Source organism: Actinomadura sp. KC345, from assembly GCF_004348515.1.
Taxonomy (GTDB): Bacteria; Actinomycetota; Actinomycetes; order Streptosporangiales; family Streptosporangiaceae; genus Spirillospora.
Genome location: NZ_SMKH01000005.1, coordinates 1 through 57,041, shown reverse-complemented (window position 1 = coordinate 57,041; position 57,041 = coordinate 1). Strand labels below are relative to the sequence as shown.

Sequence of the window (57,041 nt, the reverse complement as noted above, 5' to 3'; positions counted from 1 at the left end):
GGCGGCGGGAGATCGCCGAACGGGTGCGCCGGATGGAGCTCGGCCGGCCGGGGCTCGTCCTGCTGCGCCTGTGCGGCGCCACGCCGGTGCGCGGCGACCTCGACCGCGCCCTGGCCGCCGCCGGGCGCGCGGAACGCCCGGCGCGGGAGGTGGAATCCGTGCTGCGGGAGGCGTTCGGGCAGGAGCCGGTCGAAGGTTCCGCCCCGCTCCGGGAAGGACTCGGCCGCGAGATCCGCGACATCGCCTCCCTCCGCCGGGCGCGAGCCCGGACGGACGCGCCGTCGCGGGACGTGCTCGACGCCTTGATCGGCGTGTTCCCGCAGGCTCCATCCGACGTGCGCGACGTCCTCCTCGACTGGATGGTGGAGTTGCAGCCGCTCGGCGCCCCGCCCTGGACCCTCGCCGAGGAGTCACGCCGCCCCGCGGCGGAGGCCCGGACGCCGCGTGCCGCCGACCTGGACCAGCCCCGCTCCGAGGCCCTGCGACGGCGCCTGCTGGAGATGCTGGGCGACGCGCGGGCGGAGCGGCGGGAGACGGCGGCCCGCATCCTGCTCGGCTGGCCCGAACCGCAGACCGGGCTCGCGGTCCTCCGGGCCTTCCTGCACGGCCGCGCGGATCTCCCCGTCACGGTGGACCTCGCGCGGGCACTGGACCATGCCGTCCCGGCCGACCTGGACGGAGACGACGAGGCGTGCGAGCGGTTCGCGCGCCTGGCCGTCCACCTGGAACCGGACGTCCTGGACCGGTTCGTCCCCAGGCTGCTGGCCACCTGGGAGCACGGGACCGCCGCCGCGCGAGACGCGTCCGCTCGGGCGCTGCGCACCGCGTCGCCCGACGTCGTGGCGGGGCTCGTCGCCGAGCGGCTCGCGTCCGGCGCCTGGGGGGTCCTCGACCTCCTCGCCCGGCGGCCGTTGCTGCGCACCCCCGAACTGGACCGGGTGCTCCGGCGCCTGCACGACGAGGGCCGCGACGACCTCGCGAGGATGCTCGTCCTGGAGACCGGCACGCTGCGGGAACCCGGCGGGGCCGTCCAGGACGAGGACACGCTGAAGAGCCTCCGTGAGCACAGGACCGGCGTCCCCGGCGAACCGTCGCGCGCGGAGCTGTTCCAGCGGGCTCGCGACGGCGGCCCCAAGCAGGTCGGCCGCGCGCTCGCCAGGCTCGCCGAACGCCACGAGGAGGCTCGCGCCGAGCCGGACCCCGAGCTGGCCGGGCTGCTCGCGGAGCTGATCGCCCACCGCGAGACGAAGGTGCGCTTGCACGCGCACCGGGTCTCGCGGCGCGTGCTGAGCCGGGCCGGCCACCTGGAGCAGACGACCCGCCTCCTCGGCGATCCCGAGCCCGACGTCGTCCGCGCCGCGATCAGGACGCTCGGCCACGCCGCCTGGGAGCCCGCGATCCCCGGACTCATCGACCTGCTCGCGCATCCCCGCGGGCCCGTCCGGGAGGCCGCGGAGGCGGCCCTCGTCATGATCGGCGCGCCCGCCGTGCCCGCGCTGCGCCATGCCGAAGGCCGCGCCAGACCGGACCGGCGGCACCGCTACACGGCCGTGCTGGAGGGGATCGGCTGACCCGCGGCGCCGTTGAAAGGTGGGGTTTTACCTACCCCCATCGGCGTGCTGGACCCATCCTGCGCGGCTCTCGGCCTCCGTAGTTTCTTTCCTGTCGGCGCCCAGGAGGGGCGCCGGGCGGGAGGTAAAGGCAATGTTCGGACGCAGGGGACCGGAACCGGTGAACCAGGTGCCGGGTGAGGCGCTCCGCCTGGAGGGCGTGCGCAAGATGTACGGCACCGAGGACAACCGGGTGGTCGCGCTGGACGGTGTGTCGCTGTCGCTGCCGGCCGGGTCGTTCACCGCGGTGATGGGCCCGTCCGGGTCGGGCAAGAGCACGCTGCTCCAGTGCGCGGCGGGCCTCGACCGTCCCGACGAGGGACGGGTCTTCGTGGACGGCGCCGAGCTGACCGGGGACGGCGAGGCCGCGCTGACCAGGTTCCGGCGCAAGCGGATCGGGTTCGTGTTCCAGCAGTTCAACCTGCTGCCCACGCTGGACGTCCTGCAGAACACGGTGCTGCCGCTGAAGCTGGCGGGCCGCAAGGTGGACCGGGAGCGTGCGCGGGCCGTCCTCGGGCGCGTGGGCCTCGGCGACCGGCTCGGCCACCTGCCCGCGGAGCTGTCGGGCGGCCAGCAGCAGCGGGTGGCGATCGCGCGGGCCCTGGTCACCGAGCCGCGGGTGGTGTTCGCGGACGAGCCGACCGGCGCGCTGGACACGCGCAGCGCGCGGGACGTGCTGGGCCTGCTCCAGGAGTCGGTGCAGATGTTCGGGCAGACCGTGGTGATGGTCACCCACGACCCGGTCGCGGCGTCCTTCGCGCACTCGGTGCTGTACCTGACGGACGGGCGGATCGTCGGCCACCAGACGGCGCCGACCGCCGAGGCCGTCGCGGAGCGGATGACGCACCTGGCCGACGAGGTCGAGCGTCAGCGGACGATGGCGGGAGCCTGATCATGTTCGGACTGGCGATTCGTTCCCTGCGCAAGCGGACCGGCGCGTTCGCGGCGAGTTTCCTCGCGATGTTCCTCGGTTCGGCGATCATCATGGCGTTCGCGTCGATGCAGGACACGGCGGAGGCGGGCGGTGCGACCGGGCCCGCCGGGGAGACCCTCTCGATCATGGCGAACGTGGTCGGCGGCTGGGGACTGCTGCTGGTGGTCTTCGCGGTCGCCTCCACCATGACCCTGTCGGTCCGGCAGCGGGCCGCGGAGATGGCGCTGCTGAAGAGCATCGGCGCGACCCCGGCGCAGCTCGGCCGGATGATCGTCGGCGAGGCCGCGGGCCTGGCCCTGGCGGCCGCCGTGCTCGGGATCGTCCCGGCCATGCTGATCGGCCGGGGACTGCTCGGGATGCTGCACGACACCGACCAGGTTCCGGCGAGCATCGGCTACGCCTTCGGGCCGATCGCGCTGACGATGGGCATCGGGATCATGTTCGTGTCCGCGACCGCCGCCGCGCTGATCACCGCGCGCCGCGCCGCCCGGGTCAGGGTGACCGAGTCGATGATGGAGGCGGCCACCGACAGCGGGAGGATGAGCCGCAAGCGCATCGTGTTCGCGGTGCTGTTCCTCCTCGTCGCCGCCAACCAGGCGATCATCACCGTCACGGTGATGGACGGCAAGGGCAGCGACGCGATGGCGACGTCCGGGCAGGCCGACATCTTCGCCGCCATCGGGCTCGCGCTGCTGGCGCCGGCGATCATGCGCCGGGTGACCGCGCTGGCCTCCGGGCCGATCCGGATGCTGGGCGGCGCGACCGGCGATCTCGCGGCGAGCGTCATGCGCCGCCGGACGGGCGCCATGGCCTCCGCGGTCACGCCGATCATCCTGTTCGTCGGGATCGCGGTCGGCACGCTGTACCTCCAGGCCACCGAGAACGCGGCGACCGACGCCGCCGGGCTCGCCAAGACGGCCGAGCAGAAGAACATCGAGACGCTGAACTTCGTGGTGATCGGGATGGTGGTGCTGTTCGCCGCGATCATGCTGGTGAACACGCTGATCGCGGCCACCGCGCACCGGCGGCGCGAGTTCGGCCAGACGCGGCTCGCGGGGGCCACGCCCCGGCAGGTGCTCGGCACCGTGGCGCTGGAGTCGGCGGTCCTGACCGTCACCGGCGTGGTCTTCGGGACGATCGCCTCGGTCTTCACGATCGTGCCGTTCGGCCTGGCCCGCCGGGACTCGGTGACCCCGGACGGCGACGTGTGGACCTACCTGGCGGTCGTCGCCCTGGCCGCCGTCCTCACCGGCGCGACGGCCTACGGCGCGACCCGCCGCACCATCCGCGCCCCCGCGGTCGAGGCGGCGCTCAACTGACGGGGCGGCGGGCGGCCGAGCCCGAGCGGGTGCCCATCCTTCCGGATGGGCACCCGCTCTTTTCGTCGTGGCGATCGGCGCCGGTCAAGGAGGGAGGCCAGGGGGTCCGGTTCGTCCGCAGATGCCATACGCTTCGGTTATGGACGAGGTTTCGCCCGGCACGCCGCCGGGCGCGGGGTCGCGGTCGCGCGGGGGCGGCCTGCGCCGCTTCCTCCGGCGGATGGCGTCGAGTACAGCCGAGCTGGAGGCCGAGGAACTGCAGAAGAGCGCCGGGGGAGAGGGCGCGACGCCGATCACCCAGTGCTCCGAGCGCAGGCGGCACCGCGTGGCGGGTACGCTACGTACGGTGACGCTCCGTCCGCGGGGCGGCGCCCCGGCCCTGGAGGCCGAGCTCTACGACGGCACCGACGTGGTCAGCCTCGTCTGGCTCGGCCGCCGCCGGATCGCCGGCATCGACCCGGGCCGCAAGCTGCGCGCCGAGGGGCTGGTGAGCGTGCAGGACGGACGCAAGGTCATCTTCAATCCGCGATACGAGCTGCGCGGCGGTTCGTGAGGCCGCCGCGGGCGGCCGGGAGTGCGACGTGAGCGAACTGGGAACGAGCGAAGGACGCGGCTCCGGAGCGGAGACCACGGGGTCCGCCGGCCGCGGAGACGAGGAACCCGCGGGGACCGGCGGCGGGCCCGGGGCCTCCCCGGCCGCCGGCGCGAAGGAGAAGACGGCGCACGACACCGTCGAGGCGGCCGTGCGCGCCCAGCTGAGCAAGGCGCTCGGCGGCGTCCGCGGCATGATCGAGGCCGCGGTCCCCGTGATCGGCTTCACCGGGACCTTCGTCGTGACCGAGGACGTCCAGCTCGCCGTCACCGTCGGCATCGGCGCCGCGGTGATGCTGCTCGGCGTCCGGCTCGTGCAGCGCTCCAGCCCGCAGTTCGTCCTGAACAGCCTCGTCGGCATCACGGTCGCCGCGATCTTCGCGCTGCGCTCCGGCGATGCCGAGGACGCGTTCCTGCCCGGCATCCTGCTGAACGCCGGCTACGCCGCCGCGATGATCTTCTCCATCGCCGTCCGCTGGCCGCTCGTCGGCTTCGTCATCGGCTCGGTCACCGGCGACCCGACCGCGTGGCGCCGTGACCCCGGCATCGTCAAGCTCTGCTCCCGGCTGACGTGGCTGCTGCTGACCCCGTGCGTCGCGCGGGTGGTCGTCCAGTACCCGATCTACGTCGCCGACGGCGACCAGAGCGCCCTGCTCGGCGTCGCCAAGATCGTGATGGGCTGGCCGCTCCAGGTCGCCGCTCTGGCCGCCATGGTCTGGCTCCTCGCCCGCGGCCGCACGCCTATCGAACGCGGAAAAGCCGCCTGACCGGCCGTTCAGCCGCCTAGGAGTTCGGCCAGGTCGTCCTCCACGTCCTGGCTGGCGACGAACATCAGTTCGTCGCCTGGTTCCAGGGTGTCGTCGGGGGTCGGGACCAGGACGCGGCCCTCGCGCAGGATCGCCACCAGCGCGGTGTCGCGCGGCCAGTCCACCGAGCCGACGCGCTGGCCGCCGAGCGGGGCGTCGCCCGGCAGCGTCAGCTCGACCAGGTTCGCCTCGCCCTGCCGGAACGTCATCAGCCGGACCAGGTCGCCGACGCTGACCGCCTCCTCCACCAGCGCCGACAGCAGCCGTGGGGTGGACACGGCCACGTCCACGCCCCACGACTCGTTGAACAGCCACTCGTTGTTCGGGTGGTTGATGCGGGCCACCACGCGCGGGACCCCGTACTCGGTCTTGGCCAGCAGCGACACCACGAGGTTGACCTTGTCGTCGCCGGACGAGGCGACCACGACCTGGCAGCGCTCCAGCGCCGCGTCGTCCAGCGCGGAGATCTCGCACGCGTCGGCCAGCAGCCACTCCGCCCGCGGCACCATCTCGACCTTGATGGCCTTGGGGCTCTTGTCGATCAAGAGGACCTCGTGGCCGTTCTCCAGCAGTTCCTGGGCGATGGAGCGGCCCACCGCGCCCGCTCCGGCGATCGCGACCCGCATCAGGCGTCCTCCTCGTCCCGCGCCGCGACGGCGGCGTTCACGCGCTCCAGATCGTCGGCGACGACCATGATGTGCACGACGTCGCCGTCCTGGATCACCGTGTCGCGCTCGGGGACGAGCGCCTCGCCCATCCGCGACAGGAACGCCACCCGCGCTCCCGCGTGCTCCTCCAGCGCGTCGACCTTCTCGCCCACCCACAGGTGCCCGGAGTCCAGTTCGGCGAGGACGACCGCGCCGGTCGGGTCGCGCCACAGCGGCTCGGCGCCCTCGGGCAGGAGCCGGCGCAGGATCTGGTCGGCGGTCCACCGGACGGTCGCGACCGTGGGGATGCCGAGGCGCTGGTAGACCTCCGCGCGGCGGGGGTCGTAGATGCGGGCCACCACGTTGTCGACGCCGAACGTCTCTCGCGCGACCCGGGCCGAGATGATGTTGGAGTTGTCGCCGCTGCTGACGGCCACGAACGCCGACGCGCGCTCGATGCCCGCCTCCGCGATCACGTCGCGGTCGAAACCGAACCCGGTGATGCGGCGGCCCCGGAACCCGCTGCGCAGCCGGCGGAACGCCTCCGGGTTCTGGTCGATGATGGACACCGAGTGGCCCTTGTCCTCAAGGATGTGGGCGAGGGTCGACCCGACCCGCCCGCATCCCATGATCACGATATGCACGGCCGTTCCTTCTTCCGTCCAGGGGGACGCTCCCCCTGTACCCCCGCGCCGTGCACGGTTCGTCGCTGCGCCTCCGACGCCGTGCCGCACCCGAGGATCGTTTCCTGTGAATGATCCCTGCCGGGCTGCAAAACTACACATCCGCCCAGGCGAGTACTACCCAACCAGCTTCCAGCGGTGCCTGCGAAGCGCGGTTCCCTCCGAGGGCTAGAGTCTTTCTCCGTGTCCAAGCTTCCGGACCTGACGAAGCGGGTGCTCCTCGGCCGTGCTCTGAGCAGTTCACAGCAGCACGAACAGCTCCTGCCCAAGCGCATCGCACTTCCGGTCTTCGCCAGCGACGCGCTGTCCTCGGTGGCGTACGCGCCGCAGGAGATCCTCATCGCCCTCGCCGCGGGCGGCCTGGTGATGTACCACTACTCGCCGTGGGTGGCCGCGGCCGTGGTGGTGGTCCTGCTGACGGTGGTCGCGTCGTACCGGCAGAACGTCCGTGCCTACCAGGGCGGCGGAGGCGACTTCGAGGTCGCCACCACCAATCTCGGCGGCAACTGGGGCATCGTCGTCGCGAGCGCGCTGATCGTCGACTACACGCTGGTCGTGGCGGTGTCGGTGTCGGCCGGCGTGGAGAACCTCGGGGCGCTGCTGACGTTCATCCAGCCGCACGAGGTCCTCGCCGCGATCTGCGTCCTCGCCGTGCTCACCGTCGCGAACCTGCGGGGGATCAAGGAGGCGGGTGTCGCGTTCGCGGTCCCCACCTACCTGTTCATGATCTCCATTCTGGGCATGCTCGCGTGGGGCGTGGTGCGGCTGCTCTCCGGCACCGAGCTGAGGGCCGAGAGCGCGGACTACGAGCTGCGCGGGGACGAGGCCGACATCGCCGGATTCGCCCTGGTGTTCCTGCTGCTCCGGGCGTTCTCCTCCGGCTGCGCCGCGCTCACCGGCATCGAGGCGATCAGCAACGGCGTACCGGCGTTCCGCAAGCCGAAGGGGCACAACGCCGCCACGACGCTGCTGCTCCTCGGGCTCGTGGCGATGACGATGTTCGGCGGGGTGACCGCCTTCGCCTACATCACCGACGCCAAGTTCTCCGAACCCACGCAGGGGAGCCACCTGTACGACCCGGCCACCGGCGCGGAGGTCGTCCACTCCGAGCCGGTGATCGCGCAGGTCGCGCACACCGTGTTCAGCAACTTCAGCCCCGGGTTCGCGATGGTCGCCGTCATGACCGCGCTGATCCTGTTCCTCGCGGCCAACACCGCCTACAACGGCTTCCCCGTCCTCGGCTCCGTCCTCGCGCAGAACCGCTACCTGCCCCGCCAGCTGCACACCCGCGGCGACCGGCTGGCCCTGAGCAACGGCATCATCATCCTCGCCGTCATGGCCGGGGCGCTGATCTACGCCTTCGACGCGTCCGTCAGCCGGCTGATCCCGCTCTACACCGTCGGCGTGTTCGTCTCCTTCACCGTCAGCCAGATCGGCATGGTCCGGCACTGGAACCGGCTGCTGGCCCGCGAGAGCGACCCGGCGCGGCGCCGCCGGATGAGGACCTCCCGGGGCATCAACGCGTTCGGCGCCACCCTGACCGGCATCGTCCTGTCCGTCGTGCTGGTCACCAAGTTCACGCTCGGCGCCTACATCGTCTGCATCGCGATGCCGGTCCTGTTCCTGCTGATGAAGGCGATCAGGCGGCACTACGACCGGGTCGCCGACGAGCTGGTGCCCTCCGGCGAGGACGTCGTGCTGCCCGCCCGCAACCACGGCATCGTGCTCGTCTCCAAGATCCACAAGCCGACGCTGCGGGCCCTGGCCTACGCCCGCGCCACGCGGCCCTCCACGCTGGAGGCGGTGACGGTGGCGGTGGACGCCGCGGAGTCCCAGCGGCTCCAGGACGAGTGGGACGCCCTCGACATCCCCGTCCCGCTGAAGATCCTCGACTCCCCGTACCGGGAGATCACCCGTCCCGTGCTCGCCTACGTCAAGGGCGTCCGGCGCAGGAGCCCCCGCGACGTCGTCACCGTGTTCATCCCCGAGTACGTCGTCGGCCGCTGGTGGGAGCAGTTCCTGCACAACCAGAGCGCCCTGCGGCTGAAGGGCCGGCTGCTGTTCCAGCCCGGCGTGATGGTGACGAGCGTTCCGTGGCAGCTCGCCTCCTCCGACCGGCTCAAGGGACGGGTCGAGCCGCCCGGGGCCGGGTCCTCGCGCCGGCCGCCGCGGCCCAAGGCGCCCCCGGGTGCCGGTAGTGTTTCGGACCGTGACTGATCTGGAGCCCGACGTCCTCGAACTCGAGGTCGGCAACGTCGCCAACGGCGGTTTCTGCGTCGCCCGGCACGAGGGCCGCGTGGTCTTCGTCCGGCACGCCCTGCCCGGCGAACGGGTGCGGGCCCGCGTCACCGAGCGCACCAAGAACTTCCTCCGCGCCGACGCCGTGGAGGTCATCGAGGCGTCCCCGGACCGCGTCGAGCCGCCCTGCCCGTTCGCCGGCCCCGGACGCTGCGGCGGCTGCGACTGGCAGCACGCCTCGCTGCCCGCCCAGCGCGCCCTGAAGGCCGCCGTGGTCGAGGAGCAGCTCCAGCGCCTGGCCGGGATCACCCGCACGGTGACCGTCGAGGAGGTGCCCTACCCGGTCGAGTCCGACGTGGCGCCGCCGCCCGGCCTCGGCTGGCGCACCCGCGTCCAGTTCGCCGTCTCGTCCGGCGCCGTCGGCCTGCGCCGGCACCGCTCCCACGACATCGAGCCCATCGACGAATGCCTGATCGCCCACCCCGGCGTGGAGCTGATGGGCGTCGAGCGCAAGCGCTGGCCGGGTGCGACCGGCGTCGAGGGCATCGTCTCCGCGACCACCGGCGACCGCCTGGTCGTGCTGCGCGGGCGCGACCGCCGCAAGATCCGGGTGCCGCGGCTGGACGTGCCGGTCCGGCTCGTCCGGGGCAAGACCGAGCCCGGCTCCTCCCCGCCCTACGTCCGCGAGGAGGTCTCCGGGCGGCTGTTCCAGGTCAGCGGCAGCGGCTTCTGGCAGGTCCACCCCGGCGCGGCGCAGCTCCTCGCCGACGCCGTCCTGGACGCCCTCGAACCGAAGCCCGGCGACATCGCCCTCGACCTGTACTGCGGCGTCGGCCTGTTCGCCGGCGTCCTCGCCGACCGGATCGGGCCGGACGGGCTCGTCGTCGGCGTCGAGTCCGACGGGCAGGCCGCCCGGGACGCCCGGTTCAACCTGCGCGACCTGCCGAACGTCTCCATCGAGCGTGGCGCCGTCGAGGAGGTCGTCGCGGAGCTGGAGTTCGGCCGCGCGTCCGGCGGGTCCCGCGCGCAGAACAAGCGCGGCGGCGGACACCAGGGCGGCGAGCGCGTGCGGCGTGCCGACGTCGTCGTCCTGGACCCGCCCCGGACCGGCGCGGGACGCGACGTCGTCGAGCAGATCACCCGGCTCGCCGGCCGCAAGATCGCCTACGTGTCCTGCGACCCCGCGACCCTCGCCCGCGACCTGGCCTACTTCGGTGAGCGCGGCTGGACGCTGGAGACCCTGCGCGCCTTCGACGCCTTCCCGATGACCCGCCACGTGGAGTGCCTGGCCACCCTCGTCCGCGGCTGACCGCCGCGCCCGGGTCATCTCCAGAAGAAGACCTTGGCGCTGCCGCCGGTGACGGCGGCGTCGGCGGTGCCGTGCTGGACCAGCTGGAAGCGCACCCGGTGGCCCTCCCTGACGGTGTCGGCGGCGAGCCCGTACACCACGCTGGTGCTGTCTCCGGTGGAGAGGACGTCCTGGATGGGGCCCGCCTCGTACTTGCTCGTGTCCTCGATCTCGACCTCGACCACGCGGGCCTGGATGAGGGTCCCCGCGGGGACGCCGGTGACCGTCGCCCCGACCGTGAGGCTGTAGCGGGCGGAGCCGGTCAGCACGCTCGGGCCGCCCTGGTCCCAGTGCTGGTGCTCCTGGTCGGAGTACTCGGTCTCCCAGCTGACGTCCGTCCACTGGCCGGGGGCGAGCCGCTGCTCGGTGCCGGTGCCGACCGATACGTAGCCGGGCATGTCGTCTCCCTCCGGCGAGACGCCGACGCGCCACTGCCCGTAGTCGTCCGCCACGGCTCGGTTGTAGTCGACCGCCGCGCCGTTGATGGTCTGCTCGTTGAGGTACTGCCGGAGCTGGGCGCGCGAGTCCCACCGGCCGCCCGACCAGGCGTAGGTCTGCCAGCCGTAGGCCATCTTCCCGGCGTCGAACGCGCGCTTCATCGGCCCGTGGCCCGCGTAGAGGCCGACCCGGTCGCGGCCGAGGACGCTCGCCGCGCCGTCGAGGTAGGCGTTGATCGCGTCCTGCTGGCCCGGAGAGGCGTCCCAGTCGGCGGCGAAGTAGATCGGGCGGCCGTCCGGCATGCCGCAGGCCACGGCCTGGCGAGCGGCGTCCCTCGCGTCGGCCTCCCCGGCGGACCGCCCGCCGAGCGGCCCGTCCTTGGTGTTCTGCCAGACGACCACCACCCAGATGCCCGCGTCGGAGAGGGCGTCGGCCTCCGCGCGCGTCAGGTTCTTGCCGGTCGTGTCGTGCGAGAGGTAGCGGCAGGCGAACTTCACCCCGGCGCGTTTCAGAGCGGCCACGCCCGGGCGGCCCCACGAGTAGTCGACGCCGAAGACAGCCATCGGTGAACTCCCTGGTCGGGGTCGGGGGTCATTGCCGATTCAACAGCGTGCGCCTCTGACAGCGCAGGTGTTTCCCCGAGGAACGCCCCCCGACCCGGGCGAGCGGGCCAAGGGTGACTGTCTGTGACGACACACCGGCGTGGCGTTAGGCGGACGGGCGCGGGGTCGCTACAACGGACATGTCCGCAAGATAAGCGCAGGCCACAGGGGGTTTCATGATGATCCGGACATGGAAAGGGCACGGTCTCGTCCTGGCGGCGCCGCTGCTGGCGACGGTGCTCGCGGCGACGGTGTTCACGGCGACGGTGCTCACCGCCCCTGGGGCGCACGCCGACGAGGGCGGCGTCGTGCTCCGCACGGCCGCGTCCAAGAAGGACGTGCTCCCGGGACGCACCTACGAGTGGACGTTCACGGTGACCGCCAAGGGCCCGGCGAAGTCCGGCAAGGCGGTGTTCCGGACGACGCTGCCGAGATCGCTGGCCTTCGTGTCCGGTGAGAAGCACTGCAAGTCCAAGGGGCGCAAGGTCGTCTGCCGCCTCGGCACGCTCAAGAAGGGCGGCAGCTCCAAGGGGTCGATCAGGGCCAAGGTGTCCAGGCGGGCCGCGGCCGGGCAGAAGATCACCGTGCGTGGGACGGCGACCTGGCGCAAGGCGAGCGCCACGCGCAGGTTCCCGGCCGTGCGCGTCGCCAATGCCGCCGGCCACGTCGTCGCCGAGCCGGCCCTGGCGACGTCCCGCGCCGGCGCGCGGCACCCGCACTGACCGGGTGGCATGGACGGGTCCGTGCGGGTAGCAAGATGGAGTCATGCGACTTCGGATCTTCACTGAGCCCCAGCAGGGGGCGAGCTACGAGACACAGCTGGCGGTCGCCAAGGCGACGGAGGACCTCGGGTTCGACGCGTTCTTCCGCTCCGACCACTTCGTCAAGATGGGCGACGTGGCGGGCGAGCCGGGCCCGACCGACTCCTGGATCACCCTGGGCGCGCTCGCCCGGGAGACGAGCCGGATCAGGCTCGGCACCCTGGTCACGGCCGCCACCTTCCGGCACCCGGGGCCGCTCGCGATCGCGGTCGCGCAGGTCGACCAGATGAGCGGCGGACGGGTCGACTTCGGCATCGGGACGGGCTGGTTCGAGGAGGAGCACACCGCCTACGGCATCCCGTTCCCCGGCCTGGGCGAGCGGTTCGAGCGGATGGAGGAGCAGCTCCGCATCCTCACCGGGCTGTGGAGGACGCCCGCCGGGGAGACGTTCGCGTTCAGCGGCGGGCACTACACCCTGGCCGAGTCGCCCGCGCTGCCCAAGCCCGTCCAGGCGGGCGGCCCGCCGATCATCATCGGCGGGTTCGGGGCGAAGCGGACGCCGCGCCTGGCCGCCGCGTACGCCGACGAGTACAACGTCCCGTTCCACCAGGTGGAGGACACCGGCGCCGCGTTCGAGCGGGTCCGCGCCGCGTGCGCCGAGGCCGGCCGGGAGCGGCCGCCGGTCCTGTCGGCCGCGCAGGTGGTCTGCTGCGGCCGCGACGAGGCCGAGGTGGAGCGCCGCGCCGACGCGATCGGGCGGCAGGTGCCGGAGCTGCGCGAGAACGGGCTGGCCGGCACGCCCGGCGAACTCGTCGACAAGATCGGCGAGTTCGGGCGGCTGGGCGCCGAGTGCGTCTACCTGCAGGTCCTCGACATGCACGACCTGGACCACCTGGAGCTGCTGGCCTCCGAGGTCCTGTCCAAGGTGTGACCCGCGGCGAAGGCCCGCGCCGGGGAACGTCCCGCCGCGGGCCTCGCCTTGTCAGGCGAACACGTTCTGGAAGGCGGTGTGCCTGGGGGAGCCCTTGGCGGTGTCCCAGACCGCGAAGACGACGTGCTCGAAGCGGCCGGCGAACGGGCCCTCGGGGCGGAGTTGCTCGGCGAACACCTCGGCCACCTCTGCCGGGTCGTTGCGGAAGACACCGCATCCCCAGGCGCCCAGGACCAGCCGCCGGTGCCCGTTGGCCAGCGCCACGGCGAGGAGTTTGCGGGCGCGCAGCCGGAGCACGCCGCCTATCCGTGCCGCCTTCTCGGCGTCGTCGATCGCGCCGCGGTTGGGGGCCGGGGACGTCAGGAAGGCGACCTCGTACGGCTCCTCCAGCAGCCGCCCCGCGTCGTCCCGGAAGACCGGCACGTCCGGCGAGTAGATCATGTGGTCGCTGTAGAGGAGGTCGCGCTGGGCGCGGTGGAAGTCGTAGTACTCCCTGGCGGAGCACAGCGACTCGTACAGGCCGGACGAGCGGGCGAGTCCTTCTTCCTGGGCGTGCGCCCCGTTCAGGAATCCACCGCCCGGGTTCTTCGCGGATGCGAAGTTGAGTGCGAACGGGGCCGTCTCCGGAGCGCACAGCCGGTGCGCGGCGGCGAGGGTCGTCTCGCCGGTGACCTCTATGCGCGTCTCCGCGCCGCGGGTGGCCGCGGGGAGGCGCCGGAGAAGCTCGTCCAGTTCGTCTGGGCGGTACAAGATGGTGCCCTGCACGGCCCGGGCCAGGCTCTCGGCGATCGAGACGGTGCGGCCGGAGGGCGCCGGATAGTCACCGCGGCCGAGGATCTCCACGGTCTCCTGGGCGGTCATCCGGCGGGGATGTCTGCTCATATCGATGGGGATTCTGTCGGTCCGGTGAACGCGCCCGCAATCGCTTTTCGTGATCATCGATACGGAAAAACCGATGTGTGCGTTTGGCGGGGTCCGCCAGACTTGAGGCGTGCTTCTGACGATCACCACCTCCATGGACCAGGCGACCGACCTGGGATTCCTGCTGCACAAGCACCCCGACCGGGTACAGCGGTTCGAGCAGTCCTTCGGCACGGCGCACGTCTTCTACCCCGATGCCGGCGAGCGGCATTGCACGGCGGCGCTTCTGCTCGACGTCGATCCGGTCAAGCTCGTGCGCACGCGTGGCAGGGGCACCCCGGACTTCTCCCTCGGCCAGTACGTGAACGACCGCCCGTACGCCGCCTCCTCGCTGCTCGCGTCCGCGATGGCGAACGTGTTCCGTACCGCCATGCGCGGACGCTGCGACCCGCGGCCCGAACTGGCCGAGACGCCGATCCCGCTGGAGATCGTCCTGCCGGCCCTTCCGTGCCGGGGCGGGGCCCGGCAGGCCGAGCGGTACTTCGAGCCGCTGGGCTGGGACGTGTCGGCGGTGCCCGTCCCGCTCGACCCGGAGTTCGGCGAGTGGGGCGACTCCCGGTACGTGACGCTCACCCTGACCGGGACCCTGCGGCTCGCCGACGCGCTCAACCAGCTGTACGTGCTGCTGCCCGTCCTGGACGACGCCAAGCACTACTGGCTGGCGCCGGACGAGGTGGACAAGCTCATCCGGTCGGGAGAGGGCTGGCTGGCCGCGCACCCTGACCGCAACACCATCACGCGCCGGTACCTCGCCAACCGGCGTGGTCTCGTCCGTACCGCGCTGGGCCGCCTCGCCGACGCCGAGGACGCGCCCGAGGAGGCGCTCGACCCCGCGGAGGTCGAGGAGGAGCCGGCGGCAGAGGAGACGGAGGAGAAGTCCGTCCCGCTCGCCGAGCAGCGCATGCAGGCGGTCGTGCAGGCGCTGCATGACGAGAACGCCCGGCGCGTCATCGACCTTGGCTGCGGCTCCGGGAAGCTGCTCTCGCTGCTCGCCAAGGACGCCTTCTTCAGCGAGGTCTCCGGTACGGACGTCTCGCACCGGGCGCTGAGCCATGCCTGGCGGCGGCTCCGCTGGGACAAGCAGCCGCGCCGGGAGAACGACCGCGTCCAGGACGTCTTCCAGGGAGCGCTCACCTACGCCGACGAGCGGTTCCGCGGCTACGAGGCGGCCGTCCTGATGGAGGTCGTCGAGCACGTCGACCCGCCGCGCCTCGCGGCCGTGGAGCGGGTCGTGTTCGGGGACGCCTCCCCCCGCGTGGTGGTCGTGACGACCCCGAACGCCGAGCACAACGTCCGCTACGAGGGGCTGGCGCCGGGCGCGATGCGCCACCCCGACCACCGTTTCGAATGGACGCGCGCCGAGTTCCGCGCCTGGGCCGACCGGGTCGCGTCCGCGCACGGCTTCCGCGTCCGGTACGTACCCGTCGGAGCCGACGACCCGGAGGTCGGCGCTCCGACGCAGATGGGGGTGTTCAGCCGATGACCGAGATCCGGCTGCCGGACATGGGGCTCGTCGTGCTGGTCGGCGTGACCGGCTCGGGCAAGTCGCACTTCGCGCGCAGGCACTTCACGCCGACGCAGGTGGTGTCCTCGGACTACTGCCGCGGGGTCGTGTCGGACGACGAGAACGACCAGTCCGCGACCGGCGACGCGTTCGACCTGCTCCACTACATCGTGGCGACGCGGCTGCGGCGCGGCCTCCTCACGGTCGTGGACGCGACGAACGTGCAGAGCAAGGCGCGCCAGTCGCTGCTCCAGATCGCCAAGGACCACGACGTGCGGTCGGCCGCGATCGTCCTGGACGTCCCCGAGAGCGTCGCCGCCGAGCGCAACGCCGCCCGCCCGGACCGGGACCTGCCGGCCCACGTGATCCCGCGCCAGCGGCGCGAGCTGCGGCGCGGCATGCGGACGCTGGCGCGCGAGTTCCGCCGCGTCCACGTGCTGAACGGCGTCGAGGAGATCGACGCCGCGACGGTCACGTACGAGAAGTCGTGGAACGACAGGCGCGAGCTGACCGGGCCGTTCGACGTCATCGGCGACGTCCACGGCTGCCGCGCGGAGCTGGAGGATCTCCTCGCCGGCCTCGGCTACGAGATCGACCGCGACGCGCAGGGGCTCGCCGTCGGGGCGAACCACCCCGGCGGCCGTACCGCCGTGTTCGTCGGAGACCTCGTCGACCGCGGACCCGACTCGCCGGGCGTCCTGCGCCTCGTGATGGGCATGGTGGCCGCCGGGGACGCGCTGTGCGTCTCGGGCAACCACGAGGCCAAGCTCGTGCGGGCTCTGCGCGGCCGCAGGGTGCGCCTCACGCACGGGCTCGCCGAGTCGATGGAGCAGCTCTCCGCCGTGGCCGACGACTTCCGCGACGAGGCGCTGCGCTTCATGGACGGCCTCATCAGCCACTACGTCCTGGACGGCGGCCGTCTCGTCGTGGCCCACGCCGGCCTGAAGGAGGACTACCACGGCCGCGCGTCCGGGCGGGTCCGCTCGTTCGCGCTCTATGGCGACACCACAGGGGAGACCGACGAGTACGGGCTGCCCGTCCGGTATCCGTGGGCCCGCGACTACCGGGGCAAGGCCATGGTCGTGTACGGGCACACGCCCGTCCCCGAAGCGGAATGGATCAACAACACGATCTGCCTGGACACCGGGGTCGTGTTCGGCGGGAAGCTGACCGCGCTGCGCTATCCGGAGCGGGAGCTGGCGTCCGTCCCCGCCCGGCAGGTCTGGTACGAGCCGGTGCGTCCGCTGGAGGCGGCGTCCGATTCCAGCGCGGGCGGGCACCGGGAGAACGAGGTCCTCAAGATCGAGGACGTGCTCGGCAACCAGGGGGTCGAGACCCGCCTGATGGGCCGCGTCGCCGTTCGTGAGGAGAACGCGCTGGCCGCGCTGGAGGTGATGAGCCGCTTCGCCGTGGATCCGCGCTGGCTCGTCTACCTGCCGCCCACCATGGCCCCCGCGGAGACGTCGCAGCTGCCCGGATACCTGGAGCACCCGGCCGAGGCCCTCGCCGCGTACCGGGACAGGGGCGTCGTCCGGGCCGTGTGCGAGGAGAAGCACATGGGGTCGCGGGCCGTGGTGGTCGTGTGCCGCGACGCGGCGGTCGCGGCCGAGCGCTTCGGCGTGGCCGACGGGACGACCGGCGCCGTCTACACCCGCACGGGACGGTCGTTCTTCCGGGACCCGTCCCGCACGGCGGAGGTCCTGGACCGGCTCCGCGCCGCGATCGGCGCCGCCGGGCTCTGGGACGAGCTGGACACCGGATGGCTCGTCATCGACAGCGAGCTGATGCCGTGGTCGGCCAAGGCCATGGACCTCATCCGCACGCAGTACGCGGCGGCCGGGGCGGCGGCCGGCGCCGCGCTGCCGATGGCGTCCGACGTCCTCGCGCGTGCGGTCGGCCGCGGTCTCGACCTCGGGACGCTCCGCGAACGCATCGACCGGCGCGCCGCGAACGCGTCACGCTTCCGCGACGCCTACGCGCGGTACTGCTGGACGGTGGACGGCCTCAGCGGGCTGCGGCTCGCGCCGTTCCAGATCCTCGCGGGGGAGGGCCGCGCCTGGGCGACCGCGCGCGACCACGAGTGGCACATGGCCGTGGCGGAACGGCTGGCGGAGAGCGACCCCAGCGGGCTCGTCCAGCGGACGGGTTCGGTGACCGTCGACCTGGGCTCGGCGCAGTCGGAGGCCGCGGCCACCGACTGGTGGGAGAAGCTCACCGCCGCCGGCGGCGAGGGCATGGTCGTCAAGCCGCTGGGGCCGTTCCCTGAGGACAGGCGGATCCAGCCCGGCGTCAAATGCCGGGGACCGGAGTATCTGCGCATCATCTACGGCCCGGACTACGCCGAGCCGGAGAACCTCGACCGGCTGCGCGGCAGGTCGCTCGGCCGCAAGCGCTCGCTGGCGATGCGGGAGCACGCGCTCGGCGTCGAGGCGCTCGACCGGCTGACCGGCGGCGAGCCGGTGTGGCGGGTCCACCAGGCGGTGTTCGCCGTCCTGGCGCTCGAATCCGAGCCCGTGGACCCGCGCCTGTGATCACAGCCGGGTGACCACAGGCGGGTGATCACAGCCGTGTGACCACGCGGCCCGCCTCCCGGGCTTCCCGGGGGCGGGCCGCGCCAAGCCGCCACCTGGCCGGCTCCGGGAGGCTCAGGTCGTGAAGAGCATGTGGAACACGCCCGGAGGGCGGTGGTAGGGACGGTGCCCGCCATGGTGGTGGTGGTGCACCGCCGGTGCGGGGGCGGCTCCCCAGCCCGGCGCCGCCGCGGGCGGAGGCGCCGGGGCCGTCGCCCTGTACTGCGACTCCATGTTGCTCAGGGCCTCAAGCTCGCCGTAGTCGAGGAAGATGCCCCGGCAGCTGTCACATTGCTCGATGTGGACGCCGCTGCGGGTGTAGGTCCGCATCACGCCACGACACTTAGGGCAGTGCATCGCCTTGTCATCCTTCCGGTATGGATCCCCAGGTAGAGGCTAAATGTAGGGCAGGTTTCGCGCCACGTCATGCCGCGTCCCCCGCCGCGGATATTCTCGCGCAGGCGTCGACCATCGCCTGCTCCGGCTCGTCGAGCGGTCGATCTTCCCTTCTGGCGGATATGACGCACGTGGCGGCGATCTGGATCGCAAGACTTCGTGCGGGAATGTCCAGGGTCGTCCAGGGGTCGCCGCCGGCGGGAACGGCCGGACCGCCCGCCGCCTGGTACGCGCCCAGGAACCGGCCCCACTCGTCGGGATGCAGGACTCCCGCCGAGTAGATCGCGGCAGGGCGGGCGAGGTCCCACGCGGGGTCGCCTCTGCCGAGGTCCTCGATGTCGATGAGCCGCCAATGCCCGTCCTGGGAGCGGACCATCTGGCCGAGGTGCCAGTCCCCGTGGATGAGGTGTTCCGCCGTTCCGTGCGGTTCCTCGGCCTCCCCGCGTATCCAGGAGGGGAGTGTGGTGAAGGCCCGCCGTACCTCGTCCTCTGCGGGACCGTCCGCCAATCGCGACACGAGACGTGCCACGCGGGCGGGACGTCCCCAGGACGGCGCGTCGGCGGGAACCGTCGTGGAGTGGAGTTCCGCCAGAAGCCGCCCGCCTTCCTCCCAGGGGAGATCCCGGTGCGGATCAACCGGCTCACCGAACATCGAGACCGTGACCGTCCGCCCGTCCACGGTGCGCGGCTCACCCAGTGGCCCGATGACGACCTCCGGCAGGGTGCCTGCCAGCCGTATCCGTTCCAGGAACCGTGGCCCGTGGTCACGGTCGGCCTGGTGCGCTTTCACCACCACGTCCCCGACACGCACCACCAGCACACCGTGCCTGTCGTACAACGTCTCCGGCTCTGCGGGTGCCGGTGACGAAGACGCCGCCAGCGGCGGAGCGAGGCGGGCCGAATCGCGCCCGATCTCAACGAGCCGGGCGAGAAGACCCGGCTGGACGGTCCCGATCTGCACCCGCCCAGTAAACACCCGGTGCCGGACGCTCCGCCTGGACGCCTAGGCGGGCGAGTTGACGGCCTCGTCGCGTAGCCGCTGCCGGACGACCTTGCCGATGATGTTGCGGGGAAGGTCGGTGCGGGGGCGGAACTCGTCCGGCACCTTGTAGTGCGACAGGTAGCGTTCGCAGTGCCGCCGGAGCTCGTCCGCCGAGAAGGGGTAGGCGGGGTGTTCCACCACGTGCGCGACGATGCGCTCCCCGCGCCGCGCGTCCGGGACGCCGACCACGGCGCAGTCGTGCACGGCGGGATGGCGGCGCAGGACCTTCTCCACCGCGGTCGGGGAGACCGTGAACCCGTTGGTCTTGATCATGTCCCGCAGGCGCTCCAGGATGGTGACGAAACCGTCCTCGTCCATCACGGCGATGTCACCGGTGCGCAGCCAGCCCTTCGAGAGGGCCTGCGCGGTGGCGAGCGGCGCGTTCCAGTAGCCGACGAACACCTGGGGGCCGCGCACGACCAGCTCTCCGGGCTCGCCCGGCGCCCGGACCTTCGTCGGCTCGTCCGGGTCGACGATGACGACGTCGGTCATGGGCAGCGGCAGGCCGACCGTCTCGTTCCGGGCCCGGCCGTCCAGCGGGTTGCCGGTGACGGCCGGGGCCGCCTCGGTGAGCCCGTAGCAGTTGATCAGGCCGCGGGCGCCCAGCCGTCCGAGCCGGTCGGCGGTGCCCCGTCCGAGCCCCATCGCCCCCGAGATGTAGATGCGCAGCGAGCCGAGGTCGGACGGCTGGAACCGGGGGCTGTCGAGCACCTTCTCGTACAGCGTCGGCACGCCGGGGAAGATCGTCGGCCGGTACTTGCGGATCGCCCTGAGCACCCGGTCGCCGTCGTAGCGGGGGAGCAGCACCACGGCCCCGGCCGTCATCACCGGCGCGATGAGGCAGCTCATCAGCCCGAACGAGTGGAACAGCGGCAGGACCGCCAGCGTCACGTCCTCCCCGGGGCACCCGGACAGGTCCCACGCGTGCTGCTGGCAGGCGTTCGCGATGAGGTTGCTGTGGGTCAGCATCGCCCCTTTGGGACGTCCCTCCGTCCCGCCGGTGTACTGGATGGCCGCCAGGTGCCGCGACGGCTCGATCGGCAGCTGGCCCACCCGCTGCCGCGCCGGCCGCTGCAGCTCCCTGAACCGGACGACGTCGGGGTCGTCCGGCACGTCCGCGGTGATCGCCGCCCGCCGCCGCTGCATCTGCACCAGCGGGAGCCGCAGGGCGACCTTCCGGAACGTGGGCAGGAAGTCGACGATCGACGTCACCACGATGTGCTCCAACTGCAGCTTGGAGCGGACGGCCTTCACCGTGGCGTAGGAACGATCCAGCACCACGGCGACCCGGGCGCCGCAGTCGGCCAGCTGGTGGAGCATCTCCTCCTCGGTGTACAGCGGGTTGTGCTGCACCGCGATCGCCCCTCTGCGCAGCACCCCGAAGAACGCGATGACCTGCTGGGGGCAGTTCGGCAGGATCAGCGCGACCCGGTCGCCGGGCTGCACCCCGAGCCGGTGGAGGCCGGCGGCGAACCGGTCCACGGCGTCGCGCAGATCGCGGTAGCAGATCTCCCGGCCGAAGAAGATCAGCGCGGGCCGCCGCGGGTAGCGCTCGGCGGCGTCGTCGAGCAGCTGTGTGACGGGGATGTCCGGGATGGTGAGATCGCCGGGTACGCCTTGCGGATACGACCGCCGCCACGGAGAAGACCGTTGTGACGAGTGCCACATAGAACCCGATTCAATCATCAATCGGACGCCCGTGCCGTCGGTTCAAGATCTTCCGCTTCCTCGCGCCGCGCGCGCGAAGCCGCGCGTCCGGACGGAGACCGGTCCCCTCAACATAGTCGATCGCCCCCGCGAACGCCGGACCAATCGGATGTCCGCACCCCGGGCCGAAGGGCCCGTCCGGAGGGGCGCGCCGGATGTCGGCGGGGTCCGGCCCTCCGAAGCGGTGACGGTCCGGGAGCGGGGCGGGGAGTCAGATGCGGCCGGTGCCGCGGCAGACGTTGCACCTGTCGCCGGTGGCGGTGCTCGTGCCGGTTCCGTTGCAGCCGGGGCAGGGGCGTGTCGCAGGCTTGTTGTGCTTGCCCACGGTCCACCACCTCCTCGGCGACTCATCCTAGGGGCTCCACCCGTCCGCCGCCGGGGCGCGCGGCCGGCCGGCGCGGGGGCGGGCGACGCGGGGTCTTCGCGGCCCTTACCCTGAACACATTTGATCGAGAAGGGACGGGCCACATCGTTGCGCGCGATGCCGCTCACCACTCCGATCCGCCCGTACGACTGGGGGTCGGCCACCGCACTGCCCGAGCTGCTCGGCACCGAGCCGACCGGACGGCCGCAGGCCGAGCTGTGGGCGGGCGCGCATCCGGCGGCGCCGTCGTCGGTGGACGGGACGCCGCTCGACGTCCTCATCGACGCCGACCCGGCGGGCATGCTGGGCGGGCCCTGCGTGGAGCGCTTCGGCCCGGCGCTGCCCTACCTCCTCAAAATCCTGGCGGTCGACAAGGCGCTGTCCCTCCAGGTGCATCCGACGACGGCGCAGGCCGAGGCGGGATTCGCCGCCGAGCAGGAGAGGGGCGTCCCGCCCGACCATTTCACCCGTACCTACAAGGACCCTTACCACAAGCCGGAGATGGTCTGCGCCCTCACCCGTTTCCACGGTCTCTGCGGCTTCCGCGACCCCGCCGAAACCGCCGACCTGCTCGACGGCCTCGCCGTTCCCGAACTGGCCCCCTGGATCTCGGTTCTGCGAACCGAGCCGCCGGAACGGGCGCTGCGCACCGTCCTCACGCAAATGCTGGACGAGGGGTCCCGGCACATCCGGACCGCCGCCGAACCGGCCCTGCCTCCCGTCTACGCCGACATCGCCCGCGCCCACCCGGGCGACCCGGGAATTCTCGCGGCGCTGCTGCTGAACCATGTCGAACTGGAGCCCGGCCAGGCCCTCTTCCTGGACGCCGGCGTCCCGCACTCCTATCTGGGCGGCCTCGCGATCGAGGTCATGGCCAATTCCGACAACGTCCTGCGCTGCGGTCTCACCGGAAAGCACATCGACGTCCCGGAACTGATGCGCGTGGTGAAGTTCGTCCCATCCCGCCCCGCCAGGGTCGAACCCGAAGACGGGGTCCGGTATCGTCCGAACGCCGATGAATTCACCCTCATCCGGCATGACCTGACCACCGACCCCGCCGAGCTGCCCAGCGGCCTTCCTCAGACACTTCTGTGCCTGGAAGGCGAAGCCCGACTCATGACAGATCGCACCTTGACGCTCACCCGCGGCGAAGCCGCCTTCGTCCCCGCCGGCGCCCCCGCCGCCCGGCTCACCGGAAGGGGCGTCCTCTACCTCGTGGTTCCGGCGATCTCATGACCGTCCTCGCCCTCGACATCGGCGGTTCCAAGTTCGCGATCGCCCGCCTCGACGTGGATGGAACGCTCCTCGACCGCGCCGAGCACCCGGTCGGGCAGTCGCCCACGACCACGCTCCGCGGGCTCGTCGCCGACTTCTCCGGACCCGGCCTGACCGGCGTCGGCATCGGCTCGGCGGGCCCGATCGACACGGGGGCCGGCACGGTCAGCCCGATCAACATCCCCCGCTGGCGCGACTTCCCGCTCGTGGCGACCGTCCAGCGCTTCGCGCCCGGCGTCCCCGTCGCCCTCGCGGGCGACGCCCAGTGCATGGCCCTCGGCGAGTGGTGGCGCGGCGGCCACGCCTGCGCCTCGCTGCTCGGCATCGTGGTGTCGACCGGCGTCGGCGGCGGGCTCGTCATCGACGGCCGCCCCTGGACGGGCCGCACGGGCAACGCCGGGCACATCGGCCACGTCATCGTCGACCGCGACGGCGAAGCCTGCGTCTGCGGCGCCCGCGGCTGCCTGGAGACGATCGCGGGAGGCCCCAGCATGGTCCGCTGGGCGCTCTCCCAGGGCTGGACGCTCGCGACCGGCCGCCCCGACGCCCGGGCGCTGACCGCCGCCGCCCGCGACGGCGCGCCGGTCCCGCTCGCCGCCTTCCGCCGGGCCGCCTGCGCCCTGGCCACGGCGATCCTCAACACCGCCGCCGTCCTCGACGTCCGCGACATCGTCATCGGCGGCGGCGTCGCGGCCGCCGGCGACCTGCTCCTGGGCCCCCTGCGGGACACGATCGCCGAGCGCGCGGGCATGTCCTACCTGCGCGACCTGCACGTGTCGGTCACCACCCTGGACCGCGACGCCGGCCTCTACGGCGCCGCGGCCCTCGCCCTCACCGCATCCGGCGAACCCCTCCGCCGAACCCCCTGACCGCCCCCGGCTCCGGGACTCCGGCGCGGCGCCGGACCGCCCTCCGGCTTCCCGCCCCCGTTCTCGCAGGTGAGCGGTTCCCTGGGCGGTTCCCCCGGACCCGGCCCGGCGAGGGCCGGATAAGTCTCGCTCAGCCCTTCCTTAACGAAGCCATAAGCGGGGTCGCGCCGGGGCCGTCCGGTGCGAAGTTCGTTGCGTGGCAAGGAGCCCTGGCGCCCCCGAGCGGAGCGGAGGGCCACACGCTGGACGTAAGGATTGCGAATGGGCAAGAACACCGGTTCGTTCGCCCCCGGCCTGCCGGGGGAGCGGATGCGCCCCGCGGTGGTAGCCCGGGCCTTCCAGACCCTGCCGTCCGTGCACCGCGAGATCCTCACCGAGACGGTCTTCCGGGAGCGCTCGGTGAACGAGGCCGCCGCCTCTCTGGGGGTACCGGTGGACGTGGTGAAAGTCCGCGTCTACCACGCGCTCCGCGCGCTGAGCACGGCACTGGACGCTCCGCGTCCGACCGCGTGACGTTCACCGGGAGCCGATAAAACCCGTTGCCAGGGCGGGGAACGTCCCGGCACCATGAGCATGACGAGAACGGGACCGAAAGGAGAGGGACGATGCGGAGTCATCGAATGCATGGCAGCAGCCTCTCCGGTCCCGGGAGCCGCCGGCGGACGTGATTCGCACGTTCTGACGCCGACCGCCCGCCGGCCGTGGGCGGTCTTTTCGTTTCCCGGAGGGTTGGCCGAGCGGAAAGGCAGCGGCTTGCTGAGCCGTGGTCAGGGTCATCCCTGCGCGAGTTCGAATCTCGCACCCTCCGCGCTCGCCGAGTAGGGACGCTGGTGCGTCCAGCGGTCTCATAAGCCGCGGCAGGCAGGTTCGATTCCTGCACTCGGCACGTCCGAGAAATCGGAGACATGGCCTTCGTGGTGTAGTGGTCTGCATGCCAGGTTGTGATCCTGGAGGTACCGGTTCGATCCCGGTCGGGGGCCCTTGCGGAATATGAGCGGTGATGGCCGCCAGATATTGCCGAGGTGCTGATTCCGGGTTGCGTTGCATTTGAACGGCCCTGGAAAAGGTTCCCGTATGCACAGCTCCACCGTGATGCGGTCCGGCCTTCTGGCGTTCGGCGTGCTGGCCGCTCTCGTGCTCGCCGCCCATGGCGTCCCCGTCCGGGCGGATCCGCTGCCCGCCCCCTATCTCGACCCGCGGCTGTCCGTCGCGGACCGGGTGGACGACCTGCTCCACCGGATGAGCCTGGACGAGAAGCTCGGCCAGATGACCCAGCCCGAGCGCAAGTACGTCACGCCGGAGGAGATCACCCGGTACGGGATCGGGTCGGTGCTGTCGAGCGGCGGGTCGGCGCCCGATCCGAACACGCCGGAGCGCTGGGCGGACATGTACGACGGGTTCCAGCGGGCCGCGCTCGCCGGGCCGCTGCGGGTCCCGCTGATGTACGGGGTGGACGCGGTGCACGGCCACAACACCGTGGTCGGCGCGACGATCTTCCCGCACAACATCGGGCTGGGCGCGTCCCGCGACCCGGCCCTGGTGCGCGAGATCGGCGCCGCGACCGCCCGGGAGATGGCGGGGACGGGCGTGGACTGGAACTTCGCGCCCTGCGTGTGCGTCGTCCGCAACGACCGGTGGGGCCGGACGTACGAGTCGTTCGGCGAGGTGCCCGAACTGCCCTCGATGATGACGACCGCCGTCGACGGGCTGCAGGGCGGCGAGCTGGGCGGCCCCGCGTCCGTCCTGGCGACGGCGAAGCACTACATCGGGGACGGCGCCACCGAGGGCGGCGACGACCGGGGCGACGCGAAGGTGTCGGAGGAGGAGCTGCGCGAGATCCACCTGCCGCCCTTCCGCGCGGCCGTGAGGCGCGGCGTCGGCTCGGTCATGGTCTCCTACAGCTCGTGGAACGGGCTGAAGATGCACCAGAACCGGTATCTGATCAGCGACGTGCTGAAGCGCGAGCTGGGCTTCACCGGGTTCGTCGTGTCGGACTACAACGGCATCGACGAGATCGACGGGGAGGCCGGGTTCACCCCGGACGAGGTCGCCGCCGCGATCAACGCCGGCATCGACATGGTGATGGTGCCGACCGAGTGGCGCAGGTTCATCGAGTACCTGCGGGACGCGGTGAACGACGGCGACGTGCCGATGTCCCGCATCGACGACGCGAACCGCCGGATCCTGGCCAAGAAGTTCGAGCTGGGCCTGTTCGAGGAGCCCATGGCCGACCGGGCGTACCTGGAGACCGTCGGCGGCGCCGCGCACCGCGCGCTGGCCAGGCGCGCGGTGGCCGAGTCGCAGGTGCTGCTGAAGAACGACGGCGTCCTGCCGCTGGACGACGACGACAAGGTCTTCGTGGCGGGCGCCGCCGCGGACGACATCGGCGTCCAGTCCGGCGGCTGGACGATCACCTGGCAGGGGAAGCCGGGCCCGATCACGCCGGGCACGACGATCCTTGAGGGCATCCGCGGCGCGGCGGAGACGGCCGTCTCCCACAGCGCGGACGGCACCGGCGTCGACGACTCCTACGACGCCGCGATCGCCGTCGTGGGGGAGGAGCCGTACGCCGAGCACCACGGTGACCGGACCGGCGGCATGGGACTCGCCGCGGGCGACCTGAAGACCATCGACAGCCTGCGCGCCGCCGGCGTCCCGGTGATCGTGGTGCTGGTCTCGGGACGCCCGCTGGACATCGCCTCGCAGCTGCCCGGATGGGACGCGCTGGTCGCGTCATGGCTCCCGGGCACCGAGGGCGCGGGCGTGGCCGACGTCCTGTTCGGCGCCGTCGAGCCCACCGGCCGCCTCCCGGTCACCTGGATGCGCGAGGCCTCCCAGCAGCCCATCAACCGGGGCGACGGCAAGAGGCCCCTCTTCCCGTTCGGCCACGGCCTCACCTACCGCTGATAGGAGAGGCCCGCGAGAGGACGCCGTAGCGCGACGAGGTCGCCCTCCTGGAAGGCGCGGCGTCCCTTCTCCTCCTTGAACGTGATGGCCTGCTCGAGACGGTGCCGTCCTCGAAGGCCGCCGGGTCCAGGGCATATTACGTAAGCACCTTTTATAATTGGTCGGCATTGACGTCGTCCGTCCGCCGACCGCTGTCAAGAGGGTGCCGTGACGCAACACTCCCTGCACGGGGGCGACCCCTCGGTGCTCCGCCGCCTCAACGCCGCCGCGGTCCTGCGGGCGCTGCGCGACGGAGGCGAGTGCACGCTGTCCGAGCTGGCCGGGCGGGTCGGGCTGTCCCGGCCCACCACGGAGGGCGTGCTGGGAGAGCTGATCGACCGGAGCCTCGCCGCGGAGGACGCGCCGCGGCCCGGAGCCGCGCCCGGCCGCCCGGCCCGGCGCTACCGGTTCCGTGCGGAGGCCGGCCACGCGCTCGGCATCGGCATCGACGCGCACCGGGTACGCCTCGTCCTCGCCGACCTCGCCGGCGAGGTGGTCGGCGGGCACCGCGCCGGCCTGGACGTCCAGGCGCCGCCGTCCGAGCGGATCTCGGCCGTGCGCGCCGCGGTCAGGGCGTGCCTCGCGGCCACGGGCGTCCAACGGCGCTCCCTGCGGGCCGTGGCCGCCGGGACGCCGGGCGTCGTCGCCCCGGACGGGACGGTCACATCCTGCACGGTCGTCCCCGGGTGGGAGGGCCTCCACCTGGCCCGGGAACTCGGGCGCTCGTTCTCCTGTCCCGTCCTCGTGGAGAACGACGCCAACCTGGCCGCGCTGGCGGAGCGCTGGCGCGGCGCCGCCCGCGACGTCGACGACGTCGTCTGCGTCCACGCCGGTCTGCACACCGGCACCGGCGCCCTCATCGGCGGACGCCTCCACCGGGGCCGCTGGGGAGCCGCCGGCGAGATAGGCATGCTCCCCGAAATGGGCCTGCGCGACACGGCCGCCACCCTCGTCACCGGCGCGGCCGTCCCCCCGGAGGAGGCGGCCACCGCACTCGCACGACCGCCCTCGGCGGGCGGGGAGGCGTTCGACCGGGCGGGACGGGTGCTGGAGGCCGCGGAACGCGGGACGCCGGAGGCCGCGGCGGTCGTGGAGCGGCTTGCGGCTCGGATGGCGCGGGGGGTCGCGGCGATGGCGCTCGCCCTCGATCCCGAGGTCATCGTGGTCGGCGGGCCGCTGGTCGGGGCCGGCGGCCTCCTCGTCTCGGAGTTGCGGCGGCAGGTGGAGCCGCTGTGCCTGAGCCCGGTCCGCATCGAGGCGTCCGGGCTGGGGGACGAGTCGGTGGCGCTCGGCGCGGTCCGGCTGGCGCTGGACCGGATCGACGAGGACCTCTTCCGCGTCGACCGCCGGGCCGATCCCGCCGGGTTCGATCTGTCCGAAAGTGGCGAAGTGTGCCAAGTGTGAACGTCCTGGCCGTCATCAGGCGCCAGTCGAGCGGCGAACCCGGCGTGATGCGTGACCGCGGCGCGCGCTGCACCTACCGTCCCGGCCGCAGCTCACCCCAACCACGACGATGTCCGCTGGACGCCGCTGACCGACGGCCCCTCAGTCCCTCTCGCGGCCGGTGTGGGCGGAACCATCGAAGTGACATCGACCACTCCGGGGAGAGGCTGCCGCCTGCAACGCCGGACGGGTTCGATCCGGTGTGCGTGTTCGGCCTGCTCAGTTTCGGTGCGGTTCGAGTTGCGGGCAGGTGGCCGAGGCGTGCCGGCGGCTGAGCAACCGGACCGGTTTCGCGGCGGGTCCGGGCAGCCCGATCCAGGCGCTCAGCCCGCCGACCAGGAACAGACCGGCACAGACCATCATGCCGTGGTCGTACCCGCGGTCCAGGGCCGCCGCATTCATCCCATCGCCGTGCGGGAGTCCCACCAGCAGGGGAAGTGCCGCCACGACGACCAGGCCCGCCGCTCTGGCGGCACCGTTGTTCACCGCGCTGGCGATCCCGGTGCTCCGGTCGTCGACCGCACCCAGCACCGCGGTGGTGACCGCGGGGGTGATCAGCGGTATACCGATCCCGGTGAGGACGACCACCGGGAGCACATGGCCCAGGTAGGAGGCTTCGGGGCCGATCCGGGTCGCGAGCAGCAGCGCGATCGTACAGATCAGCGACCCGGCCACCAGCGGCATCCTGGCACCGAGGCGGGTGGTGAGCTCCCCGCCGTACGGCGACAGGACCAGGGTGAGAGCGGTCAGGGGGAGCAACGCCAGACCTGCCGACCAGGCCGAGAATCCGGTGGTGACCTGGAGCTGGATCGGCAGGAAGAAGAACATGCCGGCGAGGGCTCCGTACACGAGGAAGCTCGTCAGGTTCGCGACGCTGAACTGCCGTGAGGTGAACAGGCGCAGTGGAAGCATGGGTGCAGGGCTGCGCCGTTCGACGAGCAGGAACGCCACGAAACCGGCCACTCCGGCCGTCCCGGCCACCATCGTCCACGCGCCCGCCGGGCCCTGGATGAGTGTGTAGGTCAGCCCGGCCAGCGCCACGGCGGCCAGCACCGCACCCGCCACGTCGAAACGGCCCGTCGCTTCGACGTCGCGGTTCTCCGCCACATGGGCGACCAGCAGCACGCACAGGGCCGCGGCCAGCGGGATGTTGATGAGGAACACCCAGCGCCAGCCGGCGGCGTCGACCAGGCCGCCGCCCAGCAGCGGACCGGCCGCGCCGGCCACACCGCTCATCCCCGCCCACCATCCGACCGCCCGGTTGCGGTCCTCGGGGTGGAAGGAGTCCTGGATCAGAGCGAGCGAACCCGGGACGATGAGCGCGCCCCCGACCCCTTGGAGAGCACGGGCGACGACCAGTACCTCGACGTTCGGTGCGATGCCGCACAGCAGGGACGCGAGACCGAACCACACCACACCGATCAGGTAGATGCGCCGCCGCCCGAACCGGTCGCCCAGGCCGCCGCCGAGCAGGATGAGCGCGGAAAGGGTGAGCGTGAACGCGTTCACCGTCCACTGCAGCCCGGCCATCGACGCGCCCAGGTCTGTTCCCAGCGCGGGCAGTGCGATGTTGACCACGGTGGATTCGAGCAGCACCAGCCCCGAGCCGACCGCCGTGACCAGCAGGAGCCGCCGGCCGGCCGGCTCCGACAGCCGGACCTGCGAACTCATCGGCCCGGTCCCGATCGAGGAGTGGTCGCGACGCGGCCAGAACGAACGTCCATGGACTTCCCCTCCAATGGCTGCCGTGCGGGCCCCGCACTCGATGAGGGTCTCGGGTGGTGCGGCCACGATCAATGGCCGTTCGCTCACCGGACGTTCAGCGCCGTTGAACGATCCGGAAACGGCGTGGAGACTGGGGAAGGTGGGCGTCGAACTGGCCGATGTGGAGACGTTCCTGGCGGTCGCCGAGGAACTGCACTTCGGTCATGCCGCCGAACGTCTGCAGGTGTCGCCGGCGCGGGTCACCCAGCGGATCCAGGCGCTGGAACGCCAGGTCGGCGGCGCGCTGTTCGAACGCACCAGCCGCAAGGTCGTCCTCACCCCGCTCGGAAGTCGACTGCGCGACGGCCTCCGCTCGGCCCATGCCCAGTTCACCTCGGCCATGGATACGGCTCGCACCTCCGCCCGTGCCGTCGCCGGGCCGCTGCGCATCGGTTTCACCGCGACCACGGGCGGTGAGGAACTCAACGCACTGGTGCGCGCCGCCGAGCGCGCTCACCCGGACATCGAGGTGCACCTGCACGAAGTGCCGATGACCACGCCGTTCGATGCTCTGCATCGTGACGAAGTGGACGTCCTGGTCAACTGGCTGTTCCCCCACTCGCCCGAGATCACCCTGGGGCCGCCGCTCGCCGAGCACGCGATGGTGCTCCTAGTGGCCGCCGGTCACCCGCTGGCCGACCGCACCGCCGTCTGCCTGGAGGACCTGGCCGACTACGTCCTGAACGACATGCCGTCGTTGCGGCGCCCGTCCGGTGATCCATGGTTCCATCCCCGCCGGACCCCATCGGGGCGGGCCCTGCGGCTGTGGCCGGTCACCGGCTTGGGCGACGCGCTCAGCCAGGTGGCATGGGGCAAGACCGTCCATGCGACCGTCACATCGATGCGGCGGCTGGTGGGCCGCTCGGACGTGGTCTTCGTCCCGATCGACGACCTGCCGCCCGTCAAGCTCGGCCTTCTCTGGCGGACCGCACATGAGAACGCCCGGATCCGCGCCCTCGCCGCCCTCGCCGCCACCCGGCGAACCTCCGATCCGCCATCGGCAGGATCATGAATCGGGATTCACCGGGGTCAGCGGGGGACTGAAGGCCCAGCCCTTGGCCAGGAGGTCGTCGATTGCCGCGACAGCGGTGGCCAGGCGGTGCTCGTGGGGCCCGGTGACCGCGATGTGCGGCAGGCACCGGCGTTCGAGTTCTTCCTGGAAGCGCCCCGACATCCATGATCTGACCGACTCCCCGTCGCGCCAGCCGTCCTGCTCGAACGGGACGCCCTCCGGCGACGTGAGGATCCACAGATGGTGCGGGGTGCGCCGGTGGACGGCCTCCACCTCCGGCGCCGGAGTCCCGACGTAGCGCTCATGCCAGACGGCGGTGGCGAACGCGTCGGTGTCGCAGACCAGCAGCGGGGAGCCCGACCGCGCGGCGGCGTCCTCCAGGGCGGCATGACGCTCGGCGATCCGGGTGAAGTCGGCCGGCTCCCACACCAGGTCGTCCAGCCACAGCGACGGATCGCCGGCGGCGCGGCGGGCGGCGGCCAGCTTCTCCTCGGTGAACGTGCGGCCGTACTCCGGCACCCACCGGGTGGCCGCCCACACACCGCCCCGTCCGGCGTAGTGCGCGGCGAGCGCCCGTGCCAGGGTCGTCGTCCCGCTCGACTCGGCGCCGACCACCACGACCCGCCGCGCCATGTACGCCCGGACGGCCGGGGAGAGGAACTCCCAGCCCGCCACGGGATCGTCCCGCAGGGCCGTCCCGCTGATCGGGAAGCGGTCCCGCGGCGGATCGACCGGGACGTGGACGGCGGCGAAACGCTCCGCCAGCTCGGGCCCGTACGCCTCGGAGCTGAACACCGCGTCCACCGGCGGGACGGGCACGCCCAGGCCCGACCGCATCGCCAGCCCGGCCCGGAACGCGGCGACGTGCGCCGACCAGACCTCGTCCGACTCGTAGTCGACCTCCACGTCGTCCACCGCCGGGATGATCTCCACGTGCGGCTGGCCGTGCGCCTCGCGGAGCCATGCCGTCCGCAGCGCGAGCGGGATGCTCTCGACGCTGGACGCGGCGACGACCACGCTCACCCGCGCGCAGGCCGCCGCGGCGACGTCGACCAGATGGTGGTGCCCGGCGTGCGGCGGGTAGAACTTGCCGATCACCAGTCCGTGCGCGTACGTCATGCGGCCACGGGGGCGGGGTCGCCGGCCGGCCGGGAGCGCAGGTCGCGGCGCCAGGCCAGCAGGCCGAACACGCACAGCGTCAGGAAGACGACGTACAGGACGCTCGTCAGCTTCAGATCCTTATGGAAGTACAGGGGGATGTAGACGAGGTCGGCGGTGATCCACAGCCACCACGACTCCAGCAGCTTGCGCGACTGCCCGTAGACGGCCATGAGAGAGATCGCGGTGGTGAGGGCGTCCCAGAACGCCACGGTCGAGTCCGTCCAGGCCGACAGAGCCCAGGTCAGGAGCGCGGTGGCCGCCGCGCCCGCCACGATCAGGGCCGCCCACTCGTCGCGCCGTGTGCGCCTCACCGGGAGGTTGTCGCGGCCGTCCCCACCGTACAGCCACACCCACCATCCGTACGACTGGAGCGCGATGTAGAAGACCTGGAGGCCGGAGTCGGCGTAGAGGCCGCCGTCCAGGAACACCAGCCCGAGCAGGATCACGTTCGCAATGCCGATCGGCCAGTTCAGGATGTTCTGCCGGACGACGAGCCACACGTTGACCGCGCCGGTCGCGAAGCCGAGGAGCTCCGCCCACGTGGTGGGCACGGAGCCCACATGGAAGGCGGGGTCGAGCAGCGGGCCCAGCGGGATGTTCACCGACATGCCAGCAATGATCACATGTCGTCAGAGAGACGACAATGCGGTCGTCCAGGGCTGAGGAGGACGCGCGGCGGGCCGCGATGGGCACCGGGTTACCCGGCGCTCATCGTTTCGGCGCACCCAGGGAGGCGCCGGCCCATGCCGCCGTGACCGGGGTGGCGACTGCCAGGAGCGCCCCTCCGACGAGCATCCGCCTGGGCCAGGGGTTGGAGCTCCGGTCGGCCCATGTCTCGGCCTCGACCGCATCGGTGCGTCCCCGAGGGTCGTACCGCAACGGGACCAGGCCGTCGGGTCCCCTGTCCAGGCGGCGGGTGTTCAGCTCGGCGAACCGGCCTCCGGGGCACGCCAACCGCCACCGCTCCGTGTTCTCGCTGGGCGGCGCCAGTCGCCGTTCGTTCCCGCAGCTGGCATCGATCCCGTTCTCGCGAAGGAAATGGGTGTTGATCTCAAGCGACAGCCCCACACCGAACAGGAGCCCTCCCGCGGCTCCCAGGAACAGGGCGGCGACTCCCGGAGGGGACGCCCCGACGGCCCAGAACGTCCCGGGGCCGCAGAGCAGCGCGGCGACGACGATCAGGAGCATGCCGAGGGTGTCGCGCCCCATCCCCTCGTCCATCCATGCCCCGAGCGCCGCCAGCGCCAGCGTGCCCCCGGCGATCAGCACCGCCCGGACATGGACGTTGTCGAGCATCGGCCGAATATAGCGGTATGTTCCGGGCGGCGCCGTCGGGTGTCAGGCCACGATGAGGAGTGGGTTCTCCAGGAGGGTGGCGAGGCGGTCCAGGAACTTGGCGGCCGTCGCGCCGTCGGTGGCGCGGTGGTCGACCGACAGGGTCACCGCCATGCGCTTGCCGGGGACGACCTGGCCGTCGCGGACGACCGGCTCGTCCCGGACCGCGCCCACGGCGAGGATCGCCGCCTCCGGCGGGTTGATCACCGCGGAGAACGAGTCCACGCCGAACATGCCGAGGTTGCTCACGCTGAACGTGCCGCCGCTCATCTCCGGGGGCGAGAGCTTGCCGTCGCGCGCCTTGCCAGCCAGCTCGCGGGTCTCCTGGCCGATCTGCGAGACGCTCTTGCGGTCGGTGTCCTTGATGACGGGGACGAGCAGGCCGTCCTCGACCGCCACGGCGATGCCGACGTTGACGCGCTTGTGGAAGAGCAGGTTCTCCTCGGTGTAGGAGACGTTCACGGCCGGATGCTCGCGGAGCGCGGTCGCCGCCGCCTTCACGATCAGGTCGTTCACGCTGACCTTGGACGGAGCGAGCGCCTCGTTCAGCGTGGCGCGGAACGCCAGCAGGGGCTCGGCGTCCACCTCGCGGTCGAGGTAGAAGTGCGGGGCCTCGCGCTTGCTCTGGGTCAGCCGCTTGGCCGCGACCTTGCGGAACCGGTTCAGCGGAACGGCCTCGACGTCCGGGTCCTCGGCCGCCTGGGCCCTGGCCGGGGCTGCGGGCGCGGCGGCGGGCTCCGGAGCCGGAGCGGCGGGTGCGGGTGCGGGTGCGGTGGACCGTATCGCGGCCTCGATGTCGGCGCGGACGATGCGTCCGCCGGGGCCCGAACCGCTCAGCGCGGTCAGGTCGATGCCGTGGTCGCGGGCCAGCCTGCGGGCCAGCGGCGACGACGGGGGACGGGACGTCCCGGCGGAGGGCCCCGCGGCGGGGGCCGGAGTCGCGGGCGCCGCGGGCGCCTCGGCGGCGGGCGCGGGTGCGGGTGCGGGCTCCGGGGCGGCGGCCGGTTCGGGTTCGGCGGCGGGCTCCGGCGCGGCGGCGGGTGCCGCGCCGCCGGCCGGAGTGATCACGGCGATGGGGGCACCGATCGCGGCGGTCTCGCCTTCGGCCACGAGGATCTTGTCGAGGACGCCGTCCTCGTACGCCTCGTACTCCATGACCGCCTTGTCGGTCTCGATGTCCACGAGCACGTCGCCGACCGCGATCTCGTCCCCCGGCTGCTTCTGCCAGGAGCTGATGACGCCCTCCTCCATGGTGTCGGAGAGGCGGGGCATGAGGATGTCGGTCATGACGCGGGCTCCAGGACTGATCGCGGGGGGGTGGGGGGCGTCCCCCACGAGGTACGGCCGGTCGCGCGGAGCGTGTCGCGGACGGCGGTGAGCAGGGAGTCGGCGGACGGCAGCGCCGCCGTCTCCAGGGACTTGGCGTAGGGGAGCGGCACCTCGGCCATCGCGACCCGGCGGACCGGGGCGTCCAGCCAGTCGAACGCGCCCTCCTGGATGGTGGCCGCGATCTCGGCGCCGATGCCGTAGGTGAGCCAGTCGTCCTCGGCGACCACGGCCGAGCCCGTCTTGCGGACGGAGTCCACGACGGTCTGCCGGTCGAGGGGGCGCAGGCTGCGCAGGTCCACGACCTCGGCGGAGACGCCCTCGGCGGCCAGGGTCTCGGCGACCTCCGCGGCCACGCGGGCCATGCGGGAGTAGCCGATGATCGTGATGTCGGTGCCGGGACGGACGACGCCCGCGCGGCCGATCTCGGCGGGCTCGACGTCCTCGATCGGGCCGGGCATCTCGCCCTTGGTGTTGTAGAGGGCGAGGTTCTCCAGGAACAGCACCGGGTCGTCGTCGCGGATCGCGGCCTTCAGCATCGCGGACGCCTCGGCGGGCGTGGACGGCGCGACGACCTTCAGGCCGGGGATGAACGAGTAGAACAGCTCGACGTTCTGCGAGTGCGTCGCGCCGAGCTGCTGGCCCCCGCCGCCCGGGGTGCGGATCACCATCGGGACGCTGGACTGCCCGCCGAACATGCCGTAGATCTTCGCGGCGTGGTTGACGATCTGGTCCAGCGCCAGCAGCGAGAAGTTGATCGTCATGATCTCCACGACCGGGCGCAGGCCGAGCATCGCGGCGCCGATCGCGGCGCCGACGAACCCCTCCTCGGCGATCGGGGTGTCGCGGACGCGGCGCGGCCCGAACTCCTTCAGCAGCCCCTCGGTGATCTTGTAGGAGCCCTCGAAGAGGCCGATCTCCTCCCCCATCAGGAAGACGTCGTCGTCCCGCAGCATCTCGGCGCGGAGGGTGTCCCGGAGCGCCTGGCGGTAGGTCATCGTTGCCATGAGCGTGCTCCTCAGGAACGGAATACGGGGTCGGCGGGCATCCGGCGCAGGTCGCCGGGGACGGGGGTGGCGTAGGTGTAGTCGAACAGCGTCGACACCTCGGGGGCGGGGCTCTCGTCGGCGAACGCGGCGGCGGCGTCGACCTCGGCCTTGACCTCGGCGTCGAGGCGGTCGCGCTCGTCGTGGCCGAGGATTCCGGCCTCCTCCAGGTCGAGCGCCATGCGGGCCAGCGGGTCGGCGGCCTTGAGGGCCTCCTTCTCCTCCTTGGACCGGTAGCGGGCCGGGTCGACGACCGAGTGGCCCTTCAGCCGCGGGCTCATGGTCTCCAGGAGGTAGGGCCTGCTCTCCGCGCGGGCGCGTTCGACGGCGGTGCGGGCGGCGTCCCGGACCGCGGCCACGTCGGTGCCGTCCACCCGGGCGCTCTCCATCCGGTACGCGGCGCCGCGCCGGAACAGCTCGGGCTCGGCGGAGGAGTTCTCGACGGTCGTGCCCATCCCCAGCCCGTTGTTGACCACGACGAACACGATGGGGAGGTCCCACAGCGCCGCGATGTTCAGCGACTCGTGGAACGCGCCGATCGCGGCCGTCCCGTCGCCCATGTGGCACATGACGACGTCGTCGCCGCCCTTGTAGGAGACGGCGAGCGCGGCGCCGGTGGCCAGGGGGAGCTGCCCGCCGACGATGCCGTACCCGCCGAGCAGCCGCGCCTCGGCGTCGAACAGGTGCATCGACCCGCCCCACCCCTTGGACACGCCGGTCGAGCGGCCGTACAGCTCGGCCATGACGCGGTCGGCCCCGATGCCCTTGGCCAGGGCGTAGCCGTGCTCGCGGTAGTTGGTGAACAGGTAGTCGGAGGGGCGGAGCGCGGCCATCAGGCCGACGACCGTGGCCTCTTCACCGAGGTTCAGGTGGCAGTACCCACCGATCTTGGCCTCGGTGTAGGCGCGGGCGGCGCGCTCCTCGAACCGCCTGATCAGAAGCATCTGCCGGTAGTAGCCCACGAGCGTCTCGGCGTCCGCCGCCGGGCCGGGGCCCTCCGGGGAGGTGTCGGTGGCCTCGGGCGGCGCGGGCTTCTTCGCGCGGGAGGCGCCGGGCGTCCTCCGGTTCCGGGCCGGGGCGGCCCTCCTGGTCGACTGGGCGGTCTCGGCCATCGGCGACCTTCCTTCGTCCGGGGCGGGCACCGTAGGATCACCACGGTGCGCACCGATCATCATTGATCTATGATCGATCATATTGTACCCGTCAAGGGCCACTTACCGAATCTGCGTCTAACATGAGGTTCCGTGAACGCGCCGATTCCAGCTCAGCTGCTCCGCACCGGACTCGCCGACCAGATCCGCGAGTTCATCGTCGACGGCATCAGCTCCGGCCGCTGGGAGCCGGGCGAGCGCATCGTCGAGCGCCGCATCGCCACGGAACTCGGCGTGAGCCAGGGGCCGGTCCGGGAGGCGCTGCGCCAGCTGGAGGCGCAGCGGCTGATCGAGTCGCTGCCCAACCGGGGCGCCCGCGTCCGCGAGTTCACCGAGCGCGACCTGGCCGAGATCTTCCCCGTGCGCGCGGGGCTGGAGCGCACCGCCGCGGAGCTGGCGGTGCCCCGCCTGTCGGACGCCTGCCTGGACGCCCTGGAGGGGCACAACCGGCTGCTCGGCGACGCCGCGCGCGACGGCGACCTGCACGAGCAGATGCGCCTCAGCATCGCCTTCCACCGCGAGATCGTCGAAGCGGCGGAGAACCGGCTGCTGGTCTCGGTCTGGGAGGGCCTCGGCATCGAGCTGTGGACGACACTCTCCCTGCGCCTCCACCACACCGAGATCTACTCCAAGTCGGCCGAGCACGCCGACCTGATCGAGGCGTTCCGCCGCCGGGACCCGGAGGCGCCGCGGCTCCTGCACGACCACGTCATGAACTACGCGCCCTGACCGACCCGCGTACGGCGGTCACTCTTTGTCGCGGTACCCCTTGGTGAGCTGCGCCTCGGCGTCGTTCAGCGATCTTCTAGCGAGGAACCCCGGTCCTTCAGGGCCGGGAGGAATCGCTTCCCTCGTGTACGGCGCGCGAGCGCCGCCCGAGCCGGTTGTTGCGTAACGCACGTACTGTCGGTGGGTAATGCTATGGTCACGCCATGAAGTTGGTGGTGCAGGCCAAGCTGTTGCCGACGGCCGTGCAGGCCGCCGCGCTGGCTGAGACCCTGCACGCCTGCAACGCGGCGGCGAACCGGGTGTCGCGGGTCGCGTTCGACACCGGCATGACGCGCAACTTCGATCTGCGCAAGGCCACCTACCGGGGGTTGCGGGAGGCGGGGATCGGGTCGCAAGCGGCCCAGCATGTGATCAAGAAGGTCGCCGACGCCTACACCACCCTGCACACCAACCTCCAAGCGGGAAACCTGGGCCGCCCCGGCTCCAGGCGCCGCGCCCGCGCCGAGGGGAAACCGATCGTGTTCCGGGCGGATGCGGCGCAGCCGTTCGACCAGCGGAACCTGTCGATCGCGCCCGACGCCGGCACGGTGTCGATCTGGACCGTCCGGGGCCGGTGCAAGGACATCGCCTTCACTTGCTCGGCCGGGGCGCGAACGATGCTGGCCGGGTGCCCGCGCGGTGAGTCGGACCTGCTGTGCCGGGACGGCAAGTGGCTGCTGCTGGTCACCGTCGACGTCCCCGAACAACCCCTGAACGAGGATCCTGGCGGGTTCGTGGGGGTGGATCTGGGCATCGTCAACATCGCCACCACCTCGGGCGGGTACCGGGCGGCCGGGCGCGGGCTGAACCGGCACCGCGCCCGCCAGGCGGCACTGCGACGCAAGCTGCAGCACAAGCGCACGAAGGCCGCCAAACGCGTCCTGAAGCGGCAGCGCCGCAGGGAGCGGCGGCGCGCCACCGACATCAACCACTGCGTCTCCAAACGGATCGTGGCCGAGGCTGAACGCACCGGGTACGGGATCGCCCTGGAAGACTTGACGGGCATCCGCTCCCGGGTACGGCACCGAAAGCCCCAACGGGCCGCCTTCCACACCTGGGCCTTCGCCCAGCTCGCCTCCTTCATCTCCTACAAGGCCCGCCGCGCCGGAATCCCCGTGGTGTTCGTCGACTCGGCCCACACCTCACAATCCTGCGCCGACTGCGGCCACCGCAGCCGCCGCAACCGGGTGAGCCAGGCCTTGTTCATCTGCCGGGGCTGCGGCGTCGTTGCGCACGCAGACCTCAACGCCTCCCGCAACATCGCCCGCCGGGCTGCTGCTGCGTGGGACGCGGGGCGGCAGTCATCCGCCCCTGCACCCGCCCCCTGACCCGGGGTCGGGTGCTGGACGCGGCAGTCCATCCCGGCATCCAGCTGGGGCCCTAGCCGCAAGCTCGGCCGTTCACGGCCGAGAAGCTGACGTAGGACCACAGCTCCCGCTCGGCCGCCGCGCGCGATCATGTCGCAGAGGTGGCGGTTGCGGGCGAGGTACGGCTCGTGGAACTCGCGCGGCGACCCCATCTCGTGGAAGACCAGGCGCATCTCGGCCAGCAGGTGGCGGGCCATCTCGTCCACGCGCGGGCTGCCCACGAGGGCGGCGATCGCCTGGTGGAAGCGGATGTCGGCGGTGCCCACGTCCGCCCACGCGCCAACTCGGCAACCGCGTCCTGCCCGGCGCGGGCTACGGCCTCGCCGCGCTCGCCGTCCTCGGCGCCGCCGCCTGGCTGCCCGCCCTCTACCTGGGTTGGAACTCCCTGTCCGGCCTGGACGAGCTCTGGGGGTGAGGGGATGCGTCCCGGGATTCGAGTCGATTTCGTGAAACGGGAACCATCGAGCGGGGCCCGGGCGTTCTGCATGCGAGGCCCCCTGGCGTTGTCCAGTAGCTGGGCCGTCCGGGTCATGCGGCGCCCGGCGTGGGGGTGTCGGGCGCCGCAGACCCGGACTCAGGAGCGACGATGACCGCACCCATCGATCCGCGGGCGCTTTCGCCGGACCAGGCCAGGGCCCTGTTCCGCACGGGGCTGAGCTGCCCCACCTCCGGCTGGTGCGCGGGCTGGACGCAGGCCAACCTCATCGCCGTGCCCCGCGATCAGGCGTACGACCTGCTGCTGTTCGCGCAGCGCAACCCCAAGGCGTGCCCCGTCCTGGACGTCGCCGAACCCGGTGAGGTCTCCCTGCCCCTCTTCTCCGGGGACCTGCGCACCGACCTTCCCGGATACGTCGTCTACGAGCAGGGCGAACCGGTCGCCGAAACGATCGACGTGACCGACCACTGGCGGGACGACCTGGTCTCGTTCCTCATCGGGTGCAGCTTCACCTTCGAGGACGCGCTCCGCGACGCGGGCGTCCCGCTCCGCCACATCGAGCAGGGCCGCAACGTCCCCATGTACCGGACGAACCGGATGTGCCGCCGGGCCGGGGAGTTCGGCGGCCCGCTCGTGGTCTCGATGCGTCCCGTCCCGGCCGGGCAGGTGGCCGACGCCGTCCGGGTGACGTCCCGGTATCCGGCCGTCCACGGCGCACCCGTGCACATCGGCGACCCGGTCGAACTCGGCATCGACGACCTCGCCAGGCCCGACTTCGGCGACCCCGTCGATGTCCGGGTGGACGAGATCCCCGTCTTCTGGGCGTGCGGAGTGACCCCGCAGGCGGCCGTGATGGCGTCCCGTCCCAAGCTGGCCATCGGGCACGCCCCCGGCCACATGGCGATCACCGACGCCCGCGACGGCCGCTACCTGGTTCCCTGAGCCCGCGTGGGCCGACCGGGTACGGCATAAACTCCGGTCCATGGCCGAGACCGTCGCCGCGGGGGATCTCCTGGGGGAGCGCTACCGCCTGGAGCGTCCCCTCGGGGCGGGCGGCATGGCCACCGTCTGGCGCGCGGTCGACCTCGTCCTCGACCGGGCGGTCGCGGTCAAGGTGCCCAAGGAGGGCTGGCCCGAGGAGTTCACGCGGCGGCTCCGCCAGGAGGCGAAGGCCGCCGCGGGCCTCGCCCATCCCAGCATCACCGGCGTCTACGACTACGGGGAGCACGAAGGCGTTCCGTACGTGGTCATGGAGTCGCTGGAGGGGGAGAGCCTGGCGGACCGCCTCTCCCGGGGCCCGCTTCCGTGGCGCGAGGCCGCCGGGATCTGCGCCCGCGTCGCCGACGCCTTGGGCGCGGCCCATGCTGCCGGGATCGTGCACCGCGACGTCAAGCCCGCGAACGTGTTCCTCACGCGGGTCGGCGTGAAGGTCCTCGACTTCGGCATCGCCTTCACCGGCCCGGCCGGGCCCCGCGGCCCGCTCCTCGGCACCCCGGCGTATGTCGCGCCCGAACTCCTGTCCGGCACGCCTCCGACCTCGGCGGCCGACATGTTCTCCCTGGGCGTCGTCCTCCAGGAGTGCCTGGCCGGTGCCTCGTCCGGGGGCACGCCCACCCTCCCGCCGGACGTCCCGGACCAGGTCGGCGCCGTCTGCGCCCGCTGCCTCAGCGGGGATCCGCAGGCCCGGCCCGCCGCCACCGAGGCGGCGCGGGTCCTCGCCGGCGCCGCCGGAGTGCAGCTCGCCCCGTTCCCCGCACCGGAGCCCGCCGGGACGCCGGACGGCGGCCCGCCCCCGGGCGCGGTGCCGCGCGACCCGACACGCGTGCTGGACGACCCCGTCCCGTCCGGCGAGACCGCGCACGCCGGCCCGGCCGCACCGCGGAAGGCGCTGATCATCGCCGGGGCGGCGGCCGGGGCGATCGCGCTCGTGGCGGTGCTGCTGGCGGCGCTGGCCCCCGGCTCGTCCGAGCGGCCGGCCGCGCCGCCGGCCGCGAGCCCGGCGCCGACGCGGCCGGCGGCCGCCTGCTCGGTGGCGTACCGGGTCGACGGGACGTGGCCGCAGGGCTTCCAGGTCACGGTGCGGATCACGAACCTCGGCGACGGCGCGATCGACGGCTGGCGGCTGGGTTTCGCGTTCCCTGACGGGCAGGCGATCACCCAGGTGTGGAACGGCAGCCAGGTCCAGGAGGGCGCTGCGGTGACGGTGACGGCGGCGGACTGGAACCGGTCGATCCCGCCGGACGGGACGGCCGAGTTCGGGTTCCTCGGACGGCAGGACGGCGCCAACGGCCATCCGTCCCGGTTCACGCTCAACGGCGGCGAATGCCGCACCTGACCGGCCTTCCCGCGCTCACCCGTCCGGGCACGGGTTACGATGGGAGCGCTCCCAAGCTGTCGGTGGAAGAGGAGAGGCGATGGGCTTCCCGGACGGATTCGTGTGGGGTGCGGCCACCGCCGCGTACCAGATCGAGGGGGCGGCCCGGGAGGACGGCCGCGCACCGTCCATCTGGGACACCTTCAGCCGCGCCCCTGGCAAGGTGCTCAACGGCGAGACCGGCGACGTCGCCACCGACCACTACCACCGCCAGGAAGAGGACGTCGCGACGATTGCCGCCCTGGGCCTCGACGCCTACCGGTTCTCCATCTCCTGGTCACGCGTCCTGCCGGGCGGGACGCCCAACCAGAAGGGCATCGACTTCTACTCCCGCCTGGTCGACGACCTCCTCGCCCACGGCATCGCGCCCGTCGCGACCCTCTACCACTGGGACCTCCCGCAGGACCTGGAGGACGCGGGCGGCTGGCCCGAGCGCGACACGGCCCGCCGGTTCGCCGACTACGCCGAGCGGATCGGGCGCGTCCTCGGCGACCGCGTCCACACGTGGACGACGCTGAACGAGCCGTGGTGCTCGGCCTTCCTCGGCTACGCGTCCGGCGTGCACGCGCCGGGCCGCACCGACCCGGCGGACGCGCTCGCCGCCGCCCACCACCTCAACCTCGCGCACGGCCTGGCGGTGCTGGCGCTGCGCGGCGTGGTCTCCCCGTCCACCCGGCACTCGGTCACGCTCAACCTCCACCACCTGCGCGGCGACGCCGAGGCCGTCCGGCGGGTGGACGCCGTTTCCAACCGCGTGTTTCTCGACCCGATGCTCGGCAACGGCTATCCCGCCGACCTCCTGGACGACACCGCGGCCCTGACCGACTGGGATTTCCTGCGCGACGGCGACACCGGGATCATCGCCGCGCCCGTCGACGTCCTCGGCGTCAACTACTACTCGCCCACGCTCGTCCGGCGATGGGACGGCGTATCGCCGCGCGAACACGCGGACGGCCACCGGCAGGGCGCGGCGACACCGTTCGTCGGCTGCGACGAGGTCGAGTTCGTCCGGCAGCCCGGCCCCTACACGGCGATGAACTGGCCGATCGACGCGACCGGGATGGAGGAGCTGCTTCTGCGGCTGCACCGCGACCACCCGGGCACGTCTCTGATGGTCACCGAGAACGGCGCGGCGTTCGACGACGCCGTGGACGACGAGGGCCGCGTCCGCGACGACCGCCGCATCGCCTATCTGCGCGACCACATCGAGGCCGTGGAGAGAGCCTGCGACGCGGGCGCCGACGTCCGCGGCTACTTCGCCTGGTCGCTGCTGGACAACTTCGAATGGGCCTACGGCTACTCCAAGCGCTTCGGCCTCGTCCACGTCGACTACTCCACCGGCGACCGCACCTGGAAGGACAGCGCCCACTGGTACCGCGACACCATCGGCGCGCATCGCGGGCGGCCGTGAACTCGCGGGAGCGGCTCGCCCCGGGGGAGGCCGGGCCGGGCCGCCCGGGGCGTCAGCCGCCGGGGTGGACGTGGGGCGGGAGCTTCTCGGGGCGGCGCAGGTGCTGGCCGACGTCGCCCGCGAGGTCGAGGGAGATGCGGCGCTCGGCGAAGCGCCAGCGGCCGTCGCGGCGCTCGAAGGTGTCGCGGTAGGTGCCGCAGGCGATCGGCTGCAGCGGAAGGGACGGCGTGGCCTGCAGGACGGTGTAGTACGCCGTCGAGCGGGCCGTGCCGGCCTCCTCGTCCACCTCGATGGCGAGGTTGGTGGTGACGTGCTTGGTGCGCAGGGTGCCGTCGTCGTGGACGATCACCGTCTTCTCCATCATGGCCGCGATCGCGTCACCGCCGTGCAGCGAGCCGCCGCTGCCGGTGAACACGGCGCCGTCGAACAGGTCGCGGATCCCCGCGAAGTCCGCGCCGTCCACGCACTCCGCGTAGCGGAAGATCAGGTTCGCTATCGCCTGGTGGCTCGGCTGGACGGGCATGTCACCTCCGGATCGGTTCAACGGTCCGATCATCCACCCGGCGCCGGCCGCGCCGCCGCCCGGTCCCGTTGAGCAGGACGGGTCTCGATAGCACATTTCCGGCCATTCGGCGGCAATGCTCATTGCACACTTGGGCAGACTTGATTTAAGTGTTGACGGGTGGCCGGGTTGGGACGAAAGGTGGTCTTGTTCGCCGGAGTTTGTGACGTCTAATGTCTGGATGCGGCGGGACGTCCACCACAAATCGACGGTTTCCGCCGGCCAATGCCGCAGATCGCGGCGGGCGATCCAAGGAGGAAGACATGACGATGCCGCGTGCCCGGATCCGGTGGGCCGCCGCGCTGGCGGGAATGGCGATGCCGACGGGAATGGCGGTGCTCGCGCCGGCCGCCCCCGCGCAGGCCCGGCCGAAGGAGCCGGTAGGCGCCTACCTGCTGATGGTGGCGCCGCAGGAGGGGCCCGTCACCGGCAAGACGCTCTGGTGCGGACCGGACGGAGGGACGCTGCGCTCCGCGCCGCAGGCGTGCGAGCAGCTTGAATCCACCGACGGCCAGGTGGCGCGGATCCCCGCGAAGGAGGGGCCGTGCACGCTGGAGCACGCGCCCGTCCGGGTGAGCGCCGACGGCACCTGGCGCGGTGAGCCGCGCCACTTCGCGCGGACCTATCCCAACCGGTGCGCCGCAATGCGCGACACCGGCGGAATCCTGTTCGGCGAGTAACCCGCGGACCGCGGGCCGCCGGAATGGGGAAGCGGGGCGCCGTCCGGCGGCCCGCACGGAAAGGACGGTGAAATGCTCGCTTTCACCGGACCGGACGTGCTGGTCACCTATAGCCGTTCCGGAGGAATTGCCGGAATGCAAGAACGGGTGACCGTCGATGTCTCCGGGAGGTGAGCGATCGGACCGCGGCGTGCCGTCCTCGTCCGCCGGCCATGGGGGGCGGCGCGCCGCACGTCACCGGGTGCAGGCGCGGGTGTGCAGCTCGCGCATCGCGGACTCCAGCGCGGCGACCGGGCCGTCCACCCGGAGGTCCGGGACGACCTCCTGGATCGGGATCGCCGCGACCGGGCCCGGGGGGACGCCGAGCTCGCTGCGCCACGCGGCCACCTGCGCGGACGAGTGGATGTACACGATGCGGCCGAGGTCGACCCAGCCGTGCGCGGCCGAGCACATCGGGCAGTGCTCGCCGGAGGTGAAGACCGTGGCGGCGGGAAGCTCGTCCGCGGCGAGGTTGCGGGCCGCCCACCGGGCGATCTCGAACTCCGGGTGGCGGGTCCGGTCGCCGTCCGCGGTGCGGTTGCGGTCCTCGAACAGGACCTCCCCGTCCGCGGAGACCAGCACCGACCCGAACGGCTCGTCCCCCGACTCCAGCGCCTCGGCCGCCAGCTCGACGCAGCGGTTCAGGTGAACGAGCTCATCGGCCGCAGGTTCGTAACCCATGAAACGATCATAGTCGCCGCCGGCCCTCACCCCGAGTCCCGGAGCACCAGGTGGGGGTGCAGGATGACCACCGGGTCCTCGACCGTCTCGCCGCGGATGCGGGAGATGAGCAGCCGGGCCATCTCCAGCCCCATCTCCTCCGGCGACTGGTGGACGGTGCTGAGCGGCGGGTCGGCCAGGGGGGCCGCGGACGAGTCGTCGAAGCCGATCACCGCGACGTCGGCGGGTACCCGCCGGCCGTGCCGGTGCAGGACGCGCAGCGCGCCGAGCGCCATCGGGTCGTCGGCCGCGAACACCGCGTCCAGGGACGGCTCGGCGGCCAGCAGCTTCTCGGCGGCGGTGATGCCGCTGGCCTCGCCGAAGTCGCCGTACTCGACGTACTCGGGAAGGCCCGCGTCGGCGAGGGCCTCCCGGTAGCCGGCCAGGCGGTCGATGCCCACCCCCATGTCCTGCGGGCCGGCGATCGTGGCGATCCGCCGCCGGCCGCCCGCGATCAGGTGCGTGACGGCCTCGCGTGCGCCGCTGCGGTTGTCGACGTCGACGTAGCTGACCGGGTGCAGGCCGGGCGGCCGGCCGCCGAGGACGGTCGGCACACCGTTGTCCTCCAGCTTGGCGGGCAGCGGGTCCTCGGCGTGCAGGGAGGTGAGGAGTACCCCGTCCACGTGCTGGGTGGTGAGGTACTCCTCCAGCCGCCCGTACTCGGCGGGCGAGCGGGCGAGGGCGAGCAGGAGCTGGAGCCCGGTGTCGCCGAGGCCGTTGCTGATGCCCCGGATGATCCCGGCGAAGTACGGCTCGTCGAACAGCCGCTGGTCGGACTCGGCGACGACCAGCGCCACGGTGTCGGTGCGGCGGGTGACGAGCGTGCGGGCCGCGCGGTTCGGCACGTACCCGAGTTCCTCGATCGCCCGCAGGACCGCCTCGCGGGCCTGCGCGCTGACCCGCGGCGAGCCGTTGACCACCCGTGACACCGTGCCGCGTCCGACCCCGGCCCGCGCCGCGACCGCCTCCAGCGTGGGACGGGTGCTGCTGCCCGTCATCTCGCCCCCTTCGTCCGTCCGTCGCCCGTCCGGGTCAGCCCCGTCCGGGCAGCCCACCCCGCCGGATCACGCCCGCGTACCACCGGGCGCTCGCCTTGGGCACCCGGCGCTGCGTGCCGTAGTCGACGTGGACCAGCCCGAAACGCTTCGAGTAGCCCCACGCCCATTCGAAATTATCCAGCAGCGACCACGTGAAGTAGCCGCGAAGCGGTACCCCGTCGGCGATGGCGTCGTGGCAGGCCCGGAGGTGCGCGTCCAGGTAGGCGATGCGGCCCTCGTCCTGGACCGTGCCATCGCCGTCCGGCGCCTCGTCGTAGCCGGCGCCGTTCTCGGTGATGTACAGCGGCACCTCCGGGTACTCGCGGTGCACGCGCGTGAGGACCTCGTGCAGCCCGCCCGCGTCGATCTCCCAGCCCATGCCGGTGACGGGACGCCCGGCGGGGACGAAGCGGACGTGGTCGCTGCCGACCCACGGGGAGTGCGTGGAGAACGGCGACGACGCGGTCTGCGCCGCCTCGCCCGGCGTGCCCGCGACCGTGTGCCGCGAGTAGTAGTTGATGCCCAGCTGGTCGATCGGCTGGTTGATGACCGGAAGGTCGCCGTCCGCCGGGGCGAACCCGTACCGGGCGGTGTCCTCCAGGACGTCCTCGGGGTAGCGGCCGAGCAGCAGCGGGTCGAGGAACAGCCGGTTCTGCAACCCGTCGATGCGGCGCGCCGCGTCCACGTCGGCCGGGTCGTCGGTCGCGGGGGAGATCGCGTACAGGTTGACGGCGGCGCCGAAGCGGTTGCCGGGGCGGCGGGCCCGCATCGCCTCGACGGCCAGGCCGTGGCCGAGCATCTGGTGGTGGGCGGCCCGCAGGGAGCCCGCCGGGTCGAGGCGTCCGGGCGCGTGCTCCCCGGACGCGTAGCCGAGGAACGCCGCGCACCACGGCTCGTTCACGGTCGTCCAGTGGCGGACCCGGTCGCCGAGGGCGGCGTGCACGTGGTCCGCGTACGCGGCGAACCGCTGCGCCGTCTCCCGCTCGGGCCAGCCGCCCTCGTCCTCCAGCGCCTGCGGGAGGTCCCAGTGGTAGAGCGTCGGCCACGGCTCGATGCCGGCCTCCAGCAGCGAGTCGACCAGGAGCCGGTAGAAGTCCAGGCCCTCCTGGTTGAACGTCCCGGTGCCCGACGGCTGCACCCGCGGCCAGGAGACGGAGAACCGGTACGCGGTCAGCCCGACGCCGGACATGAGCGCCACGTCCTCGGGGAACCGGTGGTAGTGGTCGACCGCGACGTCGCCGGTGTCGCCGCCGAGGACCTTGCCCGGGGTGCGGGAGAACGTGTCCCAGATGGACGGGCCGCGCCCGCCCTCACCGGCCGCGCCCTCGATCTGGTAGGCGGCGGTAGCGGCCCCCCAGCGGAACCCGGTCGGGAACTGCGCGGCTCCGGCCGCGCTGGTGTCGTCCTTGAGGGAGGTCACGCCTTCACTGCACCTTCCATGATTCCGCCGATGATCTGGCGGCCGAAAATGATGAACACGACGAGGAGCGGCAGGACCGCCACGCTGGTGCCCGCGAACATGAGCGTGTAGTCCTGGAAGTGCGCGTTCGCCAGGTTGTTGATGGACAGCTGGACCGTCGGGTTGTCGGGGTTGAGCACCGCGAGCGGCCACATGAACTCGTTCCAGGTCTGCATGAACGTGAACAGGCCGAGGACGCCCGCGGCCGGGCGCAGTGCGGGCAGCACGACGCGCCAGTAGATGCCGAACGTGGTGCACCCGTCGACGCGGGCCGCCTCGATCAGCTCGTCGGGCACGGCCTGCTCGGCGTACTGCCGCATCATGAACACGCCGAACCCGGTGACCAGGAACGGGACGATGACGGCCTGCAGCTGGTTCTGCCAGCCCAGCTCCACCATGATCATGTAGAGCGGGATGATGCCCATCTGCACCGGGATCATCATGGTCGCGATGATGATGAGCAGCAGGCCGTTCTTGCCGCGGAAGCGCAGCTTGGCGAACGCGAACCCGGCGAGCGAGGCGAAGAACACCGTGGAGATCGTCACCACGCCGGAGGCGATCGCGGAGTTCAGCAGCCCCTGGGCGAAGTAGGCGTCGGGGTTGGCGAACAGCCGGTCGACGTTCTCGGGGCCCTGGCCGCCGGGCAGCAGCGGCGGCGGGACGTCGGAGACCACGTCGTTGGTGCGGGTGGCGACCGCGATCATCCAGTAGATCGGGAAGATCGACAGCACCAGCGCGACGATCAGCGTGATGTAGGTCAGCGGGCTGGCGTTCCACAGGTTGCGGAAGCGGCCGGCGGGCGCTGCGGCGTGCTTGCCCTCGGGGCGCCGGCCGGGGCCGGCCAGGAGCGTGGTCACTTGGTGCCTCCCGTACGCCGCACGGCCAGGAAGTTGATCAGGGAGAACACGATGATCATCACGAACAGGGCCCAGGCGACGGTGGCCCCGTAGCCGTACCGGTCACTGCCGAACGCGTTGTCGTACATGTACATCGTGATCGTCTGGAACTGGTGCAACGGGCCGCCGTCCATCTTGTTGGGCGTGTGGATGCTGAACAGGACGGGCTCGGTGAACAGCTGCAACCCGCCGATCGTCGAGATGATCACCGTGAAGATGATCGTGGGACGCAGCATCGGGACGGTGATCTGCCAGAACTGCCGGATCCGGGACGCGCCGTCGATCGCGGCGGCCTCGTACAGGTCCTTCGGGATCGCCTGCATGGCGGCCAGGTAGATCAGCGCGTTGTAACCGGTCCAGCGCCAGTCGACCATCAGGGCGATGGCGACCCAGGACCAGCCGCGGCTGTTGCTCCAGGCGATGGCGTCGACGCCGAACAGCCCGAGGAACCAGTTGATCATCCCCCAGTTCTGGTCGAACATCTGGGTGAACACGATCGCGACGGCGGCGGTCGAGGTCACCAGCGGGGCGACCATCCCGATCCGGAACAGCGTCGGCACCCGCATCCGCCGGTTCAGCGCGTTGGCGATCATCAGCGCGATCAGCAGCTGCGGGACGGTCGCGATGACGAAGATCCCGAGCGTGTTGACCGTGGCGTGCCAGAAGTCGGCGTCGGTCAGCAGGTAGTCGTAGTTGTCCAGCCCGACGAACTCGCGCGTCCCGGACGCCAGCTCCCAGTCGTGCAGGGAGACCCAGAGGGTGAAGAGGAGCGGGAACGCGCCGAAGATCAGGAAGACGAGGAAGAACGGCGAGATGAAGGCGTACGGTGCGCCCTTCACGTCGAGCTTGGCCAGCCGGGCCCGCCAGGTGCGGCGGGGCTCCGGGCGGTCCTTCGCCGGCGAGGGCGGCGGCGGGCCGTTCCGGCTGGGGCGCAGATCGGTGGTCATCGTCGTGCGCCTCCTTTCCGAGGACGGGGCTCAGCGGGGAGAGACGGGTACGGCGGCGGCGCCGGCGGGGGAGGTATCGGCACGGCGCCGCCGCCGTGGTCCGGACGTCGTCCGGGGTTACCGGGCGGACTTCTCGGCCTCCTCGACGGCCTTGCCCCACGCGCCCCCGGCGTCCTGCTTGCCCTGGCCCACCGAGACCAGGACGTTCTCGACCGCCGCCCGCACGTCCTCGTTCTTCGGCCCGAGGTGGACCGGCTTCACCGAAGCCACCAGGTCACCGAAGATCTTGCCGACCGGGGCGTCGTTGAAGTACGCGCTCTTCGAGCCCGCGACCGCCGGGTTCTGCGCGGCCTGCGGCGAGGACGGGAAGACGTTTGCCGCCTTGTAGGCGCCGACCTGGCCCTCGGGGGAGGTCAGGAACTTGGCCAGCTCGGCGGCCTCCTCGGCGTGCTTCGTCTGCTCGGGAACCGCCAGCCACGAGCCTCCCCAGTAGCCGGAGCCGCCCGGGATGGTCGCCACGTCCCACTTGCCCTTGCCGGCCTCACCCGAGAACTCCTCGATGCCCCCGAGCATCCAGGACGGGCACGGGAGGGTGGCGAAGGTGTCGCGCTTGAGGGCCGTCTGCCACGGCGGCGTGAAGATCGACATGTCGGCGGTGAGCTTGTTCTGCTCGAACTTCAGCGCCGTGTCGAACGCCTGCTTCACGGTCGGGTTGCTGTCGAAGACGAGGTTGTTCTCCTTGTCGAAGAAGCTGTGCCCGGGGCCGTTGCCCGCGTTCTGCAGGACGGTCGCGCGGAAGACGGCGGTGGGGCCGTCCAGCCACTTGCTGTCGGGCACCTTCTCCTGGAACTCCTGCCCCTTGGCGAGGAACTCGTCCCACGTCGGCCAGAGCTCGCCGACCTCCTCGCGCTCCGTCGGGAAGTCGGCCTTCTCGAACAGGTCCTTGCGGTAGCACATGGCGAGCGGGCCGACGTCGGTGCCGAGCCCGACGAGCCGCTTGCCGTCGGGGGTGAGCCCCATCTGCCACTTCCAGGGCAGGAAGTTCTTCTCCAGCTCCTTGCCGCCGTGGTCGAAGAGGTTGACGAACTTGTCCGGCTGCTGCATGTAGAGCGGGAGGATGCCCTCCTCCAGCATGACGACGTCGCCGGCGCCGCTGCCGGTGGACATCCACTGCTGGATGCGCGGCTTGTACTCGTCGAGGCTGGAGACCTTGCGCTGCTTGACGGTGACGCCGGGGTGGGTCTGCTGGTACTGCTTGATGAGTTCTTCGTAGCCGGCCTCGCCGAAGACGTCGACGGTCAGCTCGACCGGACCGCCGTCCGAGCCGCCGTCGTCATCCCCGCCGCAGGCGACGACGAGGCCGCCGACGAGCACCGCCGCCATCGCCGTACTCAGTCCGCGCCGCATGATGGCCCTCATGGCGGACCCCTCTCAGGTTGGTGACTTCCAGGTCTGTGGGAGCGCTCCCACGAAGGAAAGACCGTGACGGACCTCACTGTCAATGCGCCGAAACCCAACCGTTACAACAAGGCCGGTTTCGGCATGGGCCTCTGCGGGCCCGCCGGGACCCGCGGTCAGCGCCCGGTCATCCCTCCTGGACCGGGGTGAGCCGGGCCGCCGCGGGGGCGGGCGCCGTGGACCGCCGGACGACGAGTTCGGGCCGGTAGAGCAGCTCCGTACGGGGGGCGGGGGCGCCGCGGATCTCGTCAAGGACGGTGCTCACGGCGGCCATCGACATCTCCCGTACCGACTGCCGGATCGTGGTCAGCGGAGGGTCGAGGTAAGCGGTGAGGAGCGAGTCGTCCATGCCGGTGACCGAGACGTCCGCGGGGACCTGGAGGCCGCGCTGCCGGGCGGCCCGGATCGCGCCGAGCGCCATGATGTCGTTGCCGCCGCAGACCGCCGTGCAGCCCGCGTCCAGCAGCCGGGCCGCCGCCGCCTGCCCGCCCTCCACCGTGTACATGGTGTTGACGATCAGCTCGTCCACCTCGCCGGCGGCCAGGCCGGTGTGCGCCGCCATCCCGCGGCGGAAGCCCTCGGTCTTGCGGCGGGTCGGGACGTACACGTCCTGGCCGATCGCCAGCCCGATCCGCCGGTGGCCCATTGCGGCCAGATGCGCGACGATCGCCTCCATCGACGCCACGTCGTCATTGGAGATGTACGGGGCGTCGATGTCGGGCCGGTACCCGTTCACCAGCACGATCGGCAGCGCCTGCTCCAGCAGCCGCGCGTACCGCGCCCGGTCGGAGTTGGCGTTGGCGTGCAGGCCGTTGACGAAGATGATCCCGGCGACGCCGCGCTCCAGCAGCATCTCGATGTAGTCGTCCTCGGCGACGCCGCCCGGCGCCTGCGAGCACAGCACCGCCATGTACCCGTGCCGGGCCAGCGCGCTCTCGATGACCTCGGCGAACGCCGGGAAGATCGGGTTGGTCAGCTCGGGGATGATCAGCCCGATCAGCCCGGCCCGCCGCTGGCGCAGGCGGGCCGGACGCTCGTAGCCGAGCACGTCCAGGGCGGTCAGCACCGCCTGGCGCGTGGTCGGGGACACGCCCGGCTTGCCGTTGAGCACGCGGCTCACGGTCGCCTCGCTCACCCCGGCGTGTGCCGCGATGTCCGCCAGGCGTGTCGTCATGGGTCTCAAGTTAGCCGTCCTCCTTGACGTCCCGAAGTCTCGACGTCCCACCACAGTGCGGTGTCCGGGGACAGTTCGACGTGGTCCCCGTCCGTGTGGACCGGTCCGCTCGCGAGGAGCGGCGGCCCGGACGCGGGGACGCGCACGGTGCCACCGGACAGGTTGACGGCGCACGCGAGCCGCCTCCCCGCGCCGTCGCCCCCGGTGGCCTCATGCGTCTCCCGGACGAACACCAGTGTGCCCCGTGGAGCGGCCAGCCAGCGCAGCGCGCCGTCGCCGAGCGCGGGGTGCTCGCTCCGGACGCGCAGGGCCTCCTGGTAGAGCGTCAGCATGGAGCCGGGGTCGCCGCTCTGCTCGGCGACCGTGAGGTCGCGCCACGCGGCGGGGATCGGGAGCCAGGACGCGGCGCCCGCGCCGAACCCGAACGGGGGCTCCTCGCCCTCCCACGGCATCGGGACGCGGCAGCCGTCGCGGCCGGCGCCCTCGCCGCGCAGCCGCTGCGGGTCCTGCTGGAACTCCTCCGGCAGGTCGAGCACCTCGGGCAGGCCGAGTTCCTCGCCCTGGTAGACGTAGGCGGAGCCGGGCAGCGCCAGCGTCAGCAGCGCCGCCGCGCGGGCGCGGCGGAGGCCGCGCTCGCCGCCGCCGTACCGGGTGACGTGCCGTTTCACGTCGTGGTTGGACAGCACCCACGTCGCGGGGGCGCCGACCGCCGCCGCCGTGCACAGCGACTCGTCGATCACCTCCCGCAACCCGGCGGCATCCCAGGGCGCGCTCAGGTAGTGGAAGTTGAACGCCTGGTGCAGCTCGTCCGGCCGGGTGTAGGCGGCGAGGCGCTCGGGCGTCGGCGCCCACGCCTCGGCGACGGCGATCCGCTCCCCGCCGTAGGAGTCGAGCAGGCGCCGCCATTCGCGGTGGATGTCGTGCACGGCGTCCTGGTCGAAGTACGGCAGGACGGCCGTGCCGAGCATCTCGACCTGATCGGTGTGGCCGACGTCCGGTAGGCCGTGCGCCTTGGCCATCCCGTGGGCGACGTCCACGCGGAAGCCGTCCACGCCGAGGTCGAGCCAGAACTTCAGGATGCCCGCGAACTCGGTGTGGACTTCGGGGTTCTCCCAGTTCAGGTCGGGCTGCTCGGGGGCGAACAGGTGCAGGTACCACTGGCCGTCCGGAAGCCGGGTCCAGGCGGGGCCGCCGAACACCGACTCCCAGTCGTTGGGAGGCTCGGCGCCGTCCGGGCCGCGCCCGTCCCGGACGATGTAGCGGGCGCGCTCGGGGGAGCCGGGGGACGCGGCGAGCGCGGCCCGGAACCAGGCGTGCCGGTCGGAGGTGTGGTTGGGGACGACGTCCACGATGATCCGCAGGCCGTGCGCGTGCGCGTCCGCGATCAGGCCGCGGGCGTCGGCGAGCGTGCCGAACAGCGGGTCGACGTCGCGGTAGTCGGCGACGTCGTACCCGAAGTCGGCCATCGGGGAGACGTAGAACGGCGTCAGCCACAGCGCGTCCACGCCGAGGTCGGCCAGGTACGGCAGCCGGTTCCGGACGCCCGGCAGGTCGCCGACGCCGTCCCCGTCGGAGTCGGCGAAGCTGCGCACGTAGACCTGGTAGATCACGGCGTCGCGCCACCAGCGGGTGCCGTCCCGGCCGAGGTCTCCGGCCGGGACGATCAGGGTGTCCTGGGTCATGAACATCCTTCGGGTCGGGAGCTGTCAGCGTGCACGTGGTCGTTGCGGTTCACCTGACGCCGCCGGCGGTGAGACCGGCGACGATCCGGCGCTGGAAGACCAGCACCACGACGATCAGCGGGACGGTCACGACCACGCCCGCCGCCATCTGGGTGCCGAACGGCTGGTCGAATCCCGAGACGCCGGTGAACTTGGAGATCGCGACCGTGGCGGTCTGCATCTCCTTCTTGTTGACCATGGATAGCGCGATGAGGAACTCGTTCCACGCGGCGATGAAGGTCAGGATCGCCGTCGTGAACACCCCGGGCGCCGCCAGCGGAATGATGATCTTGCGGAACGCCTGGCCGCGGGTGCAGCCGTCCACCATCGCCGCCTGTTCCAGCTCGAACGGGAGCTGGCGGAAGAACGCGGTGAGCAGCCACACCGACAGCGGCAGCGCGAACCCGAGGCTGGGGAGCACCATCGCCTGGTAGGTGTTGATCCAGTTGATGTCCGTGAAAAGCTTCAGCAAAGGGACGAGCTGGGAGATTCCCGGGAACATCGAGGTGGCGATGACGAGCCCGAGCACGGCGTTCTTGAACCGGAAGTGCAGCCGGGCCAGCGCGTAGGCGGTGACCGTGCCGATGAGGAGGGTCAGCACGGTCGTGCTTCCGGCCACGATGACGCTGTTCAGCAGCGCGCGGCCGAACCCGTTGCCGCCGGAGAAGACCGCCGAGAAGTTCTCCCACGACCACCGCACCGGGATGATCGTGTTGTCGAACTGGTCCTGCGGGCGGCGGAACGCCGAGATCGTCATCCAGTAGAACGGCGCGAGGCAGTAGACCGCGACCAGCGCGAAGCCGAGGTAGGACAGCGCCCGTTTCAACAGCGGCCCGCTCATGCGGTCACCCTCTTCCGCCCGCCCCTGCCGCGCCCTGCGTGCCGGCGGGCCTCGCCGATGATGTCGGCGCCGAGTAGCTTCACGAACAGGTACGCGATGAGCGCGATGTAGAGGAACAGGACGGTCGCGTACGCCGCCGCCGACCCGTAGCGCAGGTTGGACGCCTCGAACCAGGCGATCATCGTCAGCGTCTCCACGGACTTCTGGTTGACGCCGATCAGCACGGCGGGCAGGTCGAACATCCGCAGCGCGTCCAGCATGCGGAACAGCACCGCCACCAGCAGCGCGGGCTTGACCAGCGGCAGCGTGATCCGCCAGAACCGCTGGACGGGGCCGGCGCCGTCCACCCGCGCCGCCTCGTAGACGTCCCGGGGGATCATCTGCAGGCCGGCGAGCACCAGCAGCCCGATGAACGGGGAGGTCTTCCAGACCTCGGCGATGACGATGGCCGTCTTGGCGGGGAACCCGTCGGCGGTCCACAGGATCTGCTCGCGCAGGACCGCGTTCGCGGCGCCGTCCGCCTGGAAGATCCACCGCCACAGCAGCCCGGAGATCGCGGTCGGGATCGCCCACGGGACGAGGATGCTGGCGCGCACCAGGGACCGCCCGCGGAACATCTGGTGCATGATCAGCGCCATCGCGACACCGATCACCGTCTCCAGGGCCACCGTCGTGACGGTGAAGAACGTGGTGTTGCCGAAGGCGTTCCAGAACGCCTCGGCCCGGTCGCCCTGGAAGATCGCGGTGTAGTTGCCGAGGCCGACGAACCGGTCGCCCTCGACGACGAACCCCTGGTCGTCCAGGCCCTCGCCCCGCGCGTACAGCGACTCGCGGAACCCGGCGAGGACCGGGTAGCCGATGACGAGCGCGAGCACGAGCAGCGTCGGGGACAGCAGCAGCGCCGCGAGCCGCCGCGTCCCCTGCACGTCGCCCTCGCCCCGTCGCCCGCCGCGGCGCCCGCGCGGCGCGCCCGCCGCGGGGGTCCCCGCGGCGGACGGCTTCTCGTTGTGTGTCCCGTTGTCGCGTGTACCGGTCATGCCGCTCACTGCGCGGTCAGCGGCCGGAGCTTGGCCTGGAGGTCGGTGAGGGCCTGCTCGGCGGACTTCTTGCCGGTCACGGCGTCGTACATCTCACCCTGGACGGCGGCGGTCACGTCGCCGTACTTGACCGCGACGGGACGCGGCCTGGCGGTGGTGATGGCCTGCTTGAGCACCGGCAGGTACGGGAACTTCTTCACCATCGCCGGGTCGTCGTACAGGGAGGCGATCGTCGGCGCCTGCGAGGTCGCGAGCAGGTTGGCGCGCTGCGCCTTCTCACTGGTCAGGTACCGGACGAAGCCGAGCGAGCTCGCCTTGTTCTCGGCGAAGGCGGAGATCGCGAGGTTGTGCCCGCCGAGGTTGGCGACACCGGGGCCGTCCGGTCCGGGCAGCGGCGCGACCGCGAACTCGCCCGCCACCTTCGACGAGCCGTCGTCCTCGTTGGCCAGCGCGTACTGGTAGGGCCACTGGCGCTGGAAGACGAGCCCGCCGGACTGGAAGTGGCGCCGCCCGCCCTCGGTGTCGAGCGTGACGGCCTCCTTCGGCATGTGCTCCTTCTTGGCGTTGACCAGGAACTCGACGCCCTGCTCGGCCTGCGGCGTGTCCAGCGCCGGCCTGCCGTCCTCGCCGATGATCGAGCCGCCGGCGCTCGCGATCGCCTCGACGGCGCTGATCGTCATGCTCTCGGTCTTGTTGACCTCGGTGAAGTAGCAGTCGGTGTCCTCGCCCTCGGGCAGCTTCTTCACCTTGTCGCAGGCGTCCCACATCTCGTCGTAGGTCTTCGGCGGCGCGGAGACGCCGGCCTCGTCGAGGAGATCCTTGCGGTAGTAGAGCATCCCCGCGTCGGACGTGGACGGCACCGAGTAGAGCCGGTCCCGGTACTGCCCGGTGGTGATCGTCGCGGGCAGCATCTTCGACAGGTCGATCTCGTCCTCGGGCAGCTCCGCCAGCCAGCGGTTGGCGGCGAACTCGGCGGTCCACACGACGTCGAGGTTGAGCACCGAGTAGGCGTCCGACTTCGTCGTGGCGTTCTGGATCATCTGCCGGCGCTGCTCGTTGGGCTCGTCCGGCAGCTCGATGATGCGGACCTGCTCGTCGGGGTGGTCGGCGTTCCAGGCGTCGACCTGCTTCTTCAGGTTGCCGGACCGGTCCTTGCCCGTCACGAACGTGATCGGCCCGCGGCCCTCCAGGGCCGTCGTGCCGCTGCCGCTCTGCGCGCCGCCGTCGTCATCGCCGCCGCAGGCGGTGAGCGAGAGCGCGAGGGCGGCGCAGGCGACGATGCCGAGGAGAGGGGTGCCGCCGATCAGGGGGATGCGCCGCATGGTGTCCTCCTTGGCGGGACGGGCGGACGTGCCTTGGGGGGCCGGCCGTCCC

At 72.1% G+C, this 57,041-nt stretch carries 49 protein-coding genes, 3 tRNA genes and 1 pseudogene (1 of these 53 running past the window's edge); 26 read left to right on the top strand and 27 right to left on the bottom strand.

Annotated elements, in window-relative coordinates; all coding sequences use genetic code 11:
- From E1281_RS01730 to E1281_RS01710, 5 genes are all read left to right on the top strand, one after another.
- Positions 1-1,571 carry the end of a HEAT repeat domain-containing protein gene (locus tag E1281_RS01730; RefSeq protein WP_131875315.1) on the top strand. 2,395 nt of this gene lie to the left of the window's left edge, so 1,571 of the gene's 3,966 nt are visible here — the last part of the coding sequence; its start codon lies beyond the left edge, outside the window; the stop codon is at positions 1,569-1,571.
- A gap of 133 nt (positions 1,572-1,704) precedes the next feature.
- Entirely contained in the window at positions 1,705-2,502 is a 798-nt protein-coding gene (locus E1281_RS01725) for an ABC transporter ATP-binding protein (RefSeq protein ID WP_131875314.1), read from the top strand.
- Between the two features lie 2 nt (positions 2,503-2,504).
- Positions 2,505-3,863 (top strand): FtsX-like permease family protein, encoded by a 1,359-nt coding sequence (locus E1281_RS01720; protein WP_131875313.1) that lies wholly within the window; start codon positions 2,505-2,507, stop codon positions 3,861-3,863.
- Between the two features lie 220 nt (positions 3,864-4,083).
- Positions 4,084-4,416 carry an OB-fold nucleic acid binding domain-containing protein gene (locus E1281_RS01715; protein WP_243716472.1) on the top strand — a complete coding sequence of 111 codons (333 nt, stop codon included), beginning with the start codon at positions 4,084-4,086 and terminating at the stop codon, positions 4,414-4,416.
- A gap of 190 nt (positions 4,417-4,606) precedes the next feature.
- Positions 4,607-5,221, top strand: coding sequence for a DUF3159 domain-containing protein (locus E1281_RS01710; protein ID WP_243716470.1), 615 nt, complete (start codon positions 4,607-4,609; stop codon positions 5,219-5,221).
- 8 nt (positions 5,222-5,229) lie between these two features.
- Here E1281_RS01710 and E1281_RS01705 read toward each other — a convergent pair whose 3' ends face one another.
- Positions 5,230-5,886 (bottom strand): TrkA family potassium uptake protein, encoded by a 657-nt coding sequence (locus E1281_RS01705; RefSeq protein WP_131875311.1) that lies wholly within the window; start codon positions 5,884-5,886, stop codon positions 5,230-5,232.
- The gene (locus E1281_RS01700) at positions 5,886-6,551 is read right to left on the bottom strand and encodes a TrkA family potassium uptake protein (RefSeq protein WP_131875310.1); all 666 of its coding nucleotides are present in this window, start codon (positions 6,549-6,551) and stop codon (positions 5,886-5,888) included. The genes E1281_RS01705 and E1281_RS01700 overlap by 1 nt, the downstream gene beginning before the upstream one ends.
- A gap of 222 nt (positions 6,552-6,773) precedes the next feature.
- Between E1281_RS01700 and E1281_RS01695 the strand changes: the two genes are divergently transcribed.
- Together E1281_RS01695 and E1281_RS01690 are read left to right on the top strand one after the other, a co-directional pair.
- Positions 6,774-8,807 (top strand): APC family permease, encoded by a 2,034-nt coding sequence (locus E1281_RS01695; protein ID WP_131875309.1) that lies wholly within the window; start codon positions 6,774-6,776, stop codon positions 8,805-8,807.
- Positions 8,800-10,137, top strand: a complete 1,338-nt coding sequence (locus E1281_RS01690; protein WP_207943039.1) for a class I SAM-dependent RNA methyltransferase — start codon at positions 8,800-8,802, stop codon at positions 10,135-10,137. Before E1281_RS01695 ends, E1281_RS01690 begins: the two co-directional genes overlap by 8 nt.
- A gap of 14 nt (positions 10,138-10,151) precedes the next feature.
- On the opposite strand, the gene E1281_RS01685 is transcribed toward E1281_RS01690, so the two are convergent.
- Positions 10,152-11,177, bottom strand: coding sequence for a glycoside hydrolase domain-containing protein (locus E1281_RS01685; RefSeq protein WP_131875308.1), 1,026 nt, complete (start codon positions 11,175-11,177; stop codon positions 10,152-10,154).
- Between the two features lie 215 nt (positions 11,178-11,392).
- On the opposite strand from E1281_RS01685, the gene E1281_RS01680 reads away from it, so the two are divergent.
- Complete coding sequence (locus E1281_RS01680) at positions 11,393-11,938, top strand: DUF11 domain-containing protein (protein WP_131875307.1); 546 nt, start codon at positions 11,393-11,395, stop codon at positions 11,936-11,938.
- Between the two features lie 43 nt (positions 11,939-11,981).
- Positions 11,982-12,908 (top strand): LLM class F420-dependent oxidoreductase, encoded by a 927-nt coding sequence (locus E1281_RS01675; RefSeq protein ID WP_131875306.1) that lies wholly within the window; start codon positions 11,982-11,984, stop codon positions 12,906-12,908.
- A gap of 51 nt (positions 12,909-12,959) precedes the next feature.
- Here the strand turns inward: E1281_RS01675 and E1281_RS01670 are convergent, their stop codons facing one another.
- Entirely contained in the window at positions 12,960-13,790 is an 831-nt protein-coding gene (locus E1281_RS01670; RefSeq protein ID WP_131875305.1) for a TIGR02452 family protein, read from the bottom strand.
- Between the two features lie 109 nt (positions 13,791-13,899).
- Between E1281_RS01670 and E1281_RS01665 the strand changes: the two genes are divergently transcribed.
- Together E1281_RS01665 and E1281_RS01660 are read left to right on the top strand one after the other, a co-directional pair.
- Positions 13,900-15,312 carry a 3' terminal RNA ribose 2'-O-methyltransferase Hen1 gene (locus E1281_RS01665; RefSeq protein WP_131875304.1) on the top strand — a complete coding sequence of 471 codons (1,413 nt, stop codon included), beginning with the start codon at positions 13,900-13,902 and terminating at the stop codon, positions 15,310-15,312.
- The gene (locus tag E1281_RS01660) at positions 15,309-17,864 is read left to right on the top strand and encodes a polynucleotide kinase-phosphatase (protein ID WP_131875303.1); all 2,556 of its coding nucleotides are present in this window, start codon (positions 15,309-15,311) and stop codon (positions 17,862-17,864) included. Before E1281_RS01665 ends, E1281_RS01660 begins: the two co-directional genes overlap by 4 nt.
- Positions 17,865-17,978: 114 nt before the next feature.
- On the opposite strand, the gene E1281_RS01655 is transcribed toward E1281_RS01660, so the two are convergent.
- The 3 genes from E1281_RS01655 to E1281_RS01645 all read right to left on the bottom strand — a co-directional run bounded on the left by E1281_RS01655 (position 17,979) and on the right by E1281_RS01645 (position 21,009).
- Positions 17,979-18,260 (bottom strand): zf-TFIIB domain-containing protein, encoded by a 282-nt coding sequence (locus E1281_RS01655; protein ID WP_131875302.1) that lies wholly within the window; start codon positions 18,258-18,260, stop codon positions 17,979-17,981.
- A gap of 67 nt (positions 18,261-18,327) precedes the next feature.
- The gene (locus tag E1281_RS01650; protein WP_243716465.1) at positions 18,328-19,113 is read right to left on the bottom strand and encodes a phosphotransferase; all 786 of its coding nucleotides are present in this window, start codon (positions 19,111-19,113) and stop codon (positions 18,328-18,330) included.
- A gap of 189 nt (positions 19,114-19,302) precedes the next feature.
- Positions 19,303-21,009, bottom strand: coding sequence for an AMP-binding protein (locus tag E1281_RS01645; RefSeq protein ID WP_131875300.1), 1,707 nt, complete (start codon positions 21,007-21,009; stop codon positions 19,303-19,305).
- A 520-nt stretch (positions 21,010-21,529) separates the two neighbouring features.
- Here E1281_RS01645 and manA point away from each other — a divergent pair.
- From manA to E1281_RS01610, 8 genes are all read left to right on the top strand, one after another.
- On the top strand, positions 21,530-22,648 hold the full coding sequence (gene manA / locus E1281_RS01640; RefSeq protein WP_131875299.1) for a mannose-6-phosphate isomerase, class I: 1,119 nt from the start codon (positions 21,530-21,532) through the stop codon (positions 22,646-22,648).
- On the top strand, positions 22,645-23,556 hold the full coding sequence (locus tag E1281_RS01635) for an ROK family protein (RefSeq protein ID WP_131875298.1): 912 nt from the start codon (positions 22,645-22,647) through the stop codon (positions 23,554-23,556). Before manA ends, E1281_RS01635 begins: the two co-directional genes overlap by 4 nt.
- 261 nt (positions 23,557-23,817) lie before the next feature.
- Positions 23,818-24,069, top strand: coding sequence for a sigma factor-like helix-turn-helix DNA-binding protein (locus E1281_RS01630; protein ID WP_131875297.1), 252 nt, complete (start codon positions 23,818-23,820; stop codon positions 24,067-24,069).
- A gap of 210 nt (positions 24,070-24,279) precedes the next feature.
- Positions 24,280-24,364: transfer RNA gene (locus E1281_RS01625), tRNA-Ser, on the top strand.
- 5 nt (positions 24,365-24,369) lie between these two features.
- Positions 24,370-24,442: transfer RNA gene (locus E1281_RS39900), tRNA-Met, on the top strand.
- A gap of 22 nt (positions 24,443-24,464) precedes the next feature.
- Positions 24,465-24,536 (top strand) — tRNA-His (locus tag E1281_RS01620).
- Positions 24,537-24,630: 94 nt separating this feature from the next.
- Positions 24,631-26,463 (top strand): glycoside hydrolase family 3 N-terminal domain-containing protein, encoded by a 1,833-nt coding sequence (locus tag E1281_RS01615; protein ID WP_243716463.1) that lies wholly within the window; start codon positions 24,631-24,633, stop codon positions 26,461-26,463.
- 207 nt (positions 26,464-26,670) lie between these two features.
- Positions 26,671-27,906: an ROK family protein gene (locus E1281_RS01610; protein WP_243716462.1), complete on the top strand. Its 1,236-nt coding sequence runs from the start codon at positions 26,671-26,673 to the stop codon at positions 27,904-27,906.
- A gap of 258 nt (positions 27,907-28,164) precedes the next feature.
- On the opposite strand, the gene E1281_RS01605 is transcribed toward E1281_RS01610, so the two are convergent.
- Entirely contained in the window at positions 28,165-29,616 is a 1,452-nt protein-coding gene (locus tag E1281_RS01605; RefSeq protein WP_131875296.1) for an MFS transporter, read from the bottom strand.
- Positions 29,617-29,809: 193 nt separating this feature from the next.
- Here E1281_RS01605 and E1281_RS01600 point away from each other — a divergent pair, with 193 nt between their 5' ends.
- Entirely contained in the window at positions 29,810-30,721 is a 912-nt protein-coding gene (locus tag E1281_RS01600) for a LysR family transcriptional regulator (RefSeq protein ID WP_165958749.1), read from the top strand.
- Here the strand turns inward: E1281_RS01600 and E1281_RS01595 are convergent.
- The 6 genes from E1281_RS01595 to pdhA form a co-directional block, all read right to left on the bottom strand.
- The gene (locus E1281_RS01595) at positions 30,716-31,840 is read right to left on the bottom strand and encodes an AAA family ATPase (protein ID WP_131875294.1); all 1,125 of its coding nucleotides are present in this window, start codon (positions 31,838-31,840) and stop codon (positions 30,716-30,718) included. The two genes, E1281_RS01600 and E1281_RS01595, sit on opposite strands and share 6 nt — an antisense overlap.
- Positions 31,837-32,490 carry a nicotinamide riboside transporter PnuC gene (gene pnuC / locus E1281_RS01590; protein WP_131875293.1) on the bottom strand — a complete coding sequence of 218 codons (654 nt, stop codon included), beginning with the start codon at positions 32,488-32,490 and terminating at the stop codon, positions 31,837-31,839. The genes E1281_RS01595 and pnuC overlap by 4 nt, the downstream gene beginning before the upstream one ends.
- A 100-nt stretch (positions 32,491-32,590) precedes the next feature.
- Complete coding sequence (locus E1281_RS01585; protein ID WP_131875292.1) at positions 32,591-33,178, bottom strand: hypothetical protein; 588 nt, start codon at positions 33,176-33,178, stop codon at positions 32,591-32,593.
- A gap of 42 nt (positions 33,179-33,220) precedes the next feature.
- The gene (locus tag E1281_RS01580) at positions 33,221-34,504 is read right to left on the bottom strand and encodes a dihydrolipoamide acetyltransferase family protein (RefSeq protein ID WP_131875291.1); all 1,284 of its coding nucleotides are present in this window, start codon (positions 34,502-34,504) and stop codon (positions 33,221-33,223) included.
- Positions 34,501-35,550, bottom strand: coding sequence for an alpha-ketoacid dehydrogenase subunit beta (locus tag E1281_RS01575; RefSeq protein WP_131875290.1), 1,050 nt, complete (start codon positions 35,548-35,550; stop codon positions 34,501-34,503). The genes E1281_RS01580 and E1281_RS01575 overlap by 4 nt, the downstream gene beginning before the upstream one ends.
- 11 nt (positions 35,551-35,561) lie before the next feature.
- Complete coding sequence (gene pdhA / locus E1281_RS01570; protein WP_131875289.1) at positions 35,562-36,701, bottom strand: pyruvate dehydrogenase (acetyl-transferring) E1 component subunit alpha; 1,140 nt, start codon at positions 36,699-36,701, stop codon at positions 35,562-35,564.
- A gap of 132 nt (positions 36,702-36,833) precedes the next feature.
- On the opposite strand from pdhA, the gene E1281_RS01565 reads away from it, so the two are divergent.
- Together E1281_RS01565 and E1281_RS01560 are read left to right on the top strand one after the other, a co-directional pair.
- A complete protein-coding gene (locus tag E1281_RS01565; protein ID WP_165958748.1) occupies positions 36,834-37,469 on the top strand; it encodes a GntR family transcriptional regulator in 636 nt (211 codons plus the stop codon).
- Between the two features lie 203 nt (positions 37,470-37,672).
- Positions 37,673-38,836, top strand: a complete 1,164-nt coding sequence (locus tag E1281_RS01560) for an RNA-guided endonuclease TnpB family protein (protein WP_131875288.1) — start codon at positions 37,673-37,675, stop codon at positions 38,834-38,836.
- Between the two features lie 110 nt (positions 38,837-38,946).
- Here E1281_RS01560 and E1281_RS42450 read toward each other — a convergent pair.
- Positions 38,947-39,471: pseudogene (locus E1281_RS42450) on the bottom strand (FCD domain-containing protein); the annotation flags it as partial.
- Between E1281_RS42450 and E1281_RS01550 the strand changes: the two are divergent.
- The 3 genes from E1281_RS01550 (at position 39,462) to E1281_RS01540 (ending at position 43,096) form a co-directional block, all read left to right on the top strand.
- Positions 39,462-40,253 carry a putative hydro-lyase gene (locus E1281_RS01550; RefSeq protein ID WP_131875287.1) on the top strand — a complete coding sequence of 264 codons (792 nt, stop codon included), beginning with the start codon at positions 39,462-39,464 and terminating at the stop codon, positions 40,251-40,253. The pseudogene E1281_RS42450 and the gene E1281_RS01550 overlap by 10 nt on opposite strands.
- A 40-nt stretch (positions 40,254-40,293) precedes the next feature.
- Positions 40,294-41,646: a cellulose binding domain-containing protein gene (locus tag E1281_RS01545; RefSeq protein WP_131875286.1), complete on the top strand. Its 1,353-nt coding sequence runs from the start codon at positions 40,294-40,296 to the stop codon at positions 41,644-41,646.
- Between the two features lie 79 nt (positions 41,647-41,725).
- Entirely contained in the window at positions 41,726-43,096 is a 1,371-nt protein-coding gene (locus E1281_RS01540) for a GH1 family beta-glucosidase (RefSeq protein WP_131875285.1), read from the top strand.
- A gap of 52 nt (positions 43,097-43,148) precedes the next feature.
- Here E1281_RS01540 and E1281_RS01535 read toward each other — a convergent pair whose 3' ends face one another.
- A complete protein-coding gene (locus E1281_RS01535; RefSeq protein ID WP_131875284.1) occupies positions 43,149-43,619 on the bottom strand; it encodes a nuclear transport factor 2 family protein in 471 nt (156 codons plus the stop codon).
- Positions 43,620-43,921: 302 nt separating this feature from the next.
- Here E1281_RS01535 and E1281_RS01530 point away from each other — a divergent pair, with 302 nt between their 5' ends.
- Entirely contained in the window at positions 43,922-44,338 is a 417-nt protein-coding gene (locus E1281_RS01530; protein ID WP_131875283.1) for an SSI family serine proteinase inhibitor, read from the top strand.
- Between the two features lie 234 nt (positions 44,339-44,572).
- On the opposite strand, the gene E1281_RS01525 is transcribed toward E1281_RS01530, so the two are convergent.
- The 11 genes from E1281_RS01525 to E1281_RS01475 form a co-directional block, all read right to left on the bottom strand.
- Positions 44,573-45,058 (bottom strand): nucleoside deaminase, encoded by a 486-nt coding sequence (locus E1281_RS01525; RefSeq protein ID WP_131875282.1) that lies wholly within the window; start codon positions 45,056-45,058, stop codon positions 44,573-44,575.
- A 26-nt stretch (positions 45,059-45,084) separates the two neighbouring features.
- The gene (locus E1281_RS01520) at positions 45,085-46,095 is read right to left on the bottom strand and encodes a LacI family DNA-binding transcriptional regulator (RefSeq protein ID WP_131875281.1); all 1,011 of its coding nucleotides are present in this window, start codon (positions 46,093-46,095) and stop codon (positions 45,085-45,087) included.
- A gap of 34 nt (positions 46,096-46,129) precedes the next feature.
- Positions 46,130-47,554, bottom strand: coding sequence for a GH1 family beta-glucosidase (locus E1281_RS01515; RefSeq protein ID WP_131875280.1), 1,425 nt, complete (start codon positions 47,552-47,554; stop codon positions 46,130-46,132).
- A complete protein-coding gene (locus E1281_RS01510) occupies positions 47,551-48,372 on the bottom strand; it encodes a carbohydrate ABC transporter permease (protein ID WP_131875327.1) in 822 nt (273 codons plus the stop codon). Before E1281_RS01510 ends, E1281_RS01515 begins: the two co-directional genes overlap by 4 nt.
- 74 nt (positions 48,373-48,446) lie before the next feature.
- Entirely contained in the window at positions 48,447-49,436 is a 990-nt protein-coding gene (locus E1281_RS01505) for a sugar ABC transporter permease (RefSeq protein WP_131875279.1), read from the bottom strand.
- Positions 49,437-49,553: 117 nt separating this feature from the next.
- The gene (locus tag E1281_RS01500; RefSeq protein WP_243716460.1) at positions 49,554-50,855 is read right to left on the bottom strand and encodes an ABC transporter substrate-binding protein; all 1,302 of its coding nucleotides are present in this window, start codon (positions 50,853-50,855) and stop codon (positions 49,554-49,556) included.
- Positions 50,856-51,021: 166 nt separating this feature from the next.
- Complete coding sequence (locus tag E1281_RS01495) at positions 51,022-52,068, bottom strand: LacI family DNA-binding transcriptional regulator (protein WP_131875278.1); 1,047 nt, start codon at positions 52,066-52,068, stop codon at positions 51,022-51,024.
- Positions 52,069-52,073: 5 nt separating this feature from the next.
- Positions 52,074-53,750: a glycoside hydrolase family 13 protein gene (locus E1281_RS01490; protein ID WP_131875277.1), complete on the bottom strand. Its 1,677-nt coding sequence runs from the start codon at positions 53,748-53,750 to the stop codon at positions 52,074-52,076.
- Positions 53,751-53,799: 49 nt separating this feature from the next.
- Positions 53,800-54,630, bottom strand: a complete 831-nt coding sequence (locus tag E1281_RS01485; RefSeq protein ID WP_131875276.1) for a carbohydrate ABC transporter permease — start codon at positions 54,628-54,630, stop codon at positions 53,800-53,802.
- Positions 54,627-55,667 (bottom strand): sugar ABC transporter permease, encoded by a 1,041-nt coding sequence (locus E1281_RS01480; protein WP_131875275.1) that lies wholly within the window; start codon positions 55,665-55,667, stop codon positions 54,627-54,629. Before E1281_RS01480 ends, E1281_RS01485 begins: the two co-directional genes overlap by 4 nt.
- A 5-nt stretch (positions 55,668-55,672) precedes the next feature.
- Positions 55,673-57,041, bottom strand: a 1,369-nt coding sequence (locus tag E1281_RS01475) for an ABC transporter substrate-binding protein (protein WP_207943037.1), incomplete at its 5' end; no start/stop codon positions are given.

Excerpts from the sequence above, each read along its gene's own strand:
- E1281_RS01685 (WP_131875308.1), bottom strand. The coding sequence starts at position 11,177 with ATGGCTGTCTTCGGCGTCGACTACTCGTGGGGCCGCCCGGGCGTGGCC.
- E1281_RS01705 (WP_131875311.1), bottom strand. The coding sequence starts at position 5,886 with ATGCGGGTCGCGATCGCCGGAGCGGGCGCGGTGGGCCGCTCCATCGCC.
- E1281_RS01720 (WP_131875313.1), top strand. The coding sequence starts at position 2,505 with ATGTTCGGACTGGCGATTCGTTCCCTGCGCAAGCGGACCGGCGCGTTC.
- E1281_RS01525 (WP_131875282.1), bottom strand. The coding sequence starts at position 45,058 with ATGGGTTACGAACCTGCGGCCGATGAGCTCGTTCACCTGAACCGCTGC.
- E1281_RS01500 (WP_243716460.1), bottom strand. The coding sequence starts at position 50,855 with ATGAGGGCCATCATGCGGCGCGGACTGAGTACGGCGATGGCGGCGGTG.
- E1281_RS01520 (WP_131875281.1), bottom strand. The coding sequence starts at position 46,095 with ATGACGGGCAGCAGCACCCGTCCCACGCTGGAGGCGGTCGCGGCGCGG.
- E1281_RS01605 (WP_131875296.1), bottom strand. The coding sequence starts at position 29,616 with ATGAGTTCGCAGGTCCGGCTGTCGGAGCCGGCCGGCCGGCGGCTCCTG.
- E1281_RS01660 (WP_131875303.1), top strand. The coding sequence starts at position 15,309 with ATGACCGAGATCCGGCTGCCGGACATGGGGCTCGTCGTGCTGGTCGGC.
- E1281_RS01595 (WP_131875294.1), bottom strand. The coding sequence starts at position 31,840 with ATGACGTACGCGCACGGACTGGTGATCGGCAAGTTCTACCCGCCGCAC.
- E1281_RS01635 (WP_131875298.1), top strand. The coding sequence starts at position 22,645 with ATGACCGTCCTCGCCCTCGACATCGGCGGTTCCAAGTTCGCGATCGCC.
- E1281_RS01560 (WP_131875288.1), top strand. The coding sequence starts at position 37,673 with ATGAAGTTGGTGGTGCAGGCCAAGCTGTTGCCGACGGCCGTGCAGGCC.
- E1281_RS01530 (WP_131875283.1), top strand. The coding sequence starts at position 43,922 with ATGACGATGCCGCGTGCCCGGATCCGGTGGGCCGCCGCGCTGGCGGGA.
- E1281_RS01545 (WP_131875286.1), top strand. The coding sequence starts at position 40,294 with ATGGCCGAGACCGTCGCCGCGGGGGATCTCCTGGGGGAGCGCTACCGC.
- E1281_RS01725 (WP_131875314.1), top strand. The coding sequence starts at position 1,705 with ATGTTCGGACGCAGGGGACCGGAACCGGTGAACCAGGTGCCGGGTGAG.
- E1281_RS01615 (WP_243716463.1), top strand. The coding sequence starts at position 24,631 with ATGCACAGCTCCACCGTGATGCGGTCCGGCCTTCTGGCGTTCGGCGTG.
- E1281_RS01495 (WP_131875278.1), bottom strand. The coding sequence starts at position 52,068 with ATGACGACACGCCTGGCGGACATCGCGGCACACGCCGGGGTGAGCGAG.
- E1281_RS01580 (WP_131875291.1), bottom strand. The coding sequence starts at position 34,504 with ATGACCGACATCCTCATGCCCCGCCTCTCCGACACCATGGAGGAGGGC.
- pdhA (WP_131875289.1), bottom strand. The coding sequence starts at position 36,701 with ATGGCCGAGACCGCCCAGTCGACCAGGAGGGCCGCCCCGGCCCGGAAC.
- E1281_RS01540 (WP_131875285.1), top strand. The coding sequence starts at position 41,726 with ATGGGCTTCCCGGACGGATTCGTGTGGGGTGCGGCCACCGCCGCGTAC.
- pnuC (WP_131875293.1), bottom strand. The coding sequence starts at position 32,490 with ATGTCGGTGAACATCCCGCTGGGCCCGCTGCTCGACCCCGCCTTCCAT.
- E1281_RS01675 (WP_131875306.1), top strand. The coding sequence starts at position 11,982 with ATGCGACTTCGGATCTTCACTGAGCCCCAGCAGGGGGCGAGCTACGAG.
- E1281_RS01715 (WP_243716472.1), top strand. The coding sequence starts at position 4,084 with ATGGCGTCGAGTACAGCCGAGCTGGAGGCCGAGGAACTGCAGAAGAGC.
- E1281_RS01670 (WP_131875305.1), bottom strand. The coding sequence starts at position 13,790 with ATGAGCAGACATCCCCGCCGGATGACCGCCCAGGAGACCGTGGAGATC.
- E1281_RS01505 (WP_131875279.1), bottom strand. The coding sequence starts at position 49,436 with ATGACCACCGATCTGCGCCCCAGCCGGAACGGCCCGCCGCCGCCCTCG.
- E1281_RS01680 (WP_131875307.1), top strand. The coding sequence starts at position 11,393 with ATGATGATCCGGACATGGAAAGGGCACGGTCTCGTCCTGGCGGCGCCG.
- E1281_RS01490 (WP_131875277.1), bottom strand. The coding sequence starts at position 53,750 with ATGACCCAGGACACCCTGATCGTCCCGGCCGGAGACCTCGGCCGGGAC.
- E1281_RS01585 (WP_131875292.1), bottom strand. The coding sequence starts at position 33,178 with ATGCTCGACAACGTCCATGTCCGGGCGGTGCTGATCGCCGGGGGCACG.
- E1281_RS01535 (WP_131875284.1), bottom strand. The coding sequence starts at position 43,619 with ATGCCCGTCCAGCCGAGCCACCAGGCGATAGCGAACCTGATCTTCCGC.
- E1281_RS01575 (WP_131875290.1), bottom strand. The coding sequence starts at position 35,550 with ATGGCAACGATGACCTACCGCCAGGCGCTCCGGGACACCCTCCGCGCC.
- E1281_RS01480 (WP_131875275.1), bottom strand. The coding sequence starts at position 55,667 with ATGACCGGTACACGCGACAACGGGACACACAACGAGAAGCCGTCCGCC.
- E1281_RS01550 (WP_131875287.1), top strand. The coding sequence starts at position 39,462 with ATGACCGCACCCATCGATCCGCGGGCGCTTTCGCCGGACCAGGCCAGG.
- E1281_RS01485 (WP_131875276.1), bottom strand. The coding sequence starts at position 54,630 with ATGAGCGGGCCGCTGTTGAAACGGGCGCTGTCCTACCTCGGCTTCGCG.
- E1281_RS01655 (WP_131875302.1), bottom strand. The coding sequence starts at position 18,260 with ATGCACTGCCCTAAGTGTCGTGGCGTGATGCGGACCTACACCCGCAGC.
- E1281_RS01630 (WP_131875297.1), top strand. The coding sequence starts at position 23,818 with ATGGGCAAGAACACCGGTTCGTTCGCCCCCGGCCTGCCGGGGGAGCGG.
- E1281_RS01645 (WP_131875300.1), bottom strand. The coding sequence starts at position 21,009 with ATGTGGCACTCGTCACAACGGTCTTCTCCGTGGCGGCGGTCGTATCCG.
- manA (WP_131875299.1), top strand. The coding sequence starts at position 21,530 with ATGCCGCTCACCACTCCGATCCGCCCGTACGACTGGGGGTCGGCCACC.